60 protein-coding genes, 1 riboswitch and 1 other annotated feature (2 of these 62 only partly in view) are annotated in these 56250 nt (G+C 48.0%); of the genes, 41 read left to right on the forward strand and 19 right to left on the reverse strand.

What is annotated here, in order from left to right; genetic code table 11:
• The 7 genes from CSW98_RS00495 to CSW98_RS00525 form a co-directional block, all read left to right on the forward strand.
• On the forward strand, nt 1-345 hold the 3' end of the coding sequence (locus CSW98_RS00495) for a DNA translocase FtsK (RefSeq protein ID WP_100798490.1). It extends 2451 nt beyond the left edge of the window; only the last 345 of its 2796 coding nucleotides appear in the window; its start codon lies beyond the left edge, outside the window; it ends in the stop codon at nt 343-345.
• A 17-nt stretch (nt 346-362) separates the two neighbouring features.
• On the forward strand, nt 363-962 hold the full coding sequence (gene lolA / locus CSW98_RS00500) for an outer membrane lipoprotein periplasmic chaperone LolA (RefSeq protein ID WP_100798491.1): 600 nt from the start codon (nt 363-365) through the stop codon (nt 960-962).
• Nucleotides 963-1001: 39 nt separating this feature from the next.
• Nucleotides 1002-2348, forward strand: a complete 1347-nt coding sequence (locus CSW98_RS00505) for a replication-associated recombination protein A (RefSeq protein ID WP_100798492.1) — start codon at nt 1002-1004, stop codon at nt 2346-2348.
• A gap of 107 nt (nt 2349-2455) precedes the next feature.
• Entirely contained in the window at nt 2456-3763 is a 1308-nt protein-coding gene (serS, locus tag CSW98_RS00510) for a serine--tRNA ligase (RefSeq protein WP_100798493.1), read from the forward strand.
• Nucleotides 3764-3896: 133 nt separating this feature from the next.
• Entirely contained in the window at nt 3897-4640 is a 744-nt protein-coding gene (locus CSW98_RS00515; RefSeq protein WP_100798494.1) for a metalloregulator ArsR/SmtB family transcription factor, read from the forward strand.
• A 77-nt stretch (nt 4641-4717) separates the two neighbouring features.
• A complete protein-coding gene (locus CSW98_RS00520; RefSeq protein WP_100798495.1) occupies nt 4718-4939 on the forward strand; it encodes a TA system antitoxin ParD family protein in 222 nt (73 codons plus the stop codon).
• A complete protein-coding gene (locus tag CSW98_RS00525; RefSeq protein WP_100798496.1) occupies nt 4932-5222 on the forward strand; it encodes a type II toxin-antitoxin system RelE/ParE family toxin in 291 nt (96 codons plus the stop codon). Before CSW98_RS00520 ends, CSW98_RS00525 begins: the two co-directional genes overlap by 8 nt.
• On the opposite strand, the gene bioA is transcribed toward CSW98_RS00525, so the two are convergent.
• Complete coding sequence (bioA, locus tag CSW98_RS00530) at nt 5216-6496, reverse strand: adenosylmethionine--8-amino-7-oxononanoate transaminase (protein ID WP_100798497.1); 1281 nt, start codon at nt 6494-6496, stop codon at nt 5216-5218. The two genes, CSW98_RS00525 and bioA, sit on opposite strands and share 7 nt — an antisense overlap.
• 125 nt (nt 6497-6621) lie before the next feature.
• Between bioA and bioB the strand changes: the two genes are divergently transcribed.
• From bioB to bioD, 4 genes are read left to right on the forward strand one after another with little or no spacing between them, the layout of a single operon-like run.
• A complete protein-coding gene (gene bioB / locus CSW98_RS00535) occupies nt 6622-7674 on the forward strand; it encodes a biotin synthase BioB (protein ID WP_100798498.1) in 1053 nt (350 codons plus the stop codon).
• The gene (gene bioF, locus CSW98_RS00540; RefSeq protein WP_198517265.1) at nt 7661-8812 is read left to right on the forward strand and encodes an 8-amino-7-oxononanoate synthase; all 1152 of its coding nucleotides are present in this window, start codon (nt 7661-7663) and stop codon (nt 8810-8812) included. Before bioB ends, bioF begins: the two co-directional genes overlap by 14 nt.
• Entirely contained in the window at nt 8805-9614 is an 810-nt protein-coding gene (bioC, locus tag CSW98_RS00545; RefSeq protein WP_100798500.1) for a malonyl-ACP O-methyltransferase BioC, read from the forward strand. The genes bioF and bioC overlap by 8 nt, the downstream gene beginning before the upstream one ends.
• Nucleotides 9590-10294, forward strand: a complete 705-nt coding sequence (gene bioD / locus CSW98_RS00550) for a dethiobiotin synthase (protein ID WP_198517245.1) — start codon at nt 9590-9592, stop codon at nt 10292-10294. Before bioC ends, bioD begins: the two co-directional genes overlap by 25 nt.
• Nucleotides 10295-10558: 264 nt before the next feature.
• Here the strand turns inward: bioD and CSW98_RS00555 are convergent, their stop codons facing one another.
• Both CSW98_RS00555 and CSW98_RS00560 read right to left on the reverse strand, forming a co-directional pair.
• Nucleotides 10559-10837, reverse strand: a complete 279-nt coding sequence (locus CSW98_RS00555) for a type II toxin-antitoxin system RelE/ParE family toxin (protein ID WP_100798502.1) — start codon at nt 10835-10837, stop codon at nt 10559-10561.
• Nucleotides 10834-11118, reverse strand: coding sequence for a type II toxin-antitoxin system RelB/DinJ family antitoxin (locus CSW98_RS00560; RefSeq protein WP_100798503.1), 285 nt, complete (start codon nt 11116-11118; stop codon nt 10834-10836). Before CSW98_RS00560 ends, CSW98_RS00555 begins: the two co-directional genes overlap by 4 nt.
• Nucleotides 11119-11306: 188 nt before the next feature.
• Here CSW98_RS00560 and htpX point away from each other — a divergent pair, with 188 nt between their 5' ends.
• Nucleotides 11307-12170 carry a protease HtpX gene (gene htpX / locus CSW98_RS00565; protein ID WP_100798504.1) on the forward strand — a complete coding sequence of 288 codons (864 nt, stop codon included), beginning with the start codon at nt 11307-11309 and terminating at the stop codon, nt 12168-12170.
• Between the two features lie 90 nt (nt 12171-12260).
• Here the strand turns inward: htpX and rsmS are convergent, their stop codons facing one another.
• The 4 genes from rsmS to dinG are packed head-to-tail and all read right to left on the reverse strand — an operon-like array spanning nt 12261 to nt 15862.
• Nucleotides 12261-12425, reverse strand: a complete 165-nt coding sequence (rsmS, locus tag CSW98_RS00570; RefSeq protein ID WP_100798505.1) for a pleiotropic regulatory protein RsmS — start codon at nt 12423-12425, stop codon at nt 12261-12263.
• Entirely contained in the window at nt 12422-12973 is a 552-nt protein-coding gene (locus tag CSW98_RS00575) for a primosomal replication protein (protein WP_100798506.1), read from the reverse strand. Before CSW98_RS00575 ends, rsmS begins: the two co-directional genes overlap by 4 nt.
• A gap of 21 nt (nt 12974-12994) precedes the next feature.
• Nucleotides 12995-13765, reverse strand: a complete 771-nt coding sequence (locus CSW98_RS00580; protein ID WP_100798507.1) for a TSUP family transporter — start codon at nt 13763-13765, stop codon at nt 12995-12997.
• A gap of 21 nt (nt 13766-13786) precedes the next feature.
• Nucleotides 13787-15862 (reverse strand): ATP-dependent DNA helicase DinG, encoded by a 2076-nt coding sequence (gene dinG, locus CSW98_RS00585; protein ID WP_100798508.1) that lies wholly within the window; start codon nt 15860-15862, stop codon nt 13787-13789.
• A gap of 646 nt (nt 15863-16508) precedes the next feature.
• Between dinG and CSW98_RS00590 the strand changes: the two genes are divergently transcribed.
• Together CSW98_RS00590 and CSW98_RS00595 are read left to right on the forward strand one after the other, a co-directional pair.
• Entirely contained in the window at nt 16509-17519 is a 1011-nt protein-coding gene (locus CSW98_RS00590) for a porin (protein ID WP_100798509.1), read from the forward strand.
• 69 nt (nt 17520-17588) lie between these two features.
• On the forward strand, nt 17589-18221 hold the full coding sequence (locus CSW98_RS00595; RefSeq protein WP_198517246.1) for a YccT family protein: 633 nt from the start codon (nt 17589-17591) through the stop codon (nt 18219-18221).
• On the opposite strand, the gene CSW98_RS00600 is transcribed toward CSW98_RS00595, so the two are convergent.
• Nucleotides 18218-18490: a type II toxin-antitoxin system Phd/YefM family antitoxin gene (locus CSW98_RS00600; RefSeq protein WP_100798511.1), complete on the reverse strand. Its 273-nt coding sequence runs from the start codon at nt 18488-18490 to the stop codon at nt 18218-18220. The two genes, CSW98_RS00595 and CSW98_RS00600, sit on opposite strands and share 4 nt — an antisense overlap.
• A 216-nt stretch (nt 18491-18706) precedes the next feature.
• Between CSW98_RS00600 and CSW98_RS00605 the strand changes: the two genes are divergently transcribed.
• Entirely contained in the window at nt 18707-20011 is a 1305-nt protein-coding gene (locus CSW98_RS00605) for an inosine/guanosine kinase (RefSeq protein ID WP_100798512.1), read from the forward strand.
• A gap of 158 nt (nt 20012-20169) precedes the next feature.
• On the opposite strand, the gene CSW98_RS00610 is transcribed toward CSW98_RS00605, so the two are convergent.
• Entirely contained in the window at nt 20170-20577 is a 408-nt protein-coding gene (locus CSW98_RS00610; protein WP_100798513.1) for an H-NS family histone-like protein, read from the reverse strand.
• Between the two features lie 409 nt (nt 20578-20986).
• Nucleotides 20987-21206: riboswitch (Lysine riboswitch) on the forward strand.
• 116 nt (nt 21207-21322) lie between these two features.
• Between CSW98_RS00610 and CSW98_RS00615 the strand changes: the two genes are divergently transcribed.
• The 9 genes from CSW98_RS00615 (at nt 21323) to hisIE (ending at nt 30384) form a co-directional block, all read left to right on the forward strand.
• Nucleotides 21323-22918 (forward strand): Na+/H+ antiporter NhaC family protein, encoded by a 1596-nt coding sequence (locus tag CSW98_RS00615; protein ID WP_100798514.1) that lies wholly within the window; start codon nt 21323-21325, stop codon nt 22916-22918.
• 137 nt (nt 22919-23055) lie between these two features.
• Nucleotides 23056-23186: a sequence feature (His leader region), on the forward strand.
• 80 nt (nt 23187-23266) lie between these two features.
• Nucleotides 23267-24163, forward strand: a complete 897-nt coding sequence (gene hisG / locus CSW98_RS00620) for an ATP phosphoribosyltransferase (protein ID WP_100798515.1) — start codon at nt 23267-23269, stop codon at nt 24161-24163.
• A gap of 4 nt (nt 24164-24167) precedes the next feature.
• Nucleotides 24168-25463 carry a histidinol dehydrogenase gene (gene hisD, locus CSW98_RS00625; RefSeq protein WP_100798516.1) on the forward strand — a complete coding sequence of 432 codons (1296 nt, stop codon included), beginning with the start codon at nt 24168-24170 and terminating at the stop codon, nt 25461-25463.
• 2 nt (nt 25464-25465) lie between these two features.
• Nucleotides 25466-26506, forward strand: coding sequence for a histidinol-phosphate transaminase (gene hisC / locus CSW98_RS00630; protein WP_100798517.1), 1041 nt, complete (start codon nt 25466-25468; stop codon nt 26504-26506).
• Nucleotides 26507-26521: 15 nt separating this feature from the next.
• On the forward strand, nt 26522-27598 hold the full coding sequence (hisB, locus tag CSW98_RS00635) for a bifunctional histidinol-phosphatase/imidazoleglycerol-phosphate dehydratase HisB (RefSeq protein ID WP_100798518.1): 1077 nt from the start codon (nt 26522-26524) through the stop codon (nt 27596-27598).
• 14 nt (nt 27599-27612) lie between these two features.
• Entirely contained in the window at nt 27613-28227 is a 615-nt protein-coding gene (gene hisH, locus CSW98_RS00640; protein ID WP_100798519.1) for an imidazole glycerol phosphate synthase subunit HisH, read from the forward strand.
• A gap of 11 nt (nt 28228-28238) precedes the next feature.
• Entirely contained in the window at nt 28239-28976 is a 738-nt protein-coding gene (gene hisA / locus CSW98_RS00645) for a 1-(5-phosphoribosyl)-5-[(5-phosphoribosylamino)methylideneamino]imidazole-4-carboxamide isomerase (protein ID WP_100798520.1), read from the forward strand.
• Nucleotides 28958-29731 (forward strand): imidazole glycerol phosphate synthase subunit HisF, encoded by a 774-nt coding sequence (hisF, locus tag CSW98_RS00650; protein ID WP_100798521.1) that lies wholly within the window; start codon nt 28958-28960, stop codon nt 29729-29731. The genes hisA and hisF overlap by 19 nt, the downstream gene beginning before the upstream one ends.
• Nucleotides 29728-30384 carry a bifunctional phosphoribosyl-AMP cyclohydrolase/phosphoribosyl-ATP diphosphatase HisIE gene (hisIE, locus tag CSW98_RS00655; protein WP_100798522.1) on the forward strand — a complete coding sequence of 219 codons (657 nt, stop codon included), beginning with the start codon at nt 29728-29730 and terminating at the stop codon, nt 30382-30384. Before hisF ends, hisIE begins: the two co-directional genes overlap by 4 nt.
• A 66-nt stretch (nt 30385-30450) precedes the next feature.
• Here hisIE and CSW98_RS00660 read toward each other — a convergent pair whose 3' ends face one another.
• The 4 genes from CSW98_RS00660 to CSW98_RS00675 form a co-directional block, all read right to left on the reverse strand.
• Nucleotides 30451-30963 carry a YchJ family metal-binding protein gene (locus CSW98_RS00660; protein ID WP_100798523.1) on the reverse strand — a complete coding sequence of 171 codons (513 nt, stop codon included), beginning with the start codon at nt 30961-30963 and terminating at the stop codon, nt 30451-30453.
• 7 nt (nt 30964-30970) lie between these two features.
• Entirely contained in the window at nt 30971-32182 is a 1212-nt protein-coding gene (locus tag CSW98_RS00665) for an EAL and HDOD domain-containing protein (protein WP_100798524.1), read from the reverse strand.
• A gap of 126 nt (nt 32183-32308) precedes the next feature.
• Nucleotides 32309-33040 (reverse strand): UDP-2,3-diacylglucosamine diphosphatase, encoded by a 732-nt coding sequence (gene lpxH / locus CSW98_RS00670; RefSeq protein ID WP_100798525.1) that lies wholly within the window; start codon nt 33038-33040, stop codon nt 32309-32311.
• Between the two features lie 123 nt (nt 33041-33163).
• Nucleotides 33164-33658: a peptidylprolyl isomerase gene (locus CSW98_RS00675; RefSeq protein WP_100798526.1), complete on the reverse strand. Its 495-nt coding sequence runs from the start codon at nt 33656-33658 to the stop codon at nt 33164-33166.
• 214 nt (nt 33659-33872) lie between these two features.
• Here CSW98_RS00675 and cysS point away from each other — a divergent pair, with 214 nt between their 5' ends.
• Together cysS and CSW98_RS00685 are read left to right on the forward strand one after the other, a co-directional pair.
• The gene (gene cysS, locus CSW98_RS00680) at nt 33873-35258 is read left to right on the forward strand and encodes a cysteine--tRNA ligase (RefSeq protein ID WP_100798527.1); all 1386 of its coding nucleotides are present in this window, start codon (nt 33873-33875) and stop codon (nt 35256-35258) included.
• Between the two features lie 6 nt (nt 35259-35264).
• Nucleotides 35265-35843, forward strand: a complete 579-nt coding sequence (locus CSW98_RS00685; RefSeq protein WP_100798528.1) for a thymidine kinase — start codon at nt 35265-35267, stop codon at nt 35841-35843.
• Here CSW98_RS00685 and CSW98_RS00690 read toward each other — a convergent pair.
• The 5 genes from CSW98_RS00690 to cmoA form a co-directional block, all read right to left on the reverse strand.
• Nucleotides 35840-36832 carry an alpha-L-glutamate ligase-like protein gene (locus tag CSW98_RS00690; RefSeq protein ID WP_100798529.1) on the reverse strand — a complete coding sequence of 331 codons (993 nt, stop codon included), beginning with the start codon at nt 36830-36832 and terminating at the stop codon, nt 35840-35842. The two genes, CSW98_RS00685 and CSW98_RS00690, sit on opposite strands and share 4 nt — an antisense overlap.
• Before the next feature lies 1 nt (nt 36833).
• Nucleotides 36834-38345 carry an inactive transglutaminase family protein gene (locus CSW98_RS00695; RefSeq protein WP_100798530.1) on the reverse strand — a complete coding sequence of 504 codons (1512 nt, stop codon included), beginning with the start codon at nt 38343-38345 and terminating at the stop codon, nt 36834-36836.
• Nucleotides 38346-38357: 12 nt separating this feature from the next.
• Complete coding sequence (locus tag CSW98_RS00700; protein ID WP_100798531.1) at nt 38358-39122, reverse strand: ATP-dependent zinc protease family protein; 765 nt, start codon at nt 39120-39122, stop codon at nt 38358-38360.
• A 152-nt stretch (nt 39123-39274) separates the two neighbouring features.
• Complete coding sequence (gene cmoB / locus CSW98_RS00705) at nt 39275-40246, reverse strand: tRNA 5-methoxyuridine(34)/uridine 5-oxyacetic acid(34) synthase CmoB (RefSeq protein WP_100798532.1); 972 nt, start codon at nt 40244-40246, stop codon at nt 39275-39277.
• Nucleotides 40247-40248: 2 nt separating this feature from the next.
• A complete protein-coding gene (gene cmoA / locus CSW98_RS00710; RefSeq protein WP_100798533.1) occupies nt 40249-40977 on the reverse strand; it encodes a carboxy-S-adenosyl-L-methionine synthase CmoA in 729 nt (242 codons plus the stop codon).
• Nucleotides 40978-41248: 271 nt separating this feature from the next.
• Here cmoA and aspS point away from each other — a divergent pair, with 271 nt between their 5' ends.
• From aspS to nadA, 15 genes are all read left to right on the forward strand, one after another.
• Nucleotides 41249-43021: an aspartate--tRNA ligase gene (gene aspS / locus CSW98_RS00715; RefSeq protein ID WP_100798534.1), complete on the forward strand. Its 1773-nt coding sequence runs from the start codon at nt 41249-41251 to the stop codon at nt 43019-43021.
• 177 nt (nt 43022-43198) lie between these two features.
• Nucleotides 43199-43720: a crossover junction endodeoxyribonuclease RuvC gene (gene ruvC, locus CSW98_RS00720; RefSeq protein WP_100798535.1), complete on the forward strand. Its 522-nt coding sequence runs from the start codon at nt 43199-43201 to the stop codon at nt 43718-43720.
• 92 nt (nt 43721-43812) lie between these two features.
• Nucleotides 43813-44433, forward strand: a complete 621-nt coding sequence (ruvA, locus tag CSW98_RS00725; RefSeq protein ID WP_100798536.1) for a Holliday junction branch migration protein RuvA — start codon at nt 43813-43815, stop codon at nt 44431-44433.
• Nucleotides 44434-44454: 21 nt separating this feature from the next.
• A complete protein-coding gene (gene ruvB, locus CSW98_RS00730; protein ID WP_100798537.1) occupies nt 44455-45468 on the forward strand; it encodes a Holliday junction branch migration DNA helicase RuvB in 1014 nt (337 codons plus the stop codon).
• Nucleotides 45469-45965: 497 nt separating this feature from the next.
• Nucleotides 45966-47549, forward strand: coding sequence for a cytochrome ubiquinol oxidase subunit I (locus tag CSW98_RS00735; protein ID WP_100798538.1), 1584 nt, complete (start codon nt 45966-45968; stop codon nt 47547-47549).
• A gap of 16 nt (nt 47550-47565) precedes the next feature.
• A complete protein-coding gene (gene cydB / locus CSW98_RS00740; RefSeq protein WP_100798539.1) occupies nt 47566-48702 on the forward strand; it encodes a cytochrome d ubiquinol oxidase subunit II in 1137 nt (378 codons plus the stop codon).
• Nucleotides 48703-48716: 14 nt separating this feature from the next.
• On the forward strand, nt 48717-48806 hold the full coding sequence (gene cydX, locus CSW98_RS00745) for a cytochrome bd-I oxidase subunit CydX (protein ID WP_100798540.1): 90 nt from the start codon (nt 48717-48719) through the stop codon (nt 48804-48806).
• Nucleotides 48807-49070: 264 nt separating this feature from the next.
• Complete coding sequence (gene ybgC / locus CSW98_RS00750) at nt 49071-49496, forward strand: tol-pal system-associated acyl-CoA thioesterase (protein WP_232733454.1); 426 nt, start codon at nt 49071-49073, stop codon at nt 49494-49496.
• A 66-nt stretch (nt 49497-49562) separates the two neighbouring features.
• The gene (gene tolQ, locus CSW98_RS00755; RefSeq protein WP_100798542.1) at nt 49563-50249 is read left to right on the forward strand and encodes a protein TolQ; all 687 of its coding nucleotides are present in this window, start codon (nt 49563-49565) and stop codon (nt 50247-50249) included.
• 2 nt (nt 50250-50251) lie between these two features.
• Nucleotides 50252-50701 carry an ExbD/TolR family protein gene (locus tag CSW98_RS00760; RefSeq protein WP_100798543.1) on the forward strand — a complete coding sequence of 150 codons (450 nt, stop codon included), beginning with the start codon at nt 50252-50254 and terminating at the stop codon, nt 50699-50701.
• A gap of 6 nt (nt 50702-50707) precedes the next feature.
• The gene (tolA, locus tag CSW98_RS00765; protein ID WP_100798544.1) at nt 50708-51742 is read left to right on the forward strand and encodes a cell envelope integrity protein TolA; all 1035 of its coding nucleotides are present in this window, start codon (nt 50708-50710) and stop codon (nt 51740-51742) included.
• A gap of 27 nt (nt 51743-51769) precedes the next feature.
• A complete protein-coding gene (gene tolB, locus CSW98_RS00770; protein WP_100798545.1) occupies nt 51770-53122 on the forward strand; it encodes a Tol-Pal system beta propeller repeat protein TolB in 1353 nt (450 codons plus the stop codon).
• A 32-nt stretch (nt 53123-53154) separates the two neighbouring features.
• On the forward strand, nt 53155-53697 hold the full coding sequence (gene pal, locus CSW98_RS00775) for a peptidoglycan-associated lipoprotein Pal (RefSeq protein ID WP_100798546.1): 543 nt from the start codon (nt 53155-53157) through the stop codon (nt 53695-53697).
• Nucleotides 53698-53710: 13 nt separating this feature from the next.
• Complete coding sequence (gene ybgF, locus CSW98_RS00780; RefSeq protein ID WP_100798547.1) at nt 53711-54505, forward strand: tol-pal system protein YbgF; 795 nt, start codon at nt 53711-53713, stop codon at nt 54503-54505.
• Between the two features lie 141 nt (nt 54506-54646).
• On the forward strand, nt 54647-55711 hold the full coding sequence (gene nadA / locus CSW98_RS00785) for a quinolinate synthase NadA (protein ID WP_100798548.1): 1065 nt from the start codon (nt 54647-54649) through the stop codon (nt 55709-55711).
• A gap of 102 nt (nt 55712-55813) precedes the next feature.
• Here nadA and CSW98_RS00790 read toward each other — a convergent pair whose 3' ends face one another.
• Nucleotides 55814-56250: the 3' portion of a UPF0149 family protein gene (locus CSW98_RS00790; RefSeq protein WP_100798549.1), read on the reverse strand. The gene runs 133 nt beyond the window's last position; the window shows 437 of its 570 coding nt (coding positions 134-570); its start codon lies beyond the right edge, outside the window — the gene reads right to left on this strand; it ends in the stop codon at nt 55814-55816.

Consider the following 56250-nt stretch of genomic DNA (forward strand, 5'->3'; position numbering starts at 1 on the left):
GCATTTGCATCGGATGATGATGTTCATGCCGTTGTTAACGACTGGAAAGCACGCGGTAAACCACAGTATATTGAGGATATTATCAGTGGTGACCAGACGCCGGATTCCCTGTTACCGGGCGAGCAGATGGAAGGGGACGATGAGATCGACCCGCTGTTCGATCAGGTCGTTGAGTTTGTGGTGGAAAGCCGCAGAGCATCAGTATCCGGTGTCCAGCGTCGTTTTAAGGTCGGTTATAATCGGGCTTCCCGCATTGTTGAACAGATGGAAGCTCAGGGCATTGTTACTGCACCGGGACATAATGGTAACCGGGAAGTTCTGGCACCAAAGCCTGCCAGAGATTAGGAAAGATAAGAAACAATATGAAAAAAGTATTATTAACACTTTTGTTCACCTCTATGGCTGCTTTGGCGGCTCCAAAAGATGAACTGAATACCCGTCTGGCAAAAAATAACGGATTCACCGCTGATTTTACTCAACAGGTAATCACCTCGGACAACGAAGTGATTCAGGAAGGAGAAGGGCATGTAGACATTGCCCGGCCGGGACTGTTCCGCTGGAGCACTCGGGTTCCGGACGAGAATGTGCTGGTTTCCGATGGTAAAACTCTCTGGTATTACAGTCCGTTTATCGAGCAGGTCACGATCTACTGGCAGGAACAGGCCATTGCACAAACGCCGTTTGTGCTGCTGACCCGTAACCGTGACAGTGACTGGGATAACTACATGATCAGTCAGGAAAACGAACGCTTTATCCTGACACCGACCGCACTTGATTCCAGTCAGGGACAATTTCAGATCGAGATTGATCGTGACGGCGTGGTCAAAGGGTTTACTGTGATCGAGCAGGACGGCCAGCGCAGCGAGTTTGTATTCAGTCATTTCAGCGCCGAAGTTCCTGCTGCCGAGCGTTTTACTTTTACCATTCCGGATGGAGTGGAAGTTGATGATCAGCGCGATTGATGCTGACAACGGCAAAAGCAGACAGGTGAGGCAGTTCGTGTGAGCAACTACAGTTTAGATTTTTCCGACGGCGAAGATTTTCGCCCGCTGGCGGCGAGAATGCGTCCGCTGACCGTGGAACAGTATGTCGGCCAGCAACATATTCTGGGTGAAGGTAAGCCTTTGCGCCGGGCACTGCTGGCGGGGCAGATCCATTCTATGATTCTCTGGGGGCCTCCGGGCACCGGAAAAACGACACTGGCCGAAGTCGCGGCTCACTATGCCAATGCCGAAGTGGAACGGGTCTCTGCGGTCACTTCCGGGGTAAAAGAAATCCGTGCCGCGATTGAAAAAGCGCGGGAAAACAAGCTGACAGGCCGCAGAACCATACTGTTTGTGGATGAGGTGCACCGGTTTAATAAAAGCCAGCAGGATGCCTTTTTGCCGCATATTGAAGACGGTACAGTGACCTTTATCGGCGCCACTACAGAAAACCCGTCCTTTGAACTGAATAACGCTCTGCTGTCCAGAGCAAGGGTATACAAACTGACGTCACTGACTGATGACGATATCCTGCATGTGGTGCATCAGGCTATTGAGGATAAGGAACGCGGACTCGGCAATATCACTGCTGATTTTCATGACAGTGTACTGGAGCGGCTGGCCGGTCTGGTCAGTGGTGATGCCCGGATGTCTCTGAACTATCTGGAACTACTGTATGATATGGCCGATGAGCAGGAAGGACGGAAACAGATCACCCTGCCGTTGCTGGCGGAAGTCGCCGGAGAAAAAGTAGCCCGCTTTGATAACAAAGGTGATATCTGGTACGACCTGATTTCAGCAGTGCATAAATCGATCCGGGGCTCAAATCCGGATGGCGCTCTGTACTGGTCTGCCCGAATGATCTCGGCAGGTTGCGATCCGCTGTATATTGCCCGCCGTTTACTTGCCATCGCATCAGAGGATATTGGTAATGCCGATCCCCGGGCTATGCAGGTTGCGTTGTCTGCATGGGATTGTTTTACCCGGGTTGGACCGGCAGAGGGCATCAGAGCAATTGCTCAGGCCGTGGTTTATCTGGCCTGTGCGCCGAAAAGTAATGCAGTGTATACCGCATGGGCGCAGGCGTTGCAGGATGCACAGAATCAGCCCGAGTATGAAGTGCCGCATCATCTGCGTAATGCACCAACCCGGCTGATGAAAGAGATGGGCTATGGAGCTGAATACCGTTATGCTCATGATGAGCCAGGTGCTTATGCCGCCGGAGAAAATTATTTTCCGCCGGAAATGGCTCATACCCGTTACTATTATCCGACCAACCGGGGTCTGGAGACGAAAATCGGCGAAAAGTTAGATTATCTCGCTTCGTTAGATACAAAAAGCCCGCAAAAGCGCTATGAAAACTAGTGTTTTTTGGATATCTTAACCCGAATTATTATTTTCAATAATGCGCTGGCTGTGCAACGCACTGGATTCAGCGCATTTTTTCACCAATCAAAAGCATAGGATTAGCAATGCTGGATTCTAAATTACTTCGCACTGAGCTGGATCAAACAGCTGAAAAACTGGCACGTCGTGGCTTTAAGCTGGACGTAGAGACAATTCGTCAACTTGAAGAGAACCGTAAATCGATTCAGGTAGAAGTTGAAAATTTACAATCCACACGCAACTCCATCTCCAAGCAAATCGGCCAGAAAATGGCGGAAGGCGACAAAGACGGTGCTGAAGAAATCAAAAAACAGATCGGCAACTTAGGTAACGAGCTGGATGCAAAAAAAGTGCAGCTGGCAGACGTTCAGGCGCAGATCGAAGAGATCGCCCTGTCAGTACCGAACGTGCCACACGATTCTGTGCCGGTCGGTAAAGATGAAGATGACAATGTGGAAATCACCCGTTGGGGCGAACCGAAATCGTATGATTTCGAACTGAAAGACCATGTTGACCTGGGTGAAATGGGTGACGGACTGGATTTTGCCAGTGCGACCAAAATTACCGGTGCACGTTTTATTGTGATGAAAGGGCAGTTTGCCCGTTTACACCGTGCCATTGCCCAGTTCATGCTGGATCTGCACACCGAGCAGCACGGTTATACCGAAATGTACATGCCGTATCTGGTGAATGCCGACAGTCTGTACGGCACGGGACAACTGCCGAAATTCGGTAAGGATCTTTTCCATACAGAACCCCTGGTAGAAAAAGCCAGTGATGAAGAGCCGCGTAGACTGTCTCTGATCCCGACGGCGGAAGTACCGGTAACCAATATGGTTCGTGACACCATCACGGATGAAGCGGATCTGCCTCTGAAAATGACGGCACATACCCCTTGTTTTCGTTCTGAAGCCGGGTCTTACGGGCGTGATACCCGTGGTTTGATCCGTATGCACCAGTTTGACAAAGTAGAGCTGGTTCAGATCACTAAGCCGGAAGACTCAATGGATGCTCTGGAAGAGCTGACCGGACATGCGGAAAAAGTGCTGCAGCTTCTGGAACTCCCATACCGCAAAGTTGTGCTGTGTACCGGTGATATGGGCTTCGGTGCATGTAAAACCTACGATCTTGAGGTATGGGTTCCGGCACAAGATACCTACCGTGAGATCTCTTCCTGCTCAAATATGTGGGATTTTCAGGCACGTCGTATGCAAGCCCGTTTCCGTCGTAAAGGCGAAAAGAAACCAGAGCTGGTACATACACTGAACGGTTCCGGTCTGGCGGTTGGTCGTACTATGGTTGCGATTCTGGAAAACAATCAGCAGGCTGACGGTCGTATCCAGATCCCTGAAGTACTGCGTAAGTACATGGGCGGACTGGAATTTATCGGCTGATAACCAGTAGAAAGAAAAATGCAGAGTGCTTGTCGCTTTGCATTTTTTTTATCAGGGAAGGCATTTTTGTATCAGGAAATGCTTTTTTGTATAAGGAAGCCGGATAACGGATGGATTTAGACAGTAGGGTGCAATGAAAAAACGAGTCCTTTTTCTGTGTACGGGGAATTCAGCCCGCTCCCAGCTGGCTGAAGCCCTGTTTAATGCTGTGTGCAGCAGCGATTTCGAAGCCAGCAGTGCCGGAGTGCATCCGACAGAGGTTGACCCCAGAGTATTTGATATCCTGCGTCAGGATGGTATCGATACCTCCGGGCTGACAAGCAAATCATCCGAACGTTATGTGAGTGAACATTTTGATTTCGTGATCACCTTGTGTGAGAACGCAAAAGACGAATGCGCCGTTTTTGACGATGCTGATGCACAGATCCACTGGGATTTTTTTGATCCCAAACCGCTGGACGGGCTGGAGCCGTTTCGTCTGGTGGCCGAAGGCCTGAAAGATCGCATTGCCCTGTTTTTACTATTGAACGGGCATGAAGCCGAAAATACGGTTGCACCGACTCTGTTGTTTAAGGTGATGAGTGATCCCTTGCGGCTGAAAATTCTGATGTTGCTGGAAGACGAAGCGTCACTGACCGTTACCGACATGACGGAAGCTCTGGGTGTTAGTCAGCCCAAAGTGTCACGCCATCTGGCTTTGCTACGTGACGGCGGTTTTCTGCAGGATAGAAGAGAGGGGCTGTGGATCTTCTATCGTCTGGCGGATCATCTGCCGGTCTGGATCCGCCACACACTGGAAACCGTACGCAACGGTAACCCGGCTATCATCAATCAGGAAAAACTGAATCTGAAACTTGCGGGTAAGAGAAAGGGTTGAACCTGAAGATGGTGCGATTTGCATCAATTGTAGCAATATACTACACTCTTGTTATCATATAGTGCGGGGGAAATATTATGGCTACTACAAGCGTACGTATCGATCAGGAGCTGTTTGATAAAGCGGCGATTATGGCGAAAGCATTAAACCGAACAACGCCAAAGCAGATTGAGCACTGGGCGAAAATCGGTGAGATGATGGAAGATAATCCTGATTTACCGTACGAGTTTGTAAAACAAGCGGTTATCGCGAAAGCGGAGAAAGAAGCTGGTAAATTAGAGGAATACACCTTTGACTAAAGTCATAAAGGTTCTTCAAACGCCAACTTTTAAAAAGGCGGTTAAGAAGCTTCATAAAAACCAGAAATTGGATCTGGATATCGCGATCCGAGATCTATTGATTGACCCATATTTGGGTGAGCAGAAGAAAGGCGATCTTGCCTTTCTTCGAGTTTACAAGTTTAAGATGGTTAAACAATTGACTTTGCTCGGCTATAGCTATGAAGATGGTACAGTGACACTAGAATTAGTGGCATTGGGGACACATGAAAATTTCTACCGTGATATGAAAAAACGCTACTGAGCAAAACAGTCTTCCTCTTTCAGCACGGTTTCAACCGCATCGACCAGACGCCGGATATGTTCCGGCTGACTGATAAATGGCGGCATCATATAGATCAAACGGCCGAATGGCCTAATCCAGACACCGAGATCAATAAATCGTTTCTGAATGACTTCCATATTGACCGGACGGTGTGTTTCTACCACACCGATCGCACCCAGCCAGCGGGTATGTTTTACCTGTTCATAACGGTTCAGTCCGGGCAGTAAATCGGCAAACTGCTGTTCGATCGCTCTGGTCTGCGCTTTCCATTCGCCTTTTTCGATCAATTCCAGACTGGCTGTCGCCACGGCACATGCCAGAGGGTTGCCCATAAATGTCGGCCCGTGCATAAAGCATCCGGCTTCCCCCCCGCACACCGTATCGGCAACAACTTTACTGGTCAGGGTGGCAGAAAGAGTCATATAGCCTCCGGTCAGTGCCTTACCGACACAGAGAATATCCGGCTGTATTCCGGCATGTTCACAGGCAAACAGCTCACCCGTCCGGCCGAATCCGGTTGCAATCTCGTCCAGAATAAGCAGTACCCCATAGCGGTCACATAAGGCACGAACCTGCTTCAGAAATTCCGGATGATAGATCCGCATGCCACCTGCACCCTGAACAACCGGCTCCAGGATCACGGCGGCAATATGTGCGTGATGGGCCGCTATCTTCTGCTCAAAATCCGCCATATCATCCGGCTGCCACTGATCCCGGAACCCGCATTCCGGAGAACGAGCAAATATATGCTCAGGCAGAAAACCCTTATACAGACTGTGCATTGAATTATCCGGGTCAGTAACCGACATCGCGGCGAATGTATCTCCGTGATAGCCGTGGCTGAGCGTCAGAAACTTAGGCCGGGATTCCCCACGGGCATGCCAGTACTGCAGTGCCATTTTCAGTGCGACTTCAACCGCCACCGATCCGGAATCGGCCAGAAATACGTGCTGCAGATTCTCCGGCGCAAGCGCAAGCAGCTTTTTACAGACGTTAATTGCGGGCTGATGGGTAATCCCGCCGAACATCACATGTGCCATGGCATCAATCTGCCGGTGAGCAGCCGCATTAAGATGCGGGTGGTTATAACCGTGGATAGCAGACCACCAGGAAGACATACCGTCGATAAGGCACTTACCGTCTTCCAGCTCGATAAACACGCCACTGGCCTGACTGACCGGATAGCAGGTCAGAGGGGCCAGTGTTGAGGTATAAGGGTGCCAGATGTGCTGCCGATCAAATTCCAGATCCATAAAACTGCCTTTTGATTAATATTTGCTCAATTGTAAACTTTAATGCATTTAGAATTGTTGACAGTGTAAAGGGTATGCTTACAATAGCCAAGTATCAAATCAACAAATAATGAAAGGATTTACACTTGGAAGCTCGTCATCACTGGACTGTAGAAGAAGTTCGCACACTTTTAGATAAACCGTTCATGGATCTGCTGTTTGAAGCACAGACGGTTCATCGCCAGCATCAGCAGCATAACTATGTTCAGGTCAGTACGCTGCTTTCCATTAAAACCGGTGCTTGCCCGGAAGACTGTAAATATTGTCCGCAGAGTGCTCACTACAGAACGGATGTGGAAAAAGAGCGCCTGATGGAAGTGGAGCAGGTACTGAACGCCGCGCAAAAAGCAAAAGATTCCGGCTCGACCCGCTTCTGTATGGGAGCCGCGTGGAAAAACCCGAAAGAGCGTGATATGCCGCATCTTAAGAATATGATCAAAGGCGTCAAAGAGATGGGGCTTGAGACCTGCATGACCCTGGGAATGCTGACCCCGGATCAGGCCAACGAACTGGCGGAGGCCGGGCTGGATTTCTATAACCACAACCTTGATACCTCACCGGAGTTTTACGGCAACATTATTACTACCCGAACCTATCAGGATCGTCTGGATACGCTGTCTCATGTGCGCGATGCCGGAATGAAGATATGTTCCGGCGGCATTATCGGCATGGGGGAAAGCATTTCTGACCGGGCAGGACTGCTGACGGAACTGGCTAATTTACCGACTCATCCGGAGAGTGTGCCTATCAATATGCTGGTGAAAGTAAAAGGCACACCGCTGGAAAATGAAGAAGATGTTGAGCCATTTGATTTCATCCGTCTGATTGCCGCTGCCCGTATTATGATGCCGGACTCCGCAGTACGCTTGTCTGCCGGACGGGAAAATATGAATGAACAGATGCAGGCACTCTGCTTTATGGCCGGAGCAAATTCGATTTTCTACGGCTGCAAACTGCTGACCACACCGAATCCGGCAGAAGACAAAGATATGCAATTATTAGCGAAGTTGGGTATAAACCGGGCCGATGTCGTACAGAAACCGGATCAGATTCAGGAAACAGAACTGATGGAACAGGTAATCGAACGGGTTATTGCCCGTCCTGCTGCGGATGATCTTTTCTATGATGCCGGCGTTTAATCAGCGTATTCGTTCTGCTCTGTCGGCAAGAGAACAGCAGGGACTGACCCGCCGTTTATCGGTACTGAAGGGCGGAAATCAGCCACAGTTTGAACTGGACGGACGGTGCTACTGTAATTTTTCCAGCAATGATTATCTGGGGATGGCGACCGAACCGGAGCTGGTGACTGCATGGAAAGACGGGCTGGACAGATACGGTTCCGGAAGCGGAGCCTCTCCTTTGGTGACCGGTTTTTCTCCGGCACATCAGATGCTGGAAGATGTGCTGTGTCAGTGGCTGGGTTATGACAGAGCCATTCTGTTCAATTCCGGCTTCAGTGCCAATCAGGCTCTGCTGTTTACGCTACCGGATAAACAGGATTTGCTGTTGCAGGATAAGCTGAATCACGCCTCTCTGATGGAAGCGGGTATGCTTTCTCCGGCACCAATGCAGCGTTTCAGACATAATGATGTTGTTCATCTGGAAACCCTGCTGTCGCAACCGGCTCTGGTGGTGACCGAAGGCGTGTTTAGTATGGATGGCGATACCTCGCCGCTGGCAGAATTAAAAAACGTGTGTGACCGCAGCGCAAGTTGGCTGATGGTGGACGATGCCCACGGTATTGGTGTGCTGGGTCATGGCGGACGGGGCAGTTGTTGTGTTGCAGGTATCAAACCTCAGCTTTTGATCGTCACTTTCGGCAAAGGGTTCGGGATGTCGGGAGCCGCGGTATTGTGTGACAGCAGCACCGGTGATTATCTGACTCAGTTTGCCCGTCATCATGTCTATTCTACGGCAATGCCTCCGGCACAGGCACATGCACTGACCACCGCGGCGCAGATGATCCGTACTCAACAGTGGCGTCGTGATCATCTGGCAGAGTTACAGTCTGTCTACGCCGAGAGACTGAGTGGCCTGCACGGATATATTGCGACACAAACCCCCATCAAACCATTTATCTGCGGCAGTACCGAAGCCGCTCTGACCATGGCCGGCGCACTGAAAGCGCAGGGATTCTGGGCAACGGCCATTCGTCCGCCGACCGTTGCCCCGGGTCGTTCGCGGATCCGGATCACGCTGACGGCGGCTCATACCCGGGAGCAGGTGACACAACTGACGACTGCCATCATGCAGGTGATGGAGAAACATTATGCTTGATCAGGCTCTGGCGGGATATAAAACCGATGCTTTCTGCCCGAAAGCCGCAATAGCTGAGGCATTTGGTAAAGCCGCACAACACTATGATCAACACGCGCAGTTTCAGCGTGATGTCGGGACACTGCTGCTGGCGATGTTACCGCAGACACTGGAGGGGCTAAAGGTACTGGATATCGGTTGCGGAACCGGTTATTTCTCGCAACAGCTTGCTGAACGCGGAGCAAGGGTAACGGCTGCCGATTTGTCACCGGCGATGCTGAAGGAGGCGAGAAACCGGTGTGGTCACTGTATTCAGGATTACCGACAGGCCGATGCCGAGTCGCTGCCGTTTCCGGATCAGACGTTTGATCTGGTTTTTTCCAGTCTGGCACTGCAGTGGTGTCATGATTTAGCGGTCCCTCTGCGGGAGCTGCGGCGGGTAACTCGCTCCGGCGGACGGATCCTTTTCTCGATTCTGATGGACGGTTCTCTGGAAGAACTGAAACAGGCATGGGCGAAAATTGATACACATCAACACGTTAATCAGTTTCTTTCCCGTAAGGAGATAAATATTGCGTTAGCGCAATCTAGCTCTGACAAGCATCACTTAGACTTGCGTGCTATCAGAGTCTGGTACTCATCGGCATTTGAGCTGATGCGGGATCTGAAAGGGATAGGAGCCAATTATGTCAATGGGCGTTCACACGGCTTGACCGGAAGACGTGCGCTGTTGAATGTTGAGCATGAGTACCAGCGGTTTAAAAACAACATGGGGTTATTACCCGCAACTTATCAGGTTTGTTTAGGGGCAATCGAATTATGATTAAGGCTTTTTTTATTGCTGGCACCGATACCGAGGTTGGGAAGACCGTTGTATCGAAAGCGATATTACAGGCACTGGCAGCACGGGAGTTGTCAACCATTGGCTATAAACCGGTGGCTGCCGGGTGCAAAGAAACGGAACAGGGCATGTGCAATTCCGATGCGCTGCATCTGCAGCAGGCGGCAACCTGTGACATTCCTTACGCTGATGTGAATCCGTATGCGTTGCTGCTGCCCACCTCTCCGCATATTGCGGCCCGGGAAGAGGGGGTGGAGATTGATTTTTCACTGCTGAGCCGGAAGCTGGCAGAGCACAAACAGAATGCTGATGTGGTACTGGTAGAGGGCGCGGGTGGCTGGCGGGTTCCGGTATCAGATACCGAGGGGCTTTCCTCCTGGGTTCAGCAGGAAAAACTGCCGGTTATTCTGGTGGTCGGCATTAAGCTCGGTTGTCTGAGCCATGCTCTGTTAACGGCAGAAGCTATCCGCAACGACGGACTGGAACTTGTCGGCTGGGTAGCAAACCGCATTAACCCCGGTACAGAACACTATGCGGATATTATCGACACACTGGAGTCGAGGATGCCGGCACCCAAGATGGGTGAAATCCCGTATGTACCCAGCGTAAAACGACGTGATATCGGTAAATATATTGATATTTCACCAGTTGTGGATGGGTAATCGCTGCATTTCTATATCCTTTTTTAATGAGTTATAACTAGCCTAATGACCAGTAAACGGGTCGTTAAGTTAGTTATTTCGAAGTGGTAAGGCTCTTGGGAATCAGTCGGTTTGATCAAGAGCCATCTCGACTTGATATTGAAAAAGAAACTTTGAGAAAACGGAAAAGTTATCATCCAAAAAAAGGGGAGGGTAAGTGTTAAGAAGGAAGCAATAGGCAATGATTGCCAAGTCAGCGTTAGCAATTTTACCTACGAGTTACAATTAATCGGTCGGGAATTTTTGCTTCTGGTGAAGTACTCGCATGATACGAATGATGGAGCCTTCTACCCAGTAAGAAACAACCATGGAGATCTCCGGAATCACTAGGAGACGTCCTCGAACTCCATTACGCTGAACCCCCATTAACGGTTGTTCCAATAAGTTTTCTATCTTTGCTTCAATAAGATTATCGGTTTTTTCGGCAGCATCAGGGTTAAAATTGTAAAGATACGCATAGATCTTTTCACGATCATTCAGGGACTCTTCTTCCCATAAAATCATTGCTTACCCCGGCTACGAATTTTAGCTTTGCGCTCAGTCATTCGTGATTTGGCTGAGCTGTGATCGACAAAGGTTGCTTTTCCTGAGTCAAATTTATCAAAAGCCAGGTTTACTTGTTCTGTTAACCAAACGTCATGAGATAATGCTTTACGTTGTTGTTCCGCCAGTTGCTCAGTAAGTTCTCGGCAAGCATCGCTAAGAGTGCGACCTTGGCTCTCAGACATTTGTTGGGCTAAGCGTTTTGTTTCTTCATCAACACGAAATTGTATTCTGGTGTCCATGAGTTGCTCCTAAATAAGTGTGCGTACAAATGTTAGCACTGGTAATAGATAAAGGCAACTAACCGAAGGTCTGACTGACGAGTCGGCATGATCTCTTCAGAACAATTGTTTCAAATTGTTATTACCCTCTTGTATTCCTCATTCCAGCCTATATTTTAAGGGTATAGCGTTCTGGAGGAAAAACGATAATGAAACGAATTATGCTCTTCTTGGGAACAAACCTGGCCGTTGTTTTTGTGCTGAGTATTGTCCTGAATATTATCTATGCAACCACGGGATTACAGCCGGGCAGCCTGAACGGCCTGCTGGTGGTGGCGTTACTGTTCGGTTTTGGCGGTTCTTTTATTTCACTGTTGCTCTCGAAAAAGATGGCGCTTGCCTCTGTTGGCGGTCAGGTTATTGAGAGTCCGCGTAACGAGACCGAACACTGGCTGCTGGAAACCGTTCGCCGGCAGTCGCAAAAGGCCGGTATAGGGATGCCGACAGTAGCAATCTATCATGCGCCGGACATGAATGCGTTTGCCACAGGGGCGAAGCGGGATGATTCGCTGGTCGCTGTATCCAGCGGTCTGCTGCATAACATGACCCGTGATGAAGCGGAAGCCGTGCTGGCGCATGAGATCAGTCATATTGCTAATGGTGATATGGTGACCATGACCCTGCTGCAGGGCGTGGTGAATACCTTTGTGATTTTTCTGTCACGCTTTATTGCCAACATTCTTTCGGCGCGTGATGAGGAAGAGGGGGGCGGTACCAGCTTTATGGCGTATTTTGCCATCTCCATGTTCCTTGAACTGGTGCTTGGTTTTCTCGCCAGCTTTATCACTATGTGGTACAGCCGTCGTCGTGAATACTATGCCGATGCCGGAGCAGCAAGTCTGGTCGGTAAGCATAAGATGATAGCGGCTCTTGAACGTCTGAAAATCAGTTATGAACCACAGCTGGAAGGTTCCATGATGGCATTCGGTATCAATGGTAAAAGTACCATGATGCAACTGCTGATGAGCCATCCGCCACTGGATAAGCGTATTGCTGCGTTAAGAAATAGTTAGTCTGGCTGAATAAAGCTAACCTGCGTCCGTCTCTGTACAGAACACCTGTCCCTGTACAGAACACAGAAACGGACGCGGGTTAGCCGGTATTTACCGCTTCTCTAACTTCCGCTCCAAATCCAGCCTTACCATTTCCAGAGCACTTAACGCTGTCTGCGGATCCACCTCATTACTTTCCAGCAGGTAGATCAAATCCACGGCCAGCTTCACCTCTTCCGGGGCATTATCCAGTGTCTGTGCGGGTTTATCTGTCATTGATGTCTTTCCCTGAATGTGATCTGTTTTTCTAACTTAAGTTTGGCGGCCCGGCAGCGTTCCAGACGCTGTTCGGTTGCAATCAGCGCCTTCTGTGCCTGTTGTTGCTGAAACGGCGGAGCGGTTGCCAGAATCTGTTCTTTTTCCCGAACCATATCCATCAGGCGCGTTTCCCACTCCTGATGCTGAGCCAGATCCTGATACAGCAGATTAATCGGCTTCCGGTAATGGCTGGCATGCTTGATTTCAGTTTTGCGAACCGCCTGAGTGGAGATTTCCCGTTGGATGGCACTGATTTGTGCCAGCAGTTGCTCGGTCAGATACTCTGCACGCAACGTTGTCAGCAGTCCGCTTTCCTGCTCGCGGAGAATGGTTGTGTAAGTCTTCCGCGCCTCGGCAACGCAGGGAACCAGCAGACGGGACAGACAATGGAACAGCCTTTCGTCAAACAGGGGCTGATGATGCTCGCCCCGGCGACGATCCAGTTGTGCCGCCTGCTGTGCCATCTGTTCCAGCTTATCGTCCAGTTGGGTAAAAGAGGGTGTCATGGTGTTTGTTCGCCTCAGTGGTCAGAACCAGGCATTATAAGCCAGTTTTATTGCCAGTATGCTGACCATGGTAACAAAGACGGGACGGATAAACTTTGCACCGAAGCGAATGGCTGAATGAGCACCGGCATAGGCACCTAGCATCATGCAGACTCCCATGGTCAGTCCCAGCACCCAGTTGATATGTCCAAGAATGGCAAAGGTCACCAGTGAAGTAAAGTTACTGACGAAGTTCATCGACTTAGACAGCCCGGAAGCCAGCAGAATATTGATCCGGTACAGTGCCATGCTGCTGACCGCCCAGAAAGCCCCGGTTCCCGGGCCGGCAACACCATCATAAAATCCCAGAGTGAAGCCTTGTCCCCACTGCTTTCGGAACAGCACTTTCCCCGGTTTGGGCAACACACTGCCCTCCGCATCCGGTGTTTTATGCCAGATGGTATACGCTGCTGAAGCCAGTATCACCAGAGGCAGGGCTTTTTCCAGCCAGTCGGTGCTGAGGGCATCCACAACCAGCGTACCGGAAACCGCACCGATAAAGGTAGCAACAAAGGAATACTTCCACAGCTCGGGGTTAAACAGCCGCTTCCGGTAATAAGTAAAAGAGGCGGTAGACGAACCAAAGCTGGCTGCCAGCTTATTGGTTCCCAGAACGATATGCGGAGGCAGACCCAGAGAAAGCAGTGCCGGAACCGTCAGCATACCTCCGCCACCGGCAATGGCATCGATAAAACCGGCCACAAAGGCCACCAGCGCCAGAATAACCAACATGGTTGGTTCAATAAATTCCATAGTGTTTCCGAAGTTGTGATCTCAATACTCAATAACCCGCTTAAACGGCGGCAGTGAATCCAGCAGCGATTTCCCGTAGCGCTTGGTGACCAGCCTGCGGTCGAGGATGACGACTCTACCAGAATCCCGCTCGTTACGCAGCAGTCTTCCCACCGACTGGATCAGTTTCTTACTCGCCTCCGGCACCGCGATCTGCATAAAGGGATTACCGCCCCGGACGGTAATATATTCTGCATGCGCCTGTTCTACCGGTGAGGTCGGAACCGCAAACGGGATCTTGGTGATAATCAGGTTTTCCAGCAGTTCACCGGGCAGATCCAGTCCTTCCGAGAAACTGCCCGTGCCGAACAGAATGCTGGTCTTTCCGCACTGGATCAGTGTCTTATGCTTATTCAGAATCTCTGTACGGGAGGCTTCCCCCTGTACCTGCAGAGTCTGGCTTTTTTTAATCAAACCGGCAGACAGTGCCTCGGCCACTTTATTCATCTGCCAGTAGGAGGCGAACAGAACCAGATTGGCCTGCTTATCTTTTATCAGTTCCGGGAGTTTTTCGATCAGGTAATCGGTAAATTCTTCGGCCTGAGGCTCATACTTCATTGCCGGAATAATCAGTTCTGCCTGCTGTTGATAATCAAAAGGCGAAGCCAGCGCCAGAAACTGGGTTCCCTGCTCCGGATGCTCACTGACTCCGGCCTGACGGCAGAAAAAACTGAACGAATTCAGTGCACGCATCGTTGCTGAGGTCAGTACTGCCCCGCAGCATTTACTCCAGAGCTGTTGATCCAACTGCCAGCCAATCTCCAGCGGGGAGACGCTGACGATAAAATCGTCTTCCCGTTCGGGATTGATTTCCAGCCAGCGGGCAAGGGGAGCGCCTTTTTCCCGTGTTGGCTCAGCCATTAATGCCCAGACTTTTGCCAGATTCTCCAGCCGCTGCAGGAAGAACCCGGCCTCGGCCAGTGCCGGTTCGGCCAGATGTTTCGACAGCTCGCCATCTTTGAGTCGTTCTGCGATCAGATCGGCGATTTTCCCCAGTGCCTGACAGGCTTTGGCGGCCAGTTTTTTCAGCTCTGCGGATTCCTTTTCCAGCCATTGCGGCAGTTCCCCGTGCTCAAAGCGGTATACCTTATCGGTAAAGTACGCCGGGTCGAACTGACGGCCAAGCTGATTCAGTGAGGGGATCAACTGCTGAATGCTGTCCTGCAGTTCGTTTCTGAACCGGTTGACCCGGTTTTCATCGGCGAGGGCCGCGAGTTTTGCGGTGTTTTTATTCAGGGTTTCCAGCCATCCGGCTGCACCTTTCAGGCTGGAAGCGGCAGAAGCATGTTCGCGGGCAACGTGAGGCAGGTGATGCGCCTCATCAAAAATATAAAGGGTGTTTTCTGGTTCCGGCAGGATCACCCCGCCGCCCAGATCCAGGTCGGCCATCACCAGACTGTGGTTGGCAATAATAATGTCATTTTTGCTGATCTCGGCGCGGGCTTTCTGAAACGGGCAGCCGCGGTGAGCAGGCAGGCTGTTGTTACAGCTGTGTTTGTCGCTGACGATACTGTTCCACAACTCGTTACGGATAGGTTTGGGCCAGGCATCCCGGTCGCCGTCCCATGTTCCCTGCATAAGCGAACGGTACAGGGTTTCCAGCAGTTCAATATCCTTTTTCTGTGGTTTGGTGTCAAACATCGCCAGTTGCCCGCCGTCGGCACCACAGGCGGCCGCCAGTTTTTCTGCGCAGCAGTAACGTCCGCGGCCTTTTGCCAGAATAAAAGAGAAGGGCAGTTCACACAGGCGGCGAAACAGGGGCAGATCTTTATTCAGCAGTTGCTCCTGCAGGGCGACAGTCGCCGTGGAGATCACTACTTTGCGGTTGTTCAGTACGGCAAAAGGCACGGTGCCGATCAGATACGCCAGCGATTTACCGATCCCGGTTCCGGCTTCGGCCACCAGGATGCGGTTTTTTTTGTGGTATTCCCCGGACAGTGTTTTGGCGATTTCTGCCACTAAATAGTTTTGTGCCCGCCGCGGCACAAAATTATCCAGCTGGTGATGAAGGTTTTTATAACTGCTGTGGATGGCGTGTTGAATATTTGGGCTGAGCATCACATTTTATTTTGGCCGGAAGTTCGGCGGGCATCTTAGCACAGAGTGGAATATTGCCCAATAACAACAGAAATAGGTGTCCGTGTCAGCGAGCTAACACGGGTTTATTACCTGCGTATTACCGCTGGCAGAGCGTGAAATATTTTTTAAATCCGGTACTTCTGGTCAAAAAATAACGGGCGTTCCCGGCTAAAAATCTGTTTTTTGAATAGAATTTGATGCATATCACAAAAAAAAAGTGAACGTTTATAAAAAACGTCAATTAGAAAAAGCTTAATGGAGTTAATCTCTGTTATTTTTGTTTATGTCGATATAAATCTCTATTTTTATCTCTTAATTATCGCAAGTTGCGACATAAAGCTCCAATTTTGCCCGTGATAAATCTTTCATATTGTGAGAGGAATTTGCTGTGAAATTGACCCAAAAAACAGATAAAACAATGTAACACTTTGATTTTGATGAATTTATGTTTTTTTGCTTTTATTTATTTAGATGTTTGACATGCACCGGAAACTTTTGCAATCTAGGTTTCGAAATTTAGTGGCGGTGACGTTTCGCTTATTCAGTGACTTGTCATCATCAATAAAACAAAAAAAGGGAACCGAAAAGGATTTCCCAACTTTCTAAGAAAAGGCAGTGGATTATTATGAAAAAGACTCTAATCGCTCTATCAGTACTAGTAGCAGCTGGTTCTGTTAACGCAGCAACAACCGTTTACGAAAATGACGGTGTTAAAGTTGGTGTTCACGGTGAAATCGCAATTCATTACGAACAAGCAGAAGGTACTGACAAAGATGCAGCAATCATTATCGATGATGCTGACTTCGGCTTTGACGCAGAATCTGCTATCAACGAAGATATGGCGGTAATCGCTTCTATCGACGTTAAAGGTGGCGAAGATGCTGCTGATAACGAAACCTTTACATATGATGATGTATGGGTTGGTGTGAAAACTGGCGCTGTAACAGCAAAAGTTGGTAAACAAGTAACTCTTATCGATGACTTCGGTCTGTCAAACGATCAGGCTTTCGGTCTGAAGACCGCTGAAGATCTTGCAGAGGATGCTTTCACTGCGAAAGAAACTGAAGTTGTGCGTGTAAACTACGATTCTGGTGAAATGTTCTACGGTGCATTTGATGTGGTACTGAAATCAAATGGTACTGATGAACAAACTAGTGCTGCTGCTGCTGCTGCTGCTGATGAAGATGCTACTCAGTATGACCTGATGGCGGGTGTTCGTTTTGGTGATGCAGATATTGCACTGACTTACTCTGATTCAAATGAAATTGCTGGCGATGATACAGACGGTACTTTCATCGGTGTGAAAGGTGCTTATACTCTGGGTGATGTAGTACTGTCTGCAGTATATACAAACGCAGATGTTGAAGACCTTGATATCACTTCATACGGTGCAAACATTCAGTACACTATGGACAAGTTTGGCTTTAACTTCGGTATGGTTAACTCTGACCTGAACGATGAAGCTGAAGCTTATGCTGTAGCAAATGGCAAAGCATACAACGAAGATTACTCTGAGTACTATGCAAACGTAACTTACGCAGTGGCTAAAAATGCAACTGTATTCTTCGAAGTTCAGGATTCTGACGTAGAAGATATGGACATGGGCTACGCTGCAGGTCTGAAAGTTAAGTTCTAATTTGAATTTTATTCAGATATAGTAAAAAGCCACCGTAGGGTGGCTTTTTGATTTTTCTGGGGAATAATGATGAAAATAACCAAACTGGCTCTGTTGGCGTTAACGGCAGTCGCTCCTTTTGCCCATTCGGCGTCGCTGGATTTGCCTTACAGTGTGGATTTACTGGCACTGAACGGCATTAAGCAGGATAATAAATCTGTACTGGAATCACTAAAGCCGGGCAAACAGCAGATCATTATCCGCTATTCAAAAGACCTGCGTGATGGTTCCAAAAGCAGATTATATGCCTCTGATCCTTATGTACTGGAGCTGAATATTGCATCAGAAGCAGATGAATATGCGCTGGAGCATAAAAATTTTCGTACTTACAGAGCCGCTGAAGCCGCATTTGACCATAATCAGGTGGGCTGGACTCTGGAGCAGAATGGTTCTTCCGAAGAGATCAATCCGGAAAAACTGCTGGCAGAGGGCTTTATGCCTTACGCCGATATTGAACAAGCGATCCGTAATCATAATAAAGAGAAAGGCATTGTGCTGACATCGTCCGGTGCCACCAATGTGACGGAAGCCGTGGTGACTGTATCCGATTCCGGCGAAGTGGCCATTACCGGTGACCCGGTCACTCAGCTTAAACTCTGGTATACCAAAGCCAGCAAAGACGAGCGCAAAGCCTTCCGTATCTGGATGATCGATCAGGATTAATCTTCCTCTGCGCGATACCCATCGTTCCCACGCGTGTGGGAACGATAGAACATAGTGGTAACTTCGTTTTTCAGTTCAGGTGAATCGAAGTCATCACTTATTTTTACCTGGCCTTCAAACATCCCATATTGTCTGACTGTATTTTTCTTATATGGGATAAGCTGGATAACAGCTTTGTCATATTTGGTGATAATAACTTCATCACCTGCGATAGCAGCACTGATTAATTGAGGCAGTTTATTTTTTGCTTCATAAATGTTGACTTTCATCTTTTTACTCCGAAACGCGTTTTGTTCCTTATGTGAGCCTGCATAACCGGATTAGCCGATATTTTATGCGCAGAACTTTTATTGATACATAGGTAACAGCGAGTTCTGGAATATGAGCGGCATTTTTCTTCGCAACCGTTTGCTATTTTTCTGTGTATTGCCGCCTTGTTAACAGCAGGGTAAAATCCGGTTTTATTTCCTAGCAGAACCTTTTGTATGAAATTTCCCGGCCAGCGTAAATCCAAACATTATTTTCCGGTTCATGAGCGTGATCCGTTAGTCCGTCAGGCCCAGAGCCGTAAGAAGATGGCACGTACCCATGTTATCGGTATTGATCAGACGCTGGTGGATATTGAAGCCCGGGTTTCGTGTGAACTGATTGAGCGTTTCGGTCTGAGTAAAGGGCATTCGCTGGTGATTGATGATCAGACGGCAGAAGCTCTGTATCAGGAACTGAAGCAGCAGGCGCTGATCAGCAATGAGTTTGCCGGGGGCACCATAGGAAATACCCTGCATAACTATTCAGTGCTGGCCGATGACCAATCGACACTGCTCGGCGTAATGAGTCAGGATATTAAAATCGGCAGTTACGGTTACCGGTATCTGTGCAATACCTCCAGCCGGGTGGATCTGAATTATCTGCAGGGGGTTGACGGTGCAATCGGCCGCTGTTTTGCGCTGATCACCGAAGATGGAGAGCGTACCTTTGCCATCAGTGAAGGGCAGATGAATAAGCTGCATCCGGACAGTATCTCTGAAAGTATCTTTAAAACGGCTTCTGCGCTGGTGCTGAGTGCGTATCTGGTTCGTTGTAAAGAGGGTGACCCTATGCCGCAGGCAACCCTGAAAGCGATAGAGTACGCGAAGAAGCATGATGTGCCGGTGGTACTGACGCTGGGGACTAAGTTTGTGATTCAGGATAACCCGCAGTTCTGGGTCGATTTTCTGACTCAGCACGTCACGGTTGTGGCAATGAATGAAGATGAAGCCGAAGCACTGACCGGCGAGAAAGACCCTCTGCTGGCTTCGGATAAGGCACTAGAGTGGGTGGATTTGGTATTGTGTACCGCAGGCCCTGTGGGGCTGTTTATGTCCGGATATACTGAAGACGATGCCAAACGTGAAACCACATTACCGCTACTGCCGGGGGCTGTTGCAGAATTTAACCGTTTTGAATTCAGTCGGCCGGCCAGTAAAGCATCCTGTACCAGCCCGATAAAAGTATATTCGCATATTGCGCCTTATATGGGCGGGCCGGAAAAAATAAAAAATACCAATGGGGCGGGGGACGCAGCACTTTCTGCATTATTGCACGATATGGCAGCCAATAAATACCATAAAGAAAATGTGCCTAATTCCAGTAAGCACCAGCATGATTTCTTAACCTATTCTTCTTTTTCTCAGGTCTGTAAATATGCGAATCGTGCCAGCTATGAAGTGCTGGTTCAGCATTCACCCCGTTTATCAAGAGGATTACCCGAGCGGGAAGACAGCCTTGAAGAAGCATATTGGGAACGGTAATTTAACGGTTTTACGATGATACTTCGTAATAGGGATTCAGTAATTCGGAGTGGTTATTATACATAATCCGTATTTTGATTAAAAATAAGTAGAAACAGAGAAATAAAAAAGCGCCCACAGGCGCTTTTTTATTAAACAGAATAATCTGTAAAGACTAATTAAATCAGGAAATCATCCAGTGATTTACCTTGATCCAGAAGAGTCTGAATAGCAGATGGTGTACGGCCTTGACCTGTCCAAGTCTTTTCTTCACCATTGGTATCTACATATTTATATTTTGCTGGACGAGGTTCGCGTTTTTTACGGGTTTTTGTTTTCGTTTCACCAGAAAGCGCCTGGATCAGATCTTCAAGATCAATACCATCTTTTGCGATCATCTGCGCATATTCTGATAGTTTCGCTTCACGCTCTGCATTTGCTGCTTTTTCTTCTTCGTAAGCATCACGACGCTCTTCAACAACGGTAGTTAATTTATCCAGAGCTTCTTCCAGTTGTTCCATAGTTAATTCGCGAGCATAAGCGCGAAGACTACGAATATTCAGCAGAGTTTTGGTCAGTTCTGACATGATTCAATCCTATCTGGTTTAATTCAACACTAATAAATGATACTAGTAGGCAACATAATAGAAACGTTAATTTCCATATCTCTAATTCTATTTTAAAAAATTATATTGTAAAGCGTTTAAACCTAAAAAAAACTAATTTACAGGATTCTTGCAATATAATAACGTGAGTGATTCATGATCTCTCAGACTTTTTCTATTGATACTGTCTATGATTTTGCATTTTTTTTAATAACTGCAGTCAGATATTTTTGTGGTGAGCCTGACACATCAATAAAGGATATCCGTACGGTATGCACTTATTCCATACAGGCTTTTATGTTGCATTGGCAGGCAGGATCAGTAGAATAGCCGTACCTTATTCAGACATACCGCTGTTATTGTGTGTTGTTGCGTATAATTCGGTAAGATGTTCTGAGGTAGAGGTGCAATTACTATCAGTATCCGTCATTGGGGTGATGCCAATGAATGACGGGGAAAGGAGTCGTTGCCGAAGTGAACGTGCAGATCAAAGCCGTTTGCTGGGGTTACATCGAACAGGTGTAACACTGCCATAGTTTATGTTCAGAGCCGATCACTATTTATATAGGCCTGAGCGTAGAGTGTTTAAACTATGGAGCGCTACTGTAGGTTGGGTGAAACGTCCGTTTCCCTTCCAATTATTTTTATATCTGTCACGAAGACGGAATGCTGCAGTAGATCTCCAGGCTATGCGAACGCATACCTGACCAATTGGTTTTTGAAGATCATGAATTTAGTCGATTTTGCATTATCACCTTTATCTCTTTTGCCGCCAGTGGTGGCATTGGGGCTGGCTATAATTACCCGTCGTGTACTTTTATCGCTCGGTGTTGGTATTATTCTGGGTTCACTATTACTGGCTGATTATTCTGCAATAAATGCTGCTGCCTATATAGGTACTAAGATAAAAGGCGTATTTATTGAAGATGGCGCGATTAATAGCTGGAATATGAGTATCGTTGCATTCTTGCTTTTATTAGGCATGATGACGGCTCTGCTGACTTTATCTGGCGGTACCAGCGCATTTGCCGACTGGGCTCATCAACGTATTAAAAGTAAAAGAGGTTCGAAATTACTGGCTGCTTTTCTGGGCGTTTTTATTTTTGTTGATGACTATTTTAATAGTCTGGCTGTCGGTTCTATTTCCCGCCCGGTCACGGATCGTTTTCGTGTGTCACGGGCGAAACTGGCTTATATTCTGGATTCAACCGCTGCACCTATGTGCGTATTAATGCCTGCTTCCAGTTGGGGCGCATATATCATGACTATCATCAGCGGTATTTTAGTTGCACATGGCATGACAGAATATTCTGCACTTGGTGCCTATCTGAGTTTAGTTCCAATGAATTACTATGCAGTGTTCGCATTATTAATGGTATTTGCTGTTGCCTGGTTCCGTCTGGATATCGGATTAATGGGCGAGCATGAAATTAATGCTGAGCTGGGGCAAGGCTCTGATTCCAGTGAAGATAGTGCGGAAGCTCATGAAATAAATGAAGAGCTGGATATTGTAGAAAGTTCACAAGGAAAAGTAGCCGATTTAATTTTGCCTATTGTGACACTTATTATTGCAACCATTGCTTTTATGCTTTACACCGGCGGACAGGCATTGGCTGCAGATAATATTGCCTTTAATGTGCTGGGTGCATTTGAAAATACCGATGTAGGTATGTCACTGGTTTATGGTGCTCTGGTTGGTTTAGCGGTCGCACTTATTACGGTTCTTAAGCAACGTCTGCCTGTTGGCGATATCAGCAAAACATTGTGGATCGGCGCGAAATCTATGTTTGGTGCGATTCTGATCCTTATTTTTGCCTGGACAATCGGCTCTGTAATTGGTGACATGAAAACCGGTGCTTATCTGTCGTCTCAGGTTCAGGGGAGTATTAATCCGCAATGGCTGCCGGTGATTCTGTTCCTGCTTTCAGGTGCAATGGCTTTTGCCACGGGCACGTCATGGGGCACATTCGGTATTATGCTGCCGATCGCCGGTGATATGGCCGGGGCAACCGATCTGGCTCTGATGCTGCCGATGCTGAGTGCGGTACTGGCGGGTTCGGTGTTTGGTGACCATTGTTCACCGATTTCCGATACCACGATCCTTTCGTCTACCGGTGCGCGCTGTAACCATATTGATCACGTTGCGACTCAGTTGCCTTATGCGATTGCGGTTGCTCTGGTTTCCTGCGTCGGTTTTGTCGTACTGGGTATGACGGCTTCTGTGGCTGTGGCATTTGCGGCGGCATCGGCGGCATTTGTTGCGGTTTGTTTTGCTATGGCTGTGATGGCAAGGTCGAAAATAGCGGAATTGCAAAAGGCGTAAGTTCACCTCTGTCTGTTGCTGTTTTCTTTTTTTATCCAAAAAATTTAACCTTTGCTATTGAAAAATGTTCACAGCTTGGTTAGTGTTGTTTTACAAACATGGAGCTGACAAACTATGCGTAATTTTGTAATGAACATTCATCATCACCATCATCCTGAGTAGTCTTTCGGGAGATGTACGCATACCCGGGAGACACACTCCCGGAGGTTGAGTCAAACGCATCAAGATTTGAACCCTCGGGAGCTAACACTTCCGGGGGTTTTTTAGTTTCAGGACTGGAATAATCTTTAACACTCAACGCTTGCTTCGAAATAATTCGGAATAGGTATAAGAACAGGGAATTACGTAATGCCAACACAACGATTAAGAATTGCAATTCAGAAAAAAGGCCGCCTGAGTAAAGAATGTCAGCAGTTGCTGAAAAAGTGCGGTGTCAAATTTAATCTTATGGGTGAGCGTCTGGTTGTCCATTCCGAAAATATGCCGATTGACCTGCTACTGGTGCGTGATGACGATATCCCGGGACTGGTGATGGATGGTGTTGTTGATCTGGGCTTTATTGGTGAGAACGAACTGGAAGAAGTGCGGCTGGATCGCCTGGCTCTCAAGGAACCGAATGATTTTGTCACGCTGCGCCGTCTGGACTTCGGTGGTTGCCGTTTGTCTATTGCTGTCAATAAAGAGGAAGAATACAAGGGGCCGCAGGATCTTATCGGTAAACGTATTGCGACCACTTATCCACATTTGCTGAAAGCCTATATGGACGAGCAGGGTGTCGATTTCAGCACCTGTATGCTGACCGGTTCTGTTGAAGTGGCTCCGCGGGCAGGTCTGGCTGATGCGATTGCTGATCTCGTGTCAACGGGGGCAACACTGGAGGCGAATGGTCTGAAAGAGGTTGAGGTCATTTTCCGTTCTAAGGCAACGCTTATTCAGCGCGCCGGTGAATTTGCCGATGATAAACAAGCGTTAATCAACCGTCTTCTGACTCGCATGCAGGGTGTGATTCAGGCAAAAGAATCCAAATACATTATGCTGCACGCACCAACAGATAAACTGGCTCAGGTTAAAGCTCTGCTGCCGGGCGCGGAGGATCCGACAGTACTGCCTCTTTCTGCTGAGAAAAACCGGGTTGCAGTACATCTGGTCAGTACCGAAAACCTGTTCTGGGAAACCATGGAACAGCTGAAAGAGCTGGGGGCAAGCTCAATCCTTGTTCTTCCTATTGAGAAGATGATGGAGTAAGACCATGAAGACTCTGGTATGGCAATCATTGACAGAAGAACAGAAAGCGTCGGCGCTTGAGCGTCCTGCCGTTACTGAAGGTGCGAATATTACTGCGGCTGTCAGTGACGTGATTAATAAAGTCAGAACCGAAGGTGATAAGGCGCTGTTGGATCTGACGGAAAAATTTGACGGTGTACGCCCGGAATCCATTCGTGTTTCACAGGAAGACATTGACGCGGCTTCTGAGCGTCTGTCCGAAAAAATGAAACAGGCGCTGAAGCAGGCTTATGCCAATATTTCTCTGTTCCACAAAGCGCAGATCCCGCAACCGGTAAAAGTAGAAACTCAGCCGGGGGTCGTTTGTGAGCAGGTGACTCGTCCGATTAATAAAGTCGGTCTGTATATTCCGGGCGGCAGTGCGCCGTTACCATCAACTGTGTTGATGCTGGGCGTCCCGTCTCAGATTGCCGGTTGTCAAAAGGTCGTGCTGTGTTCTCCGCCACCGATTGCTGATGAAATTCTGTATGTGGCTAAGCTGTGTAACATCGACGAAGTGTATAACGTCGGTGGTGGTCAGGCGGTGGCTGCTATGGCTTACGGCACCGAAACGGTAGCCAAAGTCGACAAGATTTTTGGCCCGGGCAATGCGTATGTAACCGAAGCCAAGCGTCAGGTCAGCAATGATTTTCGTGGGGCCGCCATTGATATGCCTGCCGGTCCGTCTGAAGTGATGGTGATTGCTGATGATTCGGCAAAACCGGACTTTATCGCGGCGGATCTACTGAGTCAGGCTGAGCACGGCCCGGACTCTCAGGTGGTGCTGGTGACGCCGTCTCAGGATATTGCAGAGCAGGTATCAGAAGCGGTTCAGCGGCAGTTGAAAGCACTCTCCCGTGCGGCGATTGCAGAAAAAGCACTGGCTTCCAGCCTGATTGTGATTGCCGACTCGATCGAACAGTGTGTCTCTATTTCGAACTACTATGGTCCAGAGCACTTGATTGTTCAGACCCGTGATCCGCGTGCGCTGTTGCCGGATCTGGATAATGCCGGTTCTATTTTCCTTGGTGACTGGTCTCCGGAATCTGCCGGGGATTACGCCTCCGGTACTAACCATGTGCTGCCGACTTATGGCTATACCCGGACTTATTCCAGCCTTGGTCTTGCGGATTTCTCCAAGCGTATGACAGTGCAGGAACTGAGTGCCGATGGCCTGAAAGGTTTGGCTCCAACGGTTGTGACTATGGCTGAAGCGGAAGGTCTGGATGCGCATAAACGTGCGGTGACTATTCGTGTTGAAGCGCTTGAGAAAGGAGAATAAGGATGGAAAAACTTGCCCGCAAACAGGTGCAGGAGCTGACTCCTTACCTTTCTGCCAGACGCATCGGCGGGAGTGGTGATGTCTGGCTGAATGCCAATGAATCCCCGTTTAATAATGAATATACTCTGACGTTTTCCCGCCTGAACCGTTACAGCGAATGTCAGCCGGAAGCTCTGATTAATGCATATGCCGCTTATGCGGGAGTGAAACCGGAGCAGACACTGACTTCCCGTGGGGCAGATGAGGGCATCGAGCTGCTGGTGCGTGCGTTTTGTGAGCCGGGAGAGGACGCGATTCTCTACTGCCCACCGACATACGGTATGTACGCTATCAGCGCAGAAACGATTGGTGTTGAGCGTAAAGTGGTTCCACTGACGACGGACTGGCAACTGGATCTGGACGGTATTCAGGGCAATCTGGATAAGGTTAAGCTGGTATTTGTCTGCAGTCCGAATAATCCGACCGGTAATCTGGTTAAACGTGAAGACATTATTACTTTGCTTGAAATGACCAAAGACCGTGCCATTGTCGTGATGGATGAGGCTTATATCGATTTCTGTCCCGAAGCCTCAACCGTGGATCTGTTGGCAGAATATGAACATCTGGCTATTTTGCGCACGCTGTCAAAAGCGTTTGCATTAGCGGGTCTTCGCTGTGGGTTTACCTTAGCGAACGAATCACTGATCAATGTTCTGCTTAAGGTTATTGCACCTTATCCTGTGCCAATTCCGGTTACTGATATCGCGGTACAGGCATTGTCCGAAGCAGGTCTTGCCCGGGCGAAAGAGCAGGTTGCGACACTGAATGCCAACCGTGCTTATCTCAAGCAGGCACTGTCGCCACTGAGTGGCGTGACAGTATTCGACGGTTGGGGTAACTATCTGCTGGTGCAATTTCCGGACGGTGATGCTCTGTTTAAGGCAGCATGGGATAACGGTATGATTCTGCGTAACTCTCCGATCCAAGATTGTGTCCGTATCAGTATCGGTAGTCGGGAAGAGTGTGAAAAGATCGCTGCATTTATTGGCAGTCAGCTGGCTTAACATAAGGATATTCAAGTGAGCAACCAACAAAAAATTCTTTTTATTGACCGTGACGGCACGCTGATTGTTGAGCCTCCGATTGATTTTCAGGTCGACCGTTTAGATAAGCTGCAATTCGAACCCTATGTTATCCCAAGCCTGCTGGCTCTGCAGGATGCCGGATACCGTCTGGTGATGGTGACCAATCAGGATGGTCTGGGTACAGACAGTTATCCACAGGAAGATTTTGATGCACCGCATAACCTGATGATGCATATCTTCGAATCTCAGGGCGTAACGTTTGATGATGTACTTATCTGCCCGCACTTTGCCGAAGATAACTGCACCTGCCGCAAACCCAAGCTGGGCATGGTAAAAGATTACCTGCAAGGCGGTAAGGTTGATTTCAAAACCTCCGTGGTGATTGGCGACCGTCCAACGGATCTGCAACTGGCAGAGAATATGGCCATTCGCGGTATTCAGTACAATCCTGAAACCATGGGTTGGCGTGAAATTTTGCAGGATCTGACTGCGCCAAAAGCCCGGGTGGCTGAAGTGGTACGTACTACGAGAGAAACCGATATCCGTGTAGCGGTGAATCTGGATGAGCAGGGGGGGAACGAGATTACTACCGGTCTTGGCTTCTTTGACCATATGCTGGATCAGATCGCGACTCACGGTGGTTTTCAGATGACAGTGAACGTGGAAGGTGATCTGCATATTGATGATCATCACTCAGTCGAGGATACGGCGCTGGCGCTGGGACAAGCCCTGAAAGAGGCGCTGGGCGACAAACGCGGTATTGGCCGTTTTGGTTTCAGTCTGCCGATGGACGAGTGTCTGGCACAGTGTGCTCTGGACTTGTCCGGACGTCCGTATCTGAAGTTTGAGGCAGAATTCAGCCGTGAAATGGTGGGTGATCTGTCGACGGAAATGGTTGAGCATTTTTTCCGTTCACTGACTGATACGCTGGCCTGCACGCTGCACCTCTCCTCTGCGGGTGAAAATGATCACCACATTATTGAAAGCCTGTTTAAAGCCTTTGGCCGCACCCTGCGTCAGGCAATTAAGGTGGAAGGTAACGAACTGCCAAGCAGTAAAGGCGTATTGTAAGGAGCCTCGCGGTTATGGAAAATCAGAAAGTTGTTATTATTGATACCGGCTGTGCTAACGTTTCATCGGTTAAATTTGCGATTCAGCGACTGGGCTACACCGTTGTGGTGTCGAAAGATCCTGACGTGGTGTTAGGTGCTGATAAGCTATTTCTGCCGGGGGTGGGGACGGCCAGTGAAGCGATGCAGAACCTGCAGGAACGCGACCTGATTAAGCTGGTTAAGAAAGTAGAAAAGCCGCTGCTGGGTATCTGCTTGGGTATGCAGCTGCTGGGTAAGCTTTCGCAGGAAAAAGGCTCTAAGGCTGATGATATTGTTGAATGTCTGGGGCTGTGCGACGGTGAAGTGAAGCGGATGGAGACTGGTGACCTGCCACTGCCTCATATGGGCTGGAACACGGTGACTGCGAAAGCCGGTCACCCGTTGTTTAAAGGCATCGAAGCAGGCGAGTACTTCTATTTCGTACACAGCTTTGCGATGCCGGAAGGCGATTATACGATCGGTACCTGTGAGTATGGCAATCCGTTTTCAGCAGCTATCCAGAGCGGTAACTACTACGGCGTTCAGTTCCACCCGGAACGTTCAAGTAAAGCGGGCTCAAAGCTGATTCAGAACTTTTTGGAATTGTAAGGAACACTTAAGTGATTATTCCAGCATTAGACTTAATTGAAGGTCAGGTAGTCCGTCTGTTTCAGGGGGATTACGGACAAGTAACGGAATACAAGGTTGATCCGGCAGAGCAGTTTAACCTTTATCATCAGGCTGGTGCAGGCTGGCTGCACTTAGTTGATTTGACGGGGGCGAAAGACACCAGTGCTCGTCAACTGGATTTGATTGCCAGACTACTAGCAAGTACTCCGGCGAATATTCAGATTGGCGGCGGGGTTCGCAGTGAGCAGGACGTGGCTGATTTGCTGAACGCAGGCGCACAGCGTGTTGTGATTGGCTCGACAGCCGTAAAACAGCCGGAAATGGTAAAAGGCTGGATGGAAAAATACGGCGCAGAGAAAATCGTTCTGGCGCTGGACATTAATATCGATGAAAACGGTACCCGTAAGGTAGCGATCTCAGGTTGGCAGGAAGACTCAGGTGTCACCATCGAAGATCTGATCGAGGGTTACCTGACCGTGGGGCTGAAACATGTGCTGTGTACAGATATTTCCCGTGATGGCACACTCGCTGGTTCTAACGTAGCGTTGTACGTTGATCTGTGCAAGCAGTATCCGCAGGTGCAGTTCCAGTCGTCAGGCGGTATCGGCTCTCTGGCTGATATTGAAGCCCTGAAAGGCACTGGTGTGTCAGGTGTGATTGTTGGCCGTGCACTGTTAGATGGAAAATTTACCGCAGAGGAGGCATTTCAATGCTGGCAAAGCGCATAATTCCTTGTCTGGACGTACGTGACGGACAGGTCGTCAAAGGGGTTCAGTTCCGTAACCACGAAATTATCGGTGATATCGTGCCTCTGGCGCAGCGTTATGCGCAAGAAGGTGCTGATGAGCTGGTGTTTTATGATATCACGGCTTCTTCCGACGGTCGTGTGGTCGACAAAAGCTGGGTCAGCCGGGTCGCCGAAGTGATCGACATTCCTTTCTGTGTGGCTGGCGGCATTAAATCTGCTGAAGATGCAGCCCGTATCCTTGAATTTGGTGCCGATAAGGTGTCGATTAACTCTCCGGCACTGGCGAATCCTGAGCTTATTACCGAGCTTGCCGACAAGTTTGGCGTGCAGTGTATCGTGGTCGGTATCGACTCTTACTTCGATGCAGAAACGGGTAAATATCAGGTCTACCAGTTTACCGGTGATGAAGAGCGTACTAAAGCGACCAAGTGGGAAACCCGTGACTGGGTGCAGGAAGTGCAGAAGCGGGGAGCTGGAGAAATAGTACTGAATATGATGAATCAGGACGGTGTTCGTAATGGTTACGATATTCAACAACTGAACATGGTGCGTGAAGTGTGTCATGTGCCTCTGATCGCTTCTGGTGGTGCCGGAGCGATGGAACATTTTGCGGAAGCGTATAAAAAAGCGAATGTTGATGGTGCACTGGCGGCATCGGTATTCCACAAACAAGTCATTAATATTGGCGAACTAAAACAGTATTTGAAAGCGGAAGGCGTGGAGATTCGGTTATGAGCAGTGCAACTGCAAGTGAGTATAAAGTAGAACAGGATGTACAAACTCTTATCGGTCGTATCGACTGGGATAAAGTCGATGGTCTGGTTCCGGCAATCGTTCAGGATTTTCAGTCCAGTCAGGTACTGATGATGGGTTATATGAATGAAGCGGCGCTGGAAAAAAGTGTTCAGACCGGACAAGTTACGTTTTTCTCCCGCACTAAAGAGCGTCTGTGGACTAAGGGGGAAACCTCCGGCAACGTTCTGCAACTGAAAAATATTGCGCTGGACTGTGATAACGATACGCTGCTGGTCAAAGTAAATCCAATCGGTCCGACTTGCCATCTGGGAACCACAACCTGTTTTGATGGTGATAAGCAGGAAGAATCACAACTGGTGTGGCTTCATCAACTGGAATCCCTGCTTGCTGAACGTAAACATGCTGATCCGGAATCTTCCTATACTGCCAGTCTGTACGCCCGTGGCACCAAACGTATTTCGCAGAAAGTGGGTGAAGAAGGGGTTGAAGTTGCGCTTGCGGCAACGTCGGGCGATAAGGCGGAATTAATCTGTGAATCGGCTGACCTGATTTATCACTTGCTGGTATTGCTGCAGGATCAGGGGCTGGCGCTGAATGATGTAATTAATAAGCTGAAAGAAAGACATCAGTAATGGTATTTCCTTATTCCCACGCTTCTGCGTGGGAATAAATACCGGGTTGGGCGGGTGGCTAAGCGTCTACCCGCAACACTTCTTATATTTTTTTCCGCTACCGCACGGACAAGGGTCATTTCTACCTGTTTTCGGTTCTGCCACCACGGGTTTCTGAGATTCAGGTTGTACCTCGCCGGGAAAGACACCATCAATGTAGTACCAGAGTCCGTTTTCTTTTATAAAGCGGGATCTTTCATGCATGCACTGCATCATACCGTCTTCATCCTGAAGCCAGGCTTTAAATTCAACAAAACCTTCATTTTCTGCCGGTGTCGGCGCATCCAGAATGTCCAGTTTTTGCCAGTTAAGGTGAACGGATTCGGCAATACCTTCCCGTTCGGTTTCTGCATGACAGGATGGATGGTAGGTGGCAACAACAAAATCCGTCAGTTGCAAAACATGCGCACAGTAACGGGCTCGCATCAGCTGCACGGGAAGGGCAGCGTTGCTGTGCTCACGATGAATAGGTTGGCAGCAATCAGTATAGCTTTGCTGACTGCCGCATGGGCAGAGTGTTCCTTCTGGATATAAAAACATTAGTAACTCACTGGTTGTTAAACAGTTCTTCGGCCCATATGGTGGATTCGGTATAACATCTGAGCAGCATGTCCGGGGTTGCCCCGATCTTATCACTAAGCTCGTTGACGTCATCCCAGTTGGCTTGCTCATGGGCGATGGTGAGAGTAAGTATATCACCCAGCAGGCCACTACGCTGTAACAGTGCTTCTTTTATGGCATCATCGATCGGGATGGATTCGACGATAAATTCCAGTGGTTGGTCGAGCAGGGAGTCGAGCAGAGAAAACATTCCGGTCAGAAAGGCCTGACTTTTATCCGCTGCGGGCTGAATCTCACCCAGCAGCAGCTCACAGAAGCGGGCACGTAAAATCGATAGGAGATACAGCAATTCAGGCTTGTTTTCCTGAGTACTGGCTATCGCGACCAAAGAGACAAATTTACGTAGCCTCTGTACCCCTAAATAAGCAACCGCCTGATGGAACGAGCTTATTTTGGATGAGATGGCGCTGGAAGAGTTGACGTAACGCAGCAGTTTATATGACAGGGAAACATCTACGGAAACAATCTGTTCAACCTCTGTGTAATCAACGTCATCTTTCGCTATTGCCTTACACAAGCGAACTGTTGCCAGAAAAGAGGGGTCGATCGCTTTGTGCTGAATAATCTCGGGTTTGCTGAAAAAATAGCCCTGAAAAAAGTGAAATCCGGCTTCTCTGGCCTCTTCAAATTCGTCGTAGGTTTCTACTTTTTCGGCCAGAAACTGGATCTTAGTGCCTTTCAGTTTTTCAATAAATTTAACCGCTTTACGGACTGGAACAATACGGATATCAAACTTTATTAAATGAATAAATGGGAGAAACGGTATCCAGCCTGGGGTTGGAACAAAATCGTCCAGTGCTATTTTATAGCCTTTGTGATGGAGGTGCTTGATGGCATCCAGCAATTCTTCTGTGGGTTCACAATCTTCCAGAACTTCCACGACAATTTTTTTCTTTGGAAAAAGGGTTGGTATCTGGTTGATCAGACTCTGGTAGGGAAAATTAACAAAGCTCAGTTTGTTATCTGCCGTATTATTTCCGGCACCAAAGAACTGCTCTGAAAGCAGCATGCTGGTGGCTCGTTCCGGCTCGACTTCGGGAAAGGTATTTTTCGGGCTGTTACGAAAAAGCAGCTCGTAACCAATCATTTTTCGCTCACGGTCTAAAATTGGCTGACGTGCCGCGTATGAATATTTCATGTTTAAAGAGTAACTTAACCAGACCAAATATAGATACACAAGATAATAAAAGGTTTTGTTTAAATTGCTATGGTATTGGGTCAATTTCTTTAATCATGTCTCAGACATGTGTAATGGCCTGCTTAATTACTGTTCACTGAAAGCGCGTTGCTCTAATGTGTACTGATCTTTATGCCAGACCAGAACTGAGCCCTGTTCGTACCAGTCACCCAGAACGATACGGGTCATCTCGCCTTTTGTTGTGCTGATATGGTGGATATCCGGTTTATGGGTGTGGCCGTGAATCATCAGACGGGAGTGGTTTTCCTGTAATACTTTTTCTACTTCGGACGGGTTAACATCCATAATATCAAGGGATTTGGCTTTTTTGTCTTCGCCAATACCCTGCTGAATTTTTGCAACAAGTTTCTTTTTTATAAACAGTGGGAGCCGGTTAAAGACCCATTGCAGCCAGGGTTGGTGTACTTTTTTGCGGAATGCCTGATAGTTATGATCATCCGTACAGAGTGTATCTCCGTGTAATATCACCGCGGGTGTGCCGTAGAGGTCGATGAGGGAGACTTCATCCAGCAGTATCATTCCGGTTTCTTTACTGAAACGTCTGCCGACGAGAAAATCCCGATTACCATGAATAAAATAGCAGGGGACGCCATGATCGGTGAGGGTTCGGAATTCGGTCTTGATGGTGGCGCTGAATGGGTTGTTGTCATCGTCCCCAATCCAGAATTCGAACAGATCGCCTAATACATAAAGGGCATCGGCTTTGCTGGCCTCTTCGCGCATAAAACGGATAAAACAATCAGTAATGTCCGTACGGGAAGGTGTCAGGTGCAGATCGGAGATAAATAGAGTGGTCATGAGGGCCTTTTTCGTGTCGTCTTCCCTTTGTATATCGCCATCTCTGCGAAGGCAGGGATCGACTAAACCAGTGTTGGTCTATTATTGGATTCTTGCCTTCGCGGGAATGACGATAAGTATTACTTATTCTTCAATGGTTGTACCGGTAATAACCACTTCTTCCAACGGTACGTCCTGATGCATCCCCATAGAACCGGTGCTGACGCCTTTGATTTGGTTGACAACGTCCATGCCTTCTACCACTTCACCGAAAACACAGTAACCCCAGCCATCCAGACTTTCTGATTTAAAATCCAGGAAGGTGTTGTTGTTTACGTTAATAAAAAACTGAGAGCTGGCTGAATGTGGTTCCATGGTACGAGCCATCGCAATAGAACCGATAGTGTTGCTCAGACCGTTGTTGGCTTCGTTTTTGATAGAAGCGCGGGTCGCTTTTTCTTTCAGACCGGATGTCATACCACCGCCCTGAATCATAAATCCATCAATAACACGGTGGAAAAGGGTGTTGTCATAAAAACCATCACGACAATATTGCAGGAAGTTCGCGCTTGTTTCCGGTGCTTTTTCTTCGTTGAGCTGAATTTTAATATCACCAAAATTAGTGTGAAGGGTGATCATGATAGGTTTCCTTTGTTTGTTTTGATTTAAACGGGAATTCTAGCGTAACTATGTGAGGCGTCAACCTTGGTGATGCTATAGATATGAAAGGATACGGAGAATGGAAGGGACAGGTTGCGATAAGAGACTCTTATAAGATAAATAGATGACTAAAGCAGAGCGGAATTGTTATACTGCCGCTCAACTTTGTTTCACAAAATATTAGATAGAGATCATGTTAAAAATATATAACTCACTGACTAAACAAAAAGAGGAATTTAAGCCAATCGTTGCCGGAAAAGTTGGCATGTATGTTTGTGGAGTTACCATTTATGATCTTTGTCATATCGGTCATGGACGCACATTTGTTTCTTTTGATGTGGTTTCCCGCTATCTGCGTTTTCTGGGTTACGATCTGACTTTTGTACGTAACATCACTGATATTGATGATAAAATCATTAAACGTGCGGCAGAAAACGGAGAAAGTTGCGAAACTCTGACTGAGCGTCTTATTGCAGATATGTATCAGGATTTTGATGCTTTGAATATGAAGCGTCCGGATGTTGAACCGCGGGCGACGCACTATATTAAAGAAATCATTGCACTGGTAGAAAGTCTGATCCAGCGTGGTTTTGCTTATGTCGCAGATAACGGCGATGTGATGTTTGAAGTCAGTAAATACGATGAATACGGCAAACTTTCCAGACAGGATCTGGAGCAGTTACAGGCTGGTGCCCGGGTAGATATCGAAAGTGCCAAGCGCAGTCCGCTGGATTTTGTATTGTGGAAAATGTCTAAACCGGGAGAGCCTGTCTGGGAATCCCCATGGGGAGACGGTCGTCCGGGCTGGCATATTGAGTGTTCTGCTATGAACTCTGCTATTCTGGGCAATCATTTTGATATTCACGGCGGTGGTTCTGACCTGACGTTCCCGCACCACGAAAACGAAATAGCTCAGTCCTGTTGTGCGCACGACAGCCAGTACGTTAATACCTGGATGCACAGCGGTATGGTCATGGTCGATAAAGAGAAAATGTCTAAGTCTCTGGGCAACTTCTTTACTATCCGGGATGTTCTTGCGCACTATGATGCAGAAACGGTGCGTTACTTTCTGATGTCTGGTCATTACCGCAGTCAGCTGAATTACAGTGAAGAGAACCTGAAACAGGCGCGAGCTTCTCTGGAACGTCTGTATACTTCTCTGCGTGGACTGGATCCTTCGGCAGAACCGGCAGCCGACAGTGACTATGTCAGCCGCTTTACTGAAGCGATGAATGATGATTTCAACACTCCTGAGGCTTACTCTGTTCTGTTTGATATGGCTCGTGAAGTGAATCGTCTGAAAAACGATGACATTGAATCTGCATCCAAACTGGGCGCACTGATGCGTGAACTGGCGGATGTGATCGGCATTCTGTACCAGGAGCCGGAAGCTTTCCTGAAAGGCGGAGCACCGGAAGACGACGATGAAGTGGCTGAAGTTGAAGCACTGATTAAATTGCGTAATGATTCGCGTGCCGCAAAAGACTGGGCGAATGCCGATATGGCTCGCGATAAGCTGAATGAGATGGGTATTATCCTGGAAGATGGCCCGGAAGGCACCAGTTGGCGCAGGGGTTAATCTGATATGGCTCAGATGTACTTCTACTACTCTGCGATGAATGCAGGGAAATCAACGACGCTGCTGCAATCAGCTTTTAACTATAAAGAACGGGGGATGAACCCCGTTATTTTTACTGCGGCCATTGATAACCGTTTTGGTGTGGGTAAGGTCTGCTCTCGTATCGGGCTGCAATCGGATGCTCAGCTGTTTACGGCTGACAGTGATCTGTTTGACGATATAAAGCAATTACACGCTCAGAAGCCCCGCCACTGTATCCTGATCGATGAATGCCAGTTTCTGTCAAAAGAGCAGGTGTATCAGTTGACGGAAGTTGTGGATAAGCTGCATATTCCCGTACTGTGTTACGGGTTGCGCACCGATTTTCAGGGGGAGCTGTTTGAAGGCAGTAAGCACCTTCTGGCCTGGGCGGATAAGCTGGTTGAACTCAAAACGATCTGCCATTGCGGGCGTAAGGCCAATATGGTGATCCGAACCGATGAGCACGGCAACCCCATTGCCGAAGGGGATCAGGTTGCCATTGGCGGAAACGATAAATATGTTTCGGTTTGTCGTGAACACTATAAAGAAGCGCTGGGGCGTTAAACCCCGAACGCTTTCATTGCGTAAGTAACCCGCTCAGCCGAGCGGGGGTATTCTATGGGCTGTTTTAGGCCTTCAATATGACGTAATCGCGGCAGCAGGCCACAACCATTGGCTATCTGAATTGCCAGTCCGGGGCGGGCATTCAGCTCCAGCACCATAGGACCTTCCTGTTTATCCAGCACCATATCGGTTCCCATATAGCCAAGACCGGTCATTTCCCATGCGCTGGCCGCCAGTGTTAGCAGACGTTCCCAGTGAGGAACCTGCAAACCTGCCAGTTCCTTACCCGTATCCGGATGATGGGTGACTGGCTGGTTGAACTGTACCGCGCGGACGGCTTTGCCTGTGGCAATATCCAGTCCCACGCCTACTGCTCCCTGATGCAGGTTGGCTTTGCCGTCAGAGGCGGCCGTAGACAGGCGTATCATGGCCATGACAGGATAGCCTTTAAATACAATAATCCGCACATCCGGAACCCCCTCGTAGCTGAATCCTTCAAAACAGTCATCAAACTGGATCAGATTCTCAATCAGGGCGGCATCGTTTCTTCCACCGAGAGAAAATAGTCCGGCCAGTATATTACTGATATGACGTTCAATATCCTGATGATTCAGTGTGCTGCCGGATGGTTTGGTGTATTCGCCATCTTTATGCGTATTAATGACCAGTATGCCTTTGCCACCGCTGCCCTGAGCCGGTTTGATCACAAATCCCGGCCATTGTTCTACCAGACGATGGATATGTCTGACCTCAGCCTGATGGCTGATGACACCGATCAGTGTTGGTACGGTTGCACCGGCCTGTTCGGCAATCAGTTTGGTTTTTAATTTGTTATCGACCAGAGGATATAGGGAGCGGTCATTGTAACGGCCGATATACCCGTGGTTACGCTGATTCATCCCCATAATACCGTTTGAGCTTAACTGAAAAGGAGAAGCCAGTTTTACCGCAGAAAGCCGTCTGATCGGAGACAGTAGTGTTGTCAGCATACTATTCATCTCTGCTCAGTGGCTGGAACCGTTTTAGTTCTGTCAGACGGTAGCCGGTATAGGTGCCAAGCAGCAAAATTGCAGCCAGAATAATCAGCTGTATGCCGATAAAGTTAAAGGTCAGGTGCTGGATATAAGAATTGGTCATTGCCAGATAGACCAGTACGGCGGTCAGTAGGGAGCCTCCCCCCTGAATAAACACTTCTTTCCCGCCTTCTTCTTCCCAGAGAATCGACATTCTCTCAATGGTCCATGACAGGATAATCATCGGGAAGAAAGTAATGGTCAGCCCTTCATTCAGACCGATATTAAAGGCCACGACAGTGAACAGGGAGATAATCAGGATCACGCTGATAATCACAGCGGAAATCCGGGCGACCAGTAACAGGTTCAGTCTGGACAGGTAGCTGCGAATGACCAGCCCGGTTCCTACGATGAGCAAAAAACCCAGTATTCCGGCTAACAGCTGAGTCTGAAAAAAAGCAACAGCGATAAGTACCGGCATAAAGGTTCCGGATGTTTTAAGGCCGATAATTACCCGCAAAAAGACCACTATCAGAGCGCCGACAGGGATCAGCATAATGGTCTTAAACATAGACTGTTCAGCAATCGGCAGGCTGTGAATGGAGAAGTTCAGCAGGTTGTCCGCTTCGGCTTTTTTCTGGCTGGCCTGTTGAGGGGCGATGTCTTCAGCGATCATCGAAAAATGCACCTGACTGTTTTTGCCGCCGATAACGTCCAGCAGGGAGATATTCGACTGATCCCAGATCAGCAGATTTTTCGCTTGTACCGGGTTGGGCTGTTCGGCGTCAAACAACTGCCAGGTTTTGCCATCCCAGACCTGAAGCATCAGGCTCAGATCTTGTCTGCGTCGGCCATCTTCCAGCATCAGAACTCCGGCATAGCGGTTACTGACACCGGCATAGCTGAGCAGTTTTTCTGCAACCTGAACCTTTGCCATGTCATTAAGCAGCAGGGCTGCATTCTGATTATCGGTGTCATTGAGCTGTTTCAGCAGCTCGCGTGTGAGTGTGATATTATCAGCACTGCGTTCTGTGGCCTGAGCCAGTAATGCGGTTGCTGCGGTAAATTGTGGCCCGGCAAACTGCGGCTTTTCTATGTTGTTGACATTGGGGAGCTTGTTATCGGCTGCGGCGTGCTCATCCACCAGAAACTGTGCTTTGTAGTAAAGCATCTGCGGGCCGGAAGCCTCACGGATACTCCATTCCGCTCGTCGGCCTGCATCTGTGGTGACATAAGCCACACCATAACCCGGGGAAGAGGCACTTTCGCTGACCAGAGTAAAGCCTTTTTGTGTTGCAGGGGCGGCAAGAGAAAGCTTAACCGGCATGTCCTGAGCGGTAAATTCAATGCGAGCTTCGATATCCCAAATTTGCCGGGTTTCTCCCGGTGTCCATGGCACGCCGTAGCCAGTGTGCCGGGTGATGCTCAGTGCCAGACCTGCAATGATTAGCAGAGCGATAGCCAGATAAAACGGTACCTTAGATGTCATAGTGACGAACCTTTAGTTCACTTGTTGCTGGTTGGACTGCAAGTAGGTTTTGCTGACATCGACCAGCGCAATATCCTGAATAAATTCCCGGCCAAGCAGCATAGGGTGGGACATTTCCGAGCGGTCTGCCAGCGTAAACTCCGTCTGCTGACGGATCTTGCCAAGCTGAATAAATAGCTTGATCACAGAGCGACGTTCGGTTTTCTCTGTACTGGACTGACGGATTCTGGCGTAGCGAATAATGGGCGCTTCTATCCACTGTTTATCTTCAGCCCGGACTGCGGAATCGTTGATATGAAAACGAACCCAGGTTTTGCCGTTACGTTCAAATTCCTGAATATCCATGGCGTTAAGTGATGAGGTTTCTGCACCGGTATCGACCCGTGCATCAATTTGAGTCTTAATGGCATCAATTTTTACTTTTTCTACCGAACCCAGAACCAGTGTTTGTGACGGAAAGGCTGCCCGTGTTTCTCCCTGTGGATCCTGCTGTACCGTCAGGACTGCTTTTTCAGCCCGGCGCTCTTCCAGCAACAGGGTCTGATTGTTACTGAGGGTGACAAGGGCTGCGTTTAAGCGAGCCAGTTCAGTGCTTAACTCCCGGATCTGACCATGTTGTCTGGCTATCTCGTTGTTTACGGTATCGAGGCGGGTTTGCAGTTTATTTTCGGATTGATTGATGGCATCGATAGTTGCCCGGCTGTATTTCTCCCCATCCATCAGCGTACAACCGGAAAGGGCGCTGATGGCAGCAAGGGTGATGATCTTTTGCAGCATGAATAACCTGTAACAGATAGTGAATAGACTGTTGAGTCTGTGCTCAATACGCTCCGAAGTGTATATGATAAAAAAGGGGGCGCAAAGCCCCCTTTTGTCAAAGAAATGTCAGGATATCAGTCCTGAATGTTGATTTGAGAGATTCTCTTATTTCAGCTTTTCCTGGCCACCAGAATCGCGCGTCTTGGGGCCGGGTAGCCTTCTACGGTTTTGGACGGGTCTTTTGGATCCAGATAGTCGGGCAGTGAATTGTGGGTCATCCAACTGGTGGTTCTCTGTTCGCCGGTTGTTGTGGTATTTTCATCGACAATTCGCACGTTTTCAAAACCGGTTTTTTCCAGCCAGACTTTTAATGCTTTGGCGGACGGGAAGAAATAAACGTTGCGCATCTGAGCATAGCGATCCATAGGAACCAGTACGGCGTTTTCGTCACCCTCAATGACCAGCGTTTCGAGAACCAGTTCTCCGCCGGGAAGCAGCTGATTTTTCAATTGGATAAGATGATCCAGAGGAGAGCGGCGGTGGTAAAGAACGCCCATACTAAAAACTGTGTCGAAAGCATTCAGTTCCGGTAGCTGTTCAATACCCAGCGGCAGCAGATGCGCACGTTGGTCATTACCCAGCAGACGGCGTACGGCTTCAAACTGGATAAGGAACAGGTGAGAAGGGTCGATACCCACACAGAGACGGGCACCTTCACCCAGCATACGCCACATGTGGTAGCCGTTTCCGCAGCCCACATCCAGTACCGAACGGTTTTTGAGTGGGGAGATATGTGGCAGTACCCTGTCCCATTTCCAGTCACTGCGCCACTCCGTATCGATATGAATGCCGTGCAGATGATACGGGCCTTTACGCCACGGGTGAAAAGTACGCAGTAGGTTTTCCAGCTTTCTGCGTTCTCCTTCAGCAAGTACGTCATGGTTGGAAATTGTTACTGAGGTTGCCAGATCCACCATGTCCGGAGTCTGTTCCGGGATTTTATTCAGCGCCCGTAACCAGCGATCGAAGTCACCGTGTTCGGCATTCTGCCAGTCGCTCAGTTGCTGAGGCAAAATATTCAGCCACGGCTGAAGGCGGGTATCCTGCGCGATAAGTTGATAAAAGTTAGCGAAATTGAACATGATTATTTAATTGCAACCATTGAGCCGAAGTTAAAACACTGGAACCAGACTTCTGCACTGGAGAAACCGATATCTGTAAGGCGTTGTTTGTGCAGAGTGATAGAATCCGGGATCAACACGTTTTCGATGGCACTGCGTTTCTGGCTGACTTCCAGTTCGCTGTAACCGTTAGCACGCTTAAACGTATGGTGCAGGTCGATCAACAGTTCATTAATATTTTCATCTTCAAACGTGTATTTTTCAGACAGAACCAGAATACCACCTGGTTTTAACCCTGCGTAGATTTTTTCCAGCAGAGTACGTCGGTCATCTGGCGAGAGAAATTGTAGGGTAAAGTTAAGAATGACCATGCTGGCATTGTTAATATCAACATCCCGGATATCAGCTTCCAGTATTTCTACCGGGGTATCGGAACGGTAGGCATTAATATGTAATTTGCAACGTTCTACCATGGCCGGGGAATTATCCACGGCAATAATACGACACCCTTCCTGATTAATATTTCTTCTTGCGGATAAGGTAGCAGCACCAAGAGAACACCCTAGATCATAAACATGGCTGTGGGGTTTGACATAGCGTTCAGCCAGCATACCAATCGCTGAAATAATATTGCTGTAACCCGGAATTGAGCGTTGTAGCATATCCGGAAAAACCTCTGCTACCCGCTCATCAAAGGTGAAGTTACCAATTTGATTAATAGGAGCAGAAAATATGGTATCTCGGTTGCTCATTGGGTGCCTCTTTATGCTTAAAAAATGGGGACGTATTCTAAGGGAAAACAGAAGATATGTCACTGCAAAGATAGTTCAGACAGCAGAAAGAGCGCAGGAAAAATTCTGTGTGAAATACTGGCTGTATGATTTGCATCCAATCACAGGGGAAGGCCGTCAAAATTATAGAGAAAGACGATAAAAAGTTACCGGAAAGGTCGATTTTAACCAACTTTCCGAGTATAAATGTGGCCTTTGAATCTTTAATAATTTTTTGATTGGGAATTTCATTATGCGCACCCAGTATTGTGGTCATCTGAACAAAGCCCTTGCAGGGCAAACTGTTGAACTTTGTGGTTGGGTTAATCGCCGCCGTGACCTTGGGGGTCTTATCTTTATCGATATGCGAGACCGGGAAGGCATTGTTCAGGTAGTTGTTGACCCGGATATGCAGGATGTGTTTGAAGTTGCCAACCATCTGCGTAACGAATTCTGTATCAGACTGACAGGCGAAGTGCGTGAACGCCCAGAGAGCCAGATTAATAAAGATATGGCAACCGGTGAGGTTGAAGTGCTGGCGAGAGGGCTGGAGATCATCAACCGTTCGGATGTGCTGCCGCTGGACTTTAATCAGAATAACTCTGAAGAGCAGCGTCTGAAATACCGTTATCTGGATCTGCGTCGTCCGGAAATGAGTGACCGCATTAAGTTGCGTGCTAAGGCTTCCAGCTTTGTGCGCCGTTTTCTGGACAGTAATGATTTTCTGGATATTGAAACGCCGGTACTGACGAAAGCAACACCGGAAGGTGCACGTGATTATCTGGTTCCAAGCCGGGTACACAAAGGCAGTTTCTATGCTCTGCCTCAGTCTCCACAGCTGTTTAAGCAGCTTCTGATGATGTCAGGTTTTGACCGCTACTATCAGATCGTAAAATGTTTCCGTGATGAAGACCTGCGTGCAGACCGTCAGCCGGAGTTCACTCAGATCGACCTTGAAACTTCTTTTATGAGTGCCATTCAGGTGCGTGAAGTGACTGAGCGTATGATCCGTGAAATGTGGCAGGAACTGCTGAACGTGGATCTGGGCGAATTTCCGGTGATGCCGTTTGCCGAAGCTATCCGTCGTTTCGGCTCTGACAAGCCTGATCTGCGTAACCCGCTGGAGCTGGTGGACGTCGCGGATCTGGTAAAAGATGTGGATTTCAAGGTGTTTTCCGGACCGGCAAATGATGCGAAAGGTCGTGTTGCGGTTATCCGTGTTCCGGGCGGAGCGGTACTGACTCGTAAACAACTGGATGAGTACGCTAAGTTTGTCGGTATTTACGGCGCGAAAGGTCTGGCATGGATGAAAGTGAATGACCGAGCGGCTGGTATGGAAGGTATTCAGTCTCCTGTGGCTAAGTTCCTTTCTGAAGACGTTGTTAACGCGATTCTTGAGCGTACAGAAGCGGATTCCGGTGACATTATTCTGTTTGGTGCAGATAAATCCAATGTGGTTGCAGAAGCAATGGGAGCATTGCGTCTGAAACTGGGTACTGACCTTGAGCTGACCGATACCTCTGCATGGGCTCCGTTGTGGGTTGTAGATTTCCCTATGTTTGAAGAGGACGATGAGGGTCATCTGCATGCAATGCACCATCCGTTTACATCTCCTCTGGGTATGACTCCGGAAGAGCTGAAAGCAAACCCTGCCGCGGCAAATTCTGATGCATACGATATGGTAATTAACGGCTATGAAGTCGGTGGTGGTTCTGTGCGTATTCACAGTGGCGCTATGCAGTCTGCAGTGTTTGATATTCTGGGTATCGACGAGCAGGAGCAGCGCCTGAAATTTGGCTTCCTGTTGGATGCGCTGAAATACGGCACTCCACCGCATGCTGGACTGGCGTTTGGTCTGGATCGTCTGGTGATGCTGCTGTGCGGTACGGAAAACATTCGTGATGTTATTGCCTTCCCGAAAACAACAGCAGCAGCCTGTCTGCTGACTGATGCACCAAGCCCGGCCAATCCGGCGGCTCTTGAAGAGCTGGCAGTTGCTGTCACTGTAGTGAAAGAAGAAAAGTAACTGACTGGCTATAAGAGACCAGATATTAGATTGCGTCGTTGGCAGAAACTGTAAAAGTTTACCGCTAGTTAACACATAACAAGTGCAAAAGATAACTAGCGGTAAATATAACGAGCGGCAAAGTATAAATTATCTTGCTAGTTTCTGGTCTTTTGCCATTCTCTGTAGGGTTTTCTTATGAGCATTATTCTCGGTATCGACCCCGGCTCGCGAATCACCGGCTATGGTGTTATCCGGCAGGAAGGTCGTCATCTGCATTATCTTGGCAGTGGCTGTATCCGTACCTCAGAAGAAGCCTTACCGGGACGGTTAAAACAGATCTACGCCGGAGTGACCGAGATCATTACTCAGTTTCAGCCGGATGCGTTTGCTATAGAACAGGTCTTTATGGCTAAAAATGCCGATTCGGCTCTGAAGCTGGGGCAGGCTCGCGGTAGTGCGATTGTCGCAGCAGTCAATGCTGATCTTCCCGTGTATGAATATGCAGCCAGATTAATTAAGCAGGCTGTTGTGGGAACCGGCGGTGCTGATAAGTCACAGGTACAGCATATGGTGATGAATATGCTGAAACTTCCGGGCAAGCCTCAGGCCGATGCCGCTGATGCTTTGGGTGTGGCAATTTGTCATGCCAATACTAATAAAACCCTGATTGCGCTCGCTGGTAAGGCTACCAGTGCACGTAAGGGGCGATACAGATAACCGTTCTTTTTACTGGATATCCATCCAGTTATTTATTATCATTTTCTCCCATAACCCTATTTCTGTTAGTTTTTGAATAAAGGAATCTCCCTGTGATCGGACGTCTGCGCGGTATTTTGCTGGAAAAACAGCCTCCTGAAGTATTGATTGAAGTCGGAGGTATCGGCTATGAAGTTCAGATGCCGATGAGCTGTTTTTATGAACTGCCTGATGCGGGGCAGGAAGCGGTGGTCTATACCCATTTTATTGTTCGGGAAGATGCGCAACTGCTGTATGGGTTTAATACGGTAAAAGAAAGGGCACTGTTTCGGGAAGTGATTAAGGCCAACGGCGTCGGCCCTAAACTCGGACTGGCTATTCTTTCTGGCATGACAGCGGCACAGTTTGTTTCTTGTGTTGAACGGGAGGATATCTCTACGCTGGTTAAATTGCCGGGTGTTGGTAAGAAAACGGCAGAGCGCCTGGTTGTTGAAATGAAAGATCGTCTGAAAGGCTGGGGAGACGGAGCTCTGTTTACTCCGGCCACTGATGCGGCTCCCATGGATATTGTTCCGGTTGCAGATTCGGCTCAGCAGGCACAGGAAGAAGCGGTCAGTGCTCTGGTGGTTCTGGGATATAAACCACAACAGGCATCTAAGGTCGTTTCTCAGGTTGCACAGCCGGGTATGAGCAGTGAAACTCTGATCCGGGATGCATTGAAATCCATGGTTTAACAGACAGGATAGACGTAAAAGATGATTGAAGCAGACCGTTTAATTGCACCGGATAATTCGGTTTATAAAGACGAAGAAGTTATCGACCGGGCGATCCGGCCTAAAAAACTCGCCGATTATCAGGGACAGAACCCTGTTCGGGATCAAATGGAGATTTTCATCAAAGCGGCTCAAATGCGCAGTGAAGCTCTGGACCATTTGCTGATATTCGGTCCTCCGGGTTTGGGTAAAACCACATTGGCAAATATTGTCGCTAACGAAATGGAAGTCAATATCCGTACAACGTCTGGACCCGTTCTGGAAAAAGCCGGTGATCTGGCGGCGTTGCTGACGAATCTTGAAGAAAACGATGTCCTTTTTATTGACGAGATCCACCGTCTCAGCCCTATGGTGGAAGAGGTTTTGTATCCGGCTATGGAAGATTACCAACTGGATATTATGATTGGTGAAGGCCCGGCTGCCCGTTCAATTAAAATTGATCTGCCACCTTTTACCCTGATTGGAGCGACCACAAGAGCCGGTTCTCTGACATCGCCATTGCGAGATCGATTCGGTATCGTGCAGCGACTGGAGTACTACAAGGTTGCCGACCTGCAGCATATCGTCCGGCGCAGTGCAGAATGTCTGAACCTGTCGATGGACAGTGAAGGGGCTCTGGAAGTCGCGAAGCGCGCCCGGGGTACACCACGGATAGCCAACCGTCTGTTAAGGCGGGTACGTGATTATGCAGAGGTGAAAGGTAACGGACATATCTGTGTGGATATCGCAGATAAGGCACTGAATATGCTGGATGTTGATCATCTTGGCTTTGATTATATGGACCGAAAGTTGTTGCTGGCGATCATGGAAAAATTCTCCGGTGGTCCGGTCGGGCTGGATAATCTGGCCGCCGCTATCGGTGAAGAAAAAGACACCATTGAAGACGTTATCGAACCTTATCTGATCCAACAGGGATACCTGCAACGTACACCGAGAGGCCGGATTGCAACTGATAGAGCCTACCTGCATTTTGGCTTTGATACTGATCGACTTTGACACTGATTCCGCTTTCTTATTTTGTTCCCGCACTCCTGTGCGGGAGTACATCCCAGATACAACGTCATTCTGAGTGCAGATAGCACCACTATAAATGTGGACAATTTCACACTTCTGTTAATCACTTCATTTTGTAATCTTTTGTTGGATATTCATGAAAACCATGAAGAAAGTGGGTTTTTATGCCTTGGTTTAGAATTAAATTACATGATATAATTGATCTAAATCATTTATTGCTGCTATTTCGGGTGGGGTGAAGAATAAAGTTGACCCAAATCAAGGCGCTTGTTGAGTGGAAACACTTTGAAACATAGGGTTTTTACTATTAACATTAGTAGCAGCTTATTAGAGCAAATTTCACAATAAAATTAACCAGTACGGTACAAAATAATAACATTGAGTAGAGTGGTTTATAATCAAGCTATATCACTGGAAAAACTTGTCTGTATTGAAGCAATAATTATCAGTGTCATTCAGCCGACACAAAAGGAGTTCTCATGATTGACGTCGTTGATCTATCGCGGTTGCAGTTTGCGCTCACTGCGATGTATCACTTCCTGTTTGTTCCACTGACTCTGGGTATGGCATTTCTGCTTGCTACTATGGAGTCGTTATATGTATATACCGGTAAAGAAGTTTATAAGGACATGACCAAGTTCTGGGGTAAACTTTTTGGTATCAACTTTGCTCTTGGTGTGGCGACCGGCCTTACCATGGAGTTTCAGTTTGGTACAAACTGGTCGTACTATTCTCACTATGTAGGGGATATCTTCGGTGCGCCTCTGGCTATCGAAGCATTGGTTGCCTTTTTCCTGGAATCCACTTTTGTCGGTTTATTCTTCTTTGGCTGGGATCGTTTATCTAAGAAGCAACACTTAACGGTTACCTGGCTGGTTGCTTTCGGTTCCAATTTCTCTGCATTATGGATTCTGGTCGCAAATGGCTGGATGCAGAACCCAGTCGGTTCTGAATTCAACTTTGAAAGCATGCGGATGGAGATGGTGAGTTTTGCTGAGCTGGTGCTCAACCCGGTAGCTCAGGTGAAATTTGTCCATACCGTAGCGGCAGGCTACACCACTGGTGCCATGTTTATCCTTGGGGTTAGTGCTTATTATCTGCTGAAAGGGCGCGATGTTGAATTTGCCAAGCGTTCATTTTCAGTTGCAGCGTCTTTTGGTCTGGTCGCGGTGATTGCACTGATCATTGTGGGGGATGAATCTGGTTATGAGTTGGGTCATGTGCAGCCGGTGAAACTGGCGGCGATTGAAGCTGAATGGCATACCGAAGAGGCTCCGGCAGCATTTAATGTCATTGCTTTCCCTGATCAGGATAAAATGGAAAACCATTTTGCTATTCAGATCCCTTATGTCATGGGGCTTATTGCAACCCGTTCTACGGATAAGCAGGTGTTGGGTATCCATGATCTGAAAGAGCAGAACGAAGCGCGTATCCGTAACGGTATGTATGCTTATGCGTTGTTGGAAAAACTGCGCGCTGGTGAAAAATCGGCAGAAAATCTGGCGGCTTTTGATGAGGTAAAAGGCGATCTGGGCTATGGTCTGCTCCTGAAACGTTATACCGATAAAGTTGTTGATGCCAGTGAAGAGCAGATTAAAGCCGCTGCTGATGATTCCATTCCAACGGTATGGCCTTTGTTCTGGGCATTCCGCATTATGGTCGGTCTTGGCTGTGCCATGCTGTTAATTTTTGGTGCCGGATTCTATTATTCCGTAAAACGTAAAGTCATCGATAAAACCTGGGTACTAAAAGCCGCTATTATTGGTATTCCTATGCCATGGCTTGGTGTTGAAATGGGCTGGTTCGTTGCAGAATATGGCCGTCAGCCATGGGCGGTTGGTGATATTCTTCCTGTCAATGTCGCCGCTTCTGCACTTTCTTCTGCAGAATTATGGCTGTCACTTGCCGCTATTATGATTCTTTATACTCTGTTCCTGATTGCGGAAGTTTTCCTGATGGTGAAATTTGCGCGTAAGGGACCAAGCAGTCTGAAAACAGGCCGTTATCACTATGAACAACTTGATTCTGGTGAAAACAAAGTTAGCCGCCAAGTAGAAGTTTAAGCAGGGAGAATGAATAATGTTTGATTACGAAATCTTGCGATTTATTTGGTGGGTATTGGTTGGCGTCCTGCTGATTGGATTCACCGTGACCGATGGCTTTGACATGGGGGTTGGTGCTTTGCTCCCGGTTATCGGAAAAACCGACAGCGAACGTCGGGTTATGATCAACTCTATTGCTCCGCATTGGGACGGCAATCAGGTTTGGCTGATCACCGCCGGTGGTGCTCTGTTTGCAGCATGGCCTTTGGTCTATGCGGTTTCTTTCTCTGGTTTTTATCTGGCGATGATCGTGACACTGGCTGCTTTGTGGCTGCGTCCTATTGGTCTGGATTACCGCTCAAAAATCGAAGATACCAAATGGCGTAATATGTGGGATATCGCTATCTCCATTAGTGGTTTTGTTCCACCGATTATCTTTGGTGTAGCGTTTGGTAACCTGATTCAGGGCGTGCCTTTTACGCTGAACGAATTTGTTATGGCACGCTATGAGGGGTCGTTCTTCGGTCTGCTGAATCCATTTGGTCTGCTGTGTGGTGTGATTAGCCTGCTGATGTTCCTGTTGCAGGGATCGGCGTGGCTTCAGATGAAAACAACCGATGATGTCTATACCCGTTCAATGGGGGTAAGTCAGCTTACTTCTGCACTGATTATCGTTCTGTTTATTGCTGCCGGTTTCTGGGTAAGTGGTATGGATGGATATGTAATAAAAAGCAGCATTGATACCATGGCTGCTTCTAATCCCTTGAATAAAGAGGTGGTTCGTGAAGCCGGTGCATGGATGGCAAATTTTGAGAAATATCCGCTGTTGTGGCTGGCTCCGCTATTAAGTGTGCTGATGCCTCTGGTTGCTATTTTTGCCACCCGCAAAGAGAACGGCGGACTGGCTTTCCTTGCAGCCAGCCTGACCAACGCAGGTATCATTCTGACGGCGGGCTTTACCATGTTCCCGTTTGTTATGCCGTCCAGCCTGATGCCAGGTGTCAGTCTGACGATGTGGGATTCCACATCCAGTGAGCTGACACTGCAGATTATGACTATTATTGCGGCTGTTTTTGTGCCGATTATTCTTGCGTATACCATCTGGGCCTACACCAAAATGTTTGGTCGCCTGGATGCTAAGTTTATCGAAGAGAACAAGAATTCACTCTATTAAAAGGAGCAACAAATATGTGGTATTTCATTTGGGTTTTTGGTGTGTTTGCTGCTTCCGGGTTTGCTATCTATAACACGTTGAAACTTGAGAAAGCAGACAAATAATCGACGTTTATGTTTCGCTTATAGTAAAAGGGGGGCCTGTATTCAGGCCCCCTTTTTAGTTTGTCTGTTCTCTTCTGTTTATTAACTGTGCAAATCAGATGACGTACTTATGAGAGAGCTTCAAATTTCTTAACTTATTTCAAAAAAAGTTAGCTCTTTTCGTACTAATGCCATATTCATGGGGTATAGTAGCGTACTGATATTTATAAATTTGACAGCCCGTAAGACTTTAGGGTCTGGCGGCAGCTTAACGAGGTAACCATTTTGCAGCACCAACCAGCTTCACCATTTCAATGGCCTGTTACTGTTTACTATGAGGACACGGATGCTGGCGGTGTGGTTTACCACTCTAATTATCTGAAGTTTTTTGAGAGAGCCAGAACGGAACTACTGCGTGCCGGAGGTGTCTCCCAACAAAGCCTTCTGGAAGACGATATCGGTTTTGTTGTCAGCCATATGGATATTGATTTTATTCGTGGTGCAAGGCTTGACGACCAGTTATCAGTATTCACATCGGTTTGTGACCTAAAAAAGGCTTCGTTGGTATTTTGTCAGGAAATGGTTAATCCTGACGGAAAGGTATTGTGCCGGGCTAAGGTTAAGGTAGCATGCATAAGCAGTGCAAAGATGAAGCCTAAAGCGATGCCGGTTTGCGTATTTGATGCGTTAATGAAATATTGTGATAAATAATGTGTGTTAATCTGGCGGCGAAGGCCAGATTGATTATCTGAATGAGTGATCCGGAGTTAATTGAAAGTGACAGCAGAGATTTCAATCATCGATCTTTTTTTGCAGGCAGGTTTTTTGGTCAAGATTGTCATGCTGACCCTGTTAGGAATGTCTATTGCCTCCTGGGCAATCATTATTAAACGCAGCAAGGCACTGTCAGCTTCGATTCATGAGCAGGATAAATTTGAAGATGAGTTCTGGTCAACACAGGATCTCTCTCAGCTTTATCAGAAAGTCAAAGTACGTAAAGATGAAATTACCGGGTCTGAAGAGGTTTTTTACAGTGGCTTTACAGAATTTGCCCGTTTGCGCCGTACGAGCGGTTCTTCCAATGTGTCTGTTATGGAAGGCACCGGCAGAGCCATGCGGGTTGCGGTAGCAAGAGAAGTCGATAGCCTTGAAACCAGCTTACCTTTTCTGGCAACAGTCGGTTCGATCAGCCCGTATATCGGTCTTTTTGGTACGGTATGGGGGATCATGAATGCCTTTATCGCTCTTGGGGAAGTGAAGCAGGCCACATTGTCTATGGTCGCTCCGGGAATTGCCGAAGCACTGGTGGCAACCGCAATGGGGCTATTTGCTGCTATTCCGGCAGTGATGGCTTATAACCGTCTGAGCAGCCGGGTCAGTAAGCTGGAACATGCTTATGCTACTTTCTCGGAAGAGTTTTACAGTATCCTTCACCGTCAGGCTATGAGTGAGAAGGACGCATAATCATGGCGGGCTATCAACCCAAGAAAAGAAAGTTGACTGCTGAGATCAACGTTGTTCCTTACATTGATGTGATGCTGGTATTGCTGATTATCTTTATGGTGACTTCACCGTTTGTGACTCAGGGGGTCGAGGTTGAGCTGCCTTCTGCCTCGGCAGCGAAAACAGCGTCAGATCTCGCTGGTCACAGTGATGCCAGCTTTATCATTGTTGAGATTGACCGTGATGGGAATCTTGGGCTCAGTGTCAATGATGAACCTGTTGTCAGAGGGCTGTCACTGCAGGATGTCATTATCCGGGTAAAGGCGGAGCTGACACTGGCACCGGATTCTCCTGTGGCGGTTGGCGGTGATGCTGCAACGCCTTATGCAGAAGTGGTGTTGATATTGGATGAATTGAACCGGGCCGGTATTGAGAAAGTCGGCCTGTTGACCGAAATCAGGGAACAGTCTTAGCCGTAAATGAAAAAAGACAATTATACATCTGCCATCGTCATATCCGTAATACTGCATTTGGTATTAGTGGCTGCTTTGATTTGGGGAACCGATTTTTCTCTGTCAGAACCCAAGCCGATGGGAAGTATGGTGCAGGCTGTCGTTATTGATCCTCAACTGATACAGCAGCAGGCGCAGGAAATCCGTCAGCAGCGGGAGGCCGCTTCCAGAGCGGAGCAGGAACGCCTCGAAAAATTGCGTAAGCAGAGTGAGCAACTGGAACAGAACCGCAGAACAGCAGAAGAGCAGGTTCGTAAATTGAAAGAAGAAAAGGCCAGAGCAGAAAAAGCAGCCCGGGAAGCAGAAAAACAGCAGCAGCTTGAGCAGGAACGGGTACGCAAAGAACAGGAAAAGCTTCGTCGGGAGAAAGAACTGGCCGTTAAAGCCGAAGCTGAGCGGAAGAAAAAGCAAGCGGATTTAGAGAGAATAGAGCAAGAGCGACAGGCCAAACAGGCGGCGATTGAAAAAGCAGAACAAGAGCGTCTGGCGAGAGAGAAAGCGGCTCAGGAAGCTAAAGTTGCAGCGGAGAAAGCCGAGCAACGACGTTTAGCCGAAGAAAAAGCGGCAAAAGAAGCGCAAGAAAAAGCACGTAAAGAAAAGCAGCGCTTAGAGCAGCTTGAAAGAGAACGCAAAGAGCAGGAAGCGGCACTGGGTGATATCTTTGCCGGGCTGGAGACAGAATCGGCACAAAACTCAGTCGCTAAACAGAAGCATATCGCTTCAGAAACAGATCGTTATGGTGCAATTTATAAGCAACTGATCACGCAGAATCTTCTGGTGGAGGACTCTTTCAGGGGAAAGTCGTGTAAGGTGAGCCTGCGACTATTGCCAACAGGTTCCGGTGCCATCCTTCGGGATGTGACCGCCAAGGAAGGGGACAGCCGTTTATGCGCAGCGACGAAACGGGCGGTAGCTCAGGTCAGCTCTTTTCCTCTGCCTTCGGACCCGGATGTAGTTGCTGAGGTGAAAGATATTATTTTAACGGTTACCCCTGAGTTGTAAGAAAGGTAAGGAAATAAGGAAACAGCTGTGATTAAACGACTTATTACAGGTTTATTTTTAGTTTGTTTAAGTGCTGCCAATATTGCCCATGCAGCACTGGAGCTGGTGATCACCGAAGGTATCGATTCGGCCAGGCCGATAGCGATTGTTCCTTTTAAGTGGGAAGGTACTCAGCCTCTGCCTCAGGATATTTCTGCCGTTATCGCCTCTGATCTGCAGCGTAGTGGTAAGTTCAGCCCTGTCTCTGTGAATAAGATGCCACAGACACCTTACACGGATACCGATGTGGATTTCAGTGCCTGGACTGGTTTGGGCGTTGATTCACTGTTGACCGGAACCATTACCCAAAGTGCGGAAGGGGATTACCTGCTTAGCTATCAGCTGATCGATGTTATTCGCGGACAATTGACCGGTGGGGAAAGCCGGGCTTTGAACGGTGCCGGTGAACTGGTCCTTTCTAAAGACCATGTTCTGTTCAATAAGCGGGCTACAGTGCCGGGTAATCGTCTGAGAGAGTATGCCCATCGTATTTCTGATCTGGTTTATGAGCAGTTGACGGGTGACAAAGGGGCGTTTCTGACCCGTATCGCTTATGTTGTGATCAACGACAAAGAAAAGTATCCATACCAGCTGCGTATTGCCGATTATGACGGATACAATGAGCGCTTGGTTCTTCGCTCCAAACAGCCGCTGATGTCACCAGCCTGGTCACCAGATGGCAGACAACTGGCTTATGTCAGCTTTCAGAACGGTCAGGCGGAAATTTTCCTGATGGATATCTATACAGGAAAAAGAGAAAAATTAACGTCATTTCCTCGTCATAATGGTGCGCCAAGATTTTCACCGGATGGTAAGACTCTGGCACTGGTACTGTCCAAAACCGGTAATCTGCAGGTCTATACTCTGGATCTTGAAAGCAGAAAGTTAAAGCAGATAACGCGGGGTAGATCAAATAATACAGAACCTTTCTGGTATCCAGATGGAGAATCTCTTATTTTTACTTCGGATCGGGGTGGTAAACCACAGATATATCGAGTAAATTTGTCTGATGGTTCGACAAACCGTCTGACCTGGCAAGGTAGCCAGAATTTAGGGGGTCAGATTACCCCGGACGGACGCTTTATGATCATGGTAAATCGTTCAGCTTCCGGATTTAATCTGGCGAAACAAGATTTGGAAACAGGAGCCGTTCAGGTTTTAACCAAAACGCTTCTTGATGAGTCTCCAAGTATTGCACCGAATGGTGGTATGGTTATCTATAGCTCTATCTATAGAGAGAAGAACATCCTTTCTATGGTATCGATAGATGGCCGATTTAAAGCTAGATTACCGGCAACAAATGGGCGTGTTAGAGCACCCGCCTGGTCACCGTTTTTGTAGCGACTGAGTTTAATTAATAAGGAAGAAATAAGATGCAACTTAATAAGGTTCTCAAAGGGCTTCTAATTGCGCTACCAGTATTGGCTGTTACTGCATGTAGCTCCAGTGATGACGCAGCAGATGCTTCAACGCAAACAACTAATCAGCAGCACACAGCTGGTGCTCAGCAAACAACAGATACAACGATTGTTTCACCAATAGATGCACAATCTCAGCTTTCTGAGCGAGAGCTTCAGGAACTTAAACTTCGTGAATCTCAGACTGTATTCTTTGCATTTGACAATGCAACTGTATCGGGTGATTACGAAAAAATGCTGGCTGCACATGCAGCATACCTGAGCAAAGATTCTTCTATCAGCGTGAAGATTGAAGGTCATGCGGATGAGCGTGGTACTCCTGAATACAACATTGCTCTGGGCGAACGTCGTGCAGAAGCTGTATCTAAGTATCTGCAGGCAATGGGTGTTCAGGCTGACCAGATTCAAATCATGAGCTACGGTGAAGAAAAACCGCTTGTTCTTGGTCAGAGTGAAACAGCTTATGCGCAAAACCGCCGTGCGGTTATTGTATACTAATCGGGATTGACTTATGTTCAGTAACTTTAAGCGCGCTGTTTCGCTTACGTTACTGGCTGGTGTGGCAGGAAGTTCTTTTGCCGCACCGGCTCCAGTATCTGATATAAACAGTACTTCCTCCAGTGCAGTCAGTGCTTCTCAGACACAAACTCCGGAAACTGAAATCCAGCGTCTTGAACGTCTGCTGAATAATCGTAGCCGCGTTCAGGTTCAGATGCAGCAGCAACTTGATACGATGGCCGCTGAAATCCAGACTTTACGGGGTATTGTTGAGCGTAATCAATATGATATGAACCAGATGCTGGAACGGCAGAAAGAGCTGTTTATCGAGTTGGATCGTGTTCGTGGTGAAGTAAAAAATAGTCCTCAACCTGTTTCATCTGATGTTGTTCAAGCTGCGGATAGTTCGGATGTCCCGGCAGCAAGTGGTACTTATACAGCGAATGCTGATGAAGAAACGGCATATAAAGCGGCAGTTGATTTGATCCTGAAGAAGAAGGATTACGCTGGAGCCATCTCTGCTTTTAAAAAGTTTCAGGCAGACTTTCCTGAGTCCAATTTTGCTCCGAATGCACACTACTGGCTTGGACAACTTTACTTTGCTCAGAAGCAGGATGTTGAAGCGGCAAAAAGTTTTGCTTCTGTCGTTGCGTACAAAGATTCCAACAAACGTGCGGACTCGTTGGTAAAACTGGGTGATATTGCCAAACGCAATAACAAGCCTGAAGTCGCGAAGAAATACTACCAACAGGTTATCAGTGAGTATCCTGATAGTGCATCGGCTAAAACGGCACAGCAGCATCTTTGATTGTCTGTGATGTAAGAAAGGGCAGAGAAAACATCACTCTGCCCTCGGTTTTTATGCTTTTAAATCCGGCTTAGCGTTTGGTATAAACTCTTATCAGGTGTACAATGCCCGAATCCTGGAGAGTTGCGTAGAGCATGAGCAATGAGCCACATATTAGATTTAATAGATACAACAGCATACCCATTTCCTCCTAAGCCAGTGCCTTTAACTGACGAGCAGAAACAGACTCACACGAAGAATATCAAACGACTGCTCAAAGAGAGAGATGCGGTTCTTATCGCACATTATTATACCGATCCTGAGATTCAGGCACTTGCCGAAGAGACTGGTGGTTTTGTCGGGGATTCCCTTGAAATGGCCAAATTTGGTAATCGCCATCCGGCGACGACATTATTGATTGCCGGTGTCCGTTTTATGGGAGAGTCGGCAAAGATTCTGACTCCGGAAAAAACGATTCTGATGCCGACTCTGGAAGCAGAGTGTTCCCTTGATTTAAGTTGCCCTATCGAAGCGTTCAGCCAGTTTTGTGATGCACATCCGGATCATACGGTTGTTGTTTATGCGAATACTTCTGCGGCAGTAAAAGCTCGTGCAGACTGGATTGTCACGTCCAGTATTGCGCTGGATATTGTTGAGCATCTTGATTCGGAAGATAAAAAAATCATCTGGGGACCGGATCGCCATCTGGGATCTTATATTCAGAAACAAACCGGTGCTGATATGCTGCTCTGGCAGGGCGAATGTGTGGTACATGATGAGTTTTCTGCCAAACGTCTGAATGATATGAAGGCGGTGTATCCGGATGCGGCAATATTGGTGCACCCTGAATCACCGGCCAGTGTGGTTAAGCTGGCGGATGCAGTTGGTTCAACCAGTCAGTTGATAAAAGCAGCCAGAGAGTTACCACATAAACAGCTGATTGTGGCTACGGACAGAGGTATCTTCTATAAGATGCAGCAGATGGTTCCTGAGAAGGAGTTGTTGGAAGCTCCGACAGCAGGCGCTGGTGCCACATGCCGAAGTTGTGCCCATTGCCCGTGGATGGCTATGAACGGTCTGGCTGCGATTGAAAGTGCACTGACCGAAAAAGGCAATGCACATGAGATTTTTATCGACGAAGAGATCAGAGTAAAATCGTTGATCCCGCTTAACCGTATGCTGGCTTTCTCCGAGCAGATGAATGCTACGGTGCAGGGAAATGCCTGATTAGCCTCTTAACCAGGTATTCACTCTCATGCCTTTGTGTGAGAATGAATACCTGATTTTCAAGCGTCAAAGCGCCATGAAAAGTCTACTTTTCCTTCGCCTCTATTTTGCTTCAGCCAGTATTGCAGCCCGCTGAGTCAGTCCGCATATCATGACAGGTACTGCATTGTATATTTCTTCAAACTGGTCTAATCCTTCAACCCCTTCCTGAGATAGGGTTTCTACCGAGGTTTCCGGGTCATACAGCATACTCAATGACAGAATAAAACCGCCAATCAGAGCATTATCTTCACTGTCTGATGGCATAATAGTTTCCCAGTCATCTTTCGTCATATGCCACCCGTCCAGCATACCGGCAGCAAAGCCTCTGACGTCATCAGTGATAATGTCTTTCTCATCCAGAGCATACCCTTCTGGCCAACACCAGGAGCCGTTTAACAGGCGTTCACGGGTTTGATTCCAGAGTCCTACTATCAGATGGGCATATTGTTCAAACTGGGCACCATCCTCAAAAGGGGCTTCTTCATGATCTCCCCATA

Source organism: Vibrio sp. HA2012, from assembly GCF_002812955.1.
Taxonomy (GTDB): domain Bacteria; phylum Pseudomonadota; class Gammaproteobacteria; order Enterobacterales; family Vibrionaceae; genus Vibrio.

What these genes read in the sequence shown, in the direction of transcription:
- CSW98_RS00665 (WP_100798524.1), bottom strand. Translation starts at nt 32,182, where the DNA reads ATGAAATATTCATACGCGGCACGTCAGCCAATTTTAGACCGTGAGCGA.
- CSW98_RS00560 (WP_100798503.1), bottom strand. Translation starts at nt 11,118, where the DNA reads ATGGACACCAGAATACAATTTCGTGTTGATGAAGAAACAAAACGCTTA.
- CSW98_RS00555 (WP_100798502.1), bottom strand. Translation starts at nt 10,837, where the DNA reads ATGATTTTATGGGAAGAAGAGTCCCTGAATGATCGTGAAAAGATCTAT.
- ruvB (WP_100798537.1), top strand. Translation starts at nt 44,455, where the DNA reads ATGATTGAAGCAGACCGTTTAATTGCACCGGATAATTCGGTTTATAAA.
- CSW98_RS00700 (WP_100798531.1), bottom strand. Translation starts at nt 39,122, where the DNA reads ATGCTGCAAAAGATCATCACCCTTGCTGCCATCAGCGCCCTTTCCGGT.
- CSW98_RS00675 (WP_100798526.1), bottom strand. Translation starts at nt 33,658, where the DNA reads ATGATCACCCTTCACACTAATTTTGGTGATATTAAAATTCAGCTCAAC.
- CSW98_RS00690 (WP_100798529.1), bottom strand. Translation starts at nt 36,832, where the DNA reads ATGCTGACAACACTACTGTCTCCGATCAGACGGCTTTCTGCGGTAAAA.
- CSW98_RS00735 (WP_100798538.1), top strand. Translation starts at nt 45,966, where the DNA reads ATGATTGACGTCGTTGATCTATCGCGGTTGCAGTTTGCGCTCACTGCG.
- aspS (WP_100798534.1), top strand. Translation starts at nt 41,249, where the DNA reads ATGCGCACCCAGTATTGTGGTCATCTGAACAAAGCCCTTGCAGGGCAA.
- bioC (WP_100798500.1), top strand. Translation starts at nt 8,805, where the DNA reads ATGCTTGATCAGGCTCTGGCGGGATATAAAACCGATGCTTTCTGCCCG.
- CSW98_RS00695 (WP_100798530.1), bottom strand. Translation starts at nt 38,345, where the DNA reads ATGACATCTAAGGTACCGTTTTATCTGGCTATCGCTCTGCTAATCATT.
- cydX (WP_100798540.1), top strand. Translation starts at nt 48,717, where the DNA reads ATGTGGTATTTCATTTGGGTTTTTGGTGTGTTTGCTGCTTCCGGGTTT.
- hisC (WP_100798517.1), top strand. Translation starts at nt 25,466, where the DNA reads ATGGAAAAACTTGCCCGCAAACAGGTGCAGGAGCTGACTCCTTACCTT.
- CSW98_RS00590 (WP_100798509.1), top strand. Translation starts at nt 16,509, where the DNA reads ATGAAAAAGACTCTAATCGCTCTATCAGTACTAGTAGCAGCTGGTTCT.
- CSW98_RS00660 (WP_100798523.1), bottom strand. Translation starts at nt 30,963, where the DNA reads ATGTTTTTATATCCAGAAGGAACACTCTGCCCATGCGGCAGTCAGCAA.
- CSW98_RS00615 (WP_100798514.1), top strand. Translation starts at nt 21,323, where the DNA reads ATGAATTTAGTCGATTTTGCATTATCACCTTTATCTCTTTTGCCGCCA.
- CSW98_RS00515 (WP_100798494.1), top strand. Translation starts at nt 3,897, where the DNA reads ATGAAAAAACGAGTCCTTTTTCTGTGTACGGGGAATTCAGCCCGCTCC.
- cydB (WP_100798539.1), top strand. Translation starts at nt 47,566, where the DNA reads ATGTTTGATTACGAAATCTTGCGATTTATTTGGTGGGTATTGGTTGGC.
- CSW98_RS00760 (WP_100798543.1), top strand. Translation starts at nt 50,252, where the DNA reads ATGGCGGGCTATCAACCCAAGAAAAGAAAGTTGACTGCTGAGATCAAC.
- hisH (WP_100798519.1), top strand. Translation starts at nt 27,613, where the DNA reads ATGGAAAATCAGAAAGTTGTTATTATTGATACCGGCTGTGCTAACGTT.
- CSW98_RS00600 (WP_100798511.1), bottom strand. Translation starts at nt 18,490, where the DNA reads ATGAAAGTCAACATTTATGAAGCAAAAAATAAACTGCCTCAATTAATC.
- hisF (WP_100798521.1), top strand. Translation starts at nt 28,958, where the DNA reads ATGCTGGCAAAGCGCATAATTCCTTGTCTGGACGTACGTGACGGACAG.
- hisIE (WP_100798522.1), top strand. Translation starts at nt 29,728, where the DNA reads ATGAGCAGTGCAACTGCAAGTGAGTATAAAGTAGAACAGGATGTACAA.
- hisD (WP_100798516.1), top strand. Translation starts at nt 24,168, where the DNA reads ATGAAGACTCTGGTATGGCAATCATTGACAGAAGAACAGAAAGCGTCG.
- dinG (WP_100798508.1), bottom strand. Translation starts at nt 15,862, where the DNA reads ATGCTCAGCCCAAATATTCAACACGCCATCCACAGCAGTTATAAAAAC.
- ybgF (WP_100798547.1), top strand. Translation starts at nt 53,711, where the DNA reads ATGTTCAGTAACTTTAAGCGCGCTGTTTCGCTTACGTTACTGGCTGGT.
- ruvC (WP_100798535.1), top strand. Translation starts at nt 43,199, where the DNA reads ATGAGCATTATTCTCGGTATCGACCCCGGCTCGCGAATCACCGGCTAT.
- CSW98_RS00520 (WP_100798495.1), top strand. Translation starts at nt 4,718, where the DNA reads ATGGCTACTACAAGCGTACGTATCGATCAGGAGCTGTTTGATAAAGCG.
- lolA (WP_100798491.1), top strand. Translation starts at nt 363, where the DNA reads ATGAAAAAAGTATTATTAACACTTTTGTTCACCTCTATGGCTGCTTTG.
- CSW98_RS00685 (WP_100798528.1), top strand. Translation starts at nt 35,265, where the DNA reads ATGGCTCAGATGTACTTCTACTACTCTGCGATGAATGCAGGGAAATCA.
- lpxH (WP_100798525.1), bottom strand. Translation starts at nt 33,040, where the DNA reads ATGACCACTCTATTTATCTCCGATCTGCACCTGACACCTTCCCGTACG.
- hisG (WP_100798515.1), top strand. Translation starts at nt 23,267, where the DNA reads ATGCCAACACAACGATTAAGAATTGCAATTCAGAAAAAAGGCCGCCTG.
- bioA (WP_100798497.1), bottom strand. Translation starts at nt 6,496, where the DNA reads ATGGATCTGGAATTTGATCGGCAGCACATCTGGCACCCTTATACCTCA.
- htpX (WP_100798504.1), top strand. Translation starts at nt 11,307, where the DNA reads ATGAAACGAATTATGCTCTTCTTGGGAACAAACCTGGCCGTTGTTTTT.
- CSW98_RS00580 (WP_100798507.1), bottom strand. Translation starts at nt 13,765, where the DNA reads ATGGAATTTATTGAACCAACCATGTTGGTTATTCTGGCGCTGGTGGCC.
- CSW98_RS00575 (WP_100798506.1), bottom strand. Translation starts at nt 12,973, where the DNA reads ATGACACCCTCTTTTACCCAACTGGACGATAAGCTGGAACAGATGGCA.
- cysS (WP_100798527.1), top strand. Translation starts at nt 33,873, where the DNA reads ATGTTAAAAATATATAACTCACTGACTAAACAAAAAGAGGAATTTAAG.
- CSW98_RS00595 (WP_198517246.1), top strand. Translation starts at nt 17,589, where the DNA reads ATGAAAATAACCAAACTGGCTCTGTTGGCGTTAACGGCAGTCGCTCCT.
- serS (WP_100798493.1), top strand. Translation starts at nt 2,456, where the DNA reads ATGCTGGATTCTAAATTACTTCGCACTGAGCTGGATCAAACAGCTGAA.
- CSW98_RS00605 (WP_100798512.1), top strand. Translation starts at nt 18,707, where the DNA reads ATGAAATTTCCCGGCCAGCGTAAATCCAAACATTATTTTCCGGTTCAT.
- CSW98_RS00610 (WP_100798513.1), bottom strand. Translation starts at nt 20,577, where the DNA reads ATGTCAGAACTGACCAAAACTCTGCTGAATATTCGTAGTCTTCGCGCT.
- rsmS (WP_100798505.1), bottom strand. Translation starts at nt 12,425, where the DNA reads ATGACAGATAAACCCGCACAGACACTGGATAATGCCCCGGAAGAGGTG.
- bioF (WP_198517265.1), top strand. Translation starts at nt 7,661, where the DNA reads ATGCCGGCGTTTAATCAGCGTATTCGTTCTGCTCTGTCGGCAAGAGAA.
- nadA (WP_100798548.1), top strand. Translation starts at nt 54,647, where the DNA reads ATGAGCCACATATTAGATTTAATAGATACAACAGCATACCCATTTCCT.
- cmoB (WP_100798532.1), bottom strand. Translation starts at nt 40,246, where the DNA reads ATGTTCAATTTCGCTAACTTTTATCAACTTATCGCGCAGGATACCCGC.
- pal (WP_100798546.1), top strand. Translation starts at nt 53,155, where the DNA reads ATGCAACTTAATAAGGTTCTCAAAGGGCTTCTAATTGCGCTACCAGTA.
- tolA (WP_100798544.1), top strand. Translation starts at nt 50,708, where the DNA reads ATGAAAAAAGACAATTATACATCTGCCATCGTCATATCCGTAATACTG.
- cmoA (WP_100798533.1), bottom strand. Translation starts at nt 40,977, where the DNA reads ATGAGCAACCGAGATACCATATTTTCTGCTCCTATTAATCAAATTGGT.